Origin of the sequence: Streptomyces sp. NPDC004732 (genome assembly GCF_040609235.1) — a bacterium.
Lineage (GTDB): Bacteria > Actinomycetota > Actinomycetes > Streptomycetales > Streptomycetaceae > Streptomyces.
This window is the reverse complement of sequence record NZ_JBEXJR010000008.1, coordinates 1-54861: the sequence shown is the minus strand read 5'-3', so window position 1 is coordinate 54861 and position 54861 is coordinate 1. Positions and strand designations below refer to the sequence as shown.

Below are 54861 nucleotides of genomic sequence, written 5' to 3'. Positions count from 1 at the left end.
CCTCTCCGCGCAGGGCGTCTCCCTGACGCTCACGGGAGCCGACCGCCCACCAGGCCGCCATGCCGAAGGCGATGGCGGTCAGGACGGTGGAGGGGCCGCCGATGTCGGCGTACACGAAGTCGATCAGCTGCCAGACCAGCAGCCCGCAGGCCACCAGTGCGCAGTCGAGGCGCGGGCCGCCCGGACCGTCGCGCCCCGCGCGCTGCCGCTGCCACCTGCGCACCGCGCACACCAGGAGCGCCGCCCAGCTCCCGGCCAGCGTGCCGAGCCCGAGCAGCCCCTGCTCGCTGAGCACCAGCAGGTACATGTTGTGCGGGGACAGCAGCGGCTGGCGCACGAAGGCGCTGCCCGCGCCCGCGGTGTCGCTGCCGGAGGACAGGGCGAGCGAGGCGTGGCTGTCGCGGTGGTCGGGGAACCCCTTGAGGCCCACCCCGGTCACCGGCCGCTCGCGCCACATGTCGGCCGAGGCCGCCCACATCGTGTAGCGGTCGGTCACCGACTGGTCGGGGGTGTCGGTGACCTGGGTGATGCTGCTGAGGCGCTCCTGGAGCATCGCCGAGCCCACGCCGAGTCCGGCCACCAGGACCACGGCGGCCGCCGCCCCGGCCAGCAGCACCCGGCCCGCCCGGCGCACCCCGGCGAGCAGCAGCACCGCGGCGCAGGCCGCCGCGGTGGCGATCCACGCGCCGCGGCTGAAGGACAGCGCGAGCGGCACCGTCAGGAGGCCCGCGCACACCACCGCCGCCGACCGCTGGCGCGGCGCGTGCGGGCGGAAGGCGAGCGCGAGCGCGCAGACGAGCCCGTACGAGACGACGGTCGCCATCCCCATCACGTCCGTGGAGCCGAACGTGCCGACGGCCCTGATGTCCTCGCCCATGTACGAGGCGCCGGTGCCGGTGAGGTTCTGGTGTACGCCGATGACGCCCTGCCACAGGCCGAGCCCGACGAACGACCAGGCGAGCAGGCGGAAGTGGTGGGCGTCGCGGATGAGCAGCAGGACGGCGGCGGGTACGAGCACGAAGATCTGCAGATAGCGCGCGGCCCCGGCGACGCCGGTCGCGGCGGTGGCGGCGCCGAAGGCCGCCACGGTGATGCCGACGACGGGCAGGCCGAGCAGGACCGCCGCGGTGCGGGTCAGCGGGCGCCGCCGGGCCTGTACGACACGGACGACGCAGTAGCCGACGACGAGGGCGGACACCGCGTCGGCCACGCCGCCGGTGCCGCCGCCGCTGCCCCCGGCGGACGCTCCCTCGGCGGGCACCGGCAGGGCGAGCAGCGCGACCAGGAGCACCACCGGCAGCACCGGAGCGCTCCGCCGCAGCGCGGGCAGCACCACGTCGTGCAGGCGCGAGCCGAGCGGCAGGGCGGTGGACGGGTTGTGGGTCACCGTGCTCAGCTCCCCGTGCGGCGGACGAGGCAGCCGAGGGTGCGCAGCAGGATGCACAGGTCCTGCCAGAACGACCAGCTGTCGATGTAGGCGTTGTCGAAGCGGCACCGGTCCTCGATGGAGGTGTCGCCGCGCAGGCCGTGGATCTGGGCAAGCCCTGTGATGCCGGTCGGCATCCGGTGCCGGTGGGCGTAGTCCGGATAGGTCTGGCTGAACTGGGCGACGAAGAAGGGCCGTTCGGGCCGGGGGCCGACCAGACTTATATCGCCCCGCAGTACGTTCCACAGCTGCGGCAGCTCGTCCAGCGAGGTGCCGCGCAGGAACCGGCAGAACGGGCTCATCCGGTGCTCGTCGGCGACGCTCCACCGGGTCGCCGCCTCCTGCTGGTCGACGGGCCGGTGGGTGCGGAACTTCAGGAGGGTGAACAGCCGCCCGTCCTTGCCGACGCGCTCCTGACGGAAGATCACGCCGGGGCCCTCCACGGTCCGCAGCACCAAGGCGCAGGCCGCGAGGACCGGCGCCGCCGCGAGCAGCAGGACTCCGGACACCGCGATGTCAAGGAGCCGCTTGCCCGCGCTGGTGCCGTGGGCGCTCGCGGGCGTCAGGGAACGGCAGGCGAACCCGGCCACGTACTGCCGTGGCCCGCCCGGCGCGGGCACGGGACCCGCGCAGCGCGGTTCGAGCTCCCACAGGTCGCAGCCCAGGCCGTGCAGGGTCGGCAGCCATCCGGCGAGCCCGGTGCCGCGGTCGGCGATGAAGAACACGGCCCTGACGTCGTTCTGGATCACCGCGCGGTGGAGTTCGTCCTCCGTGCTGAGCACCGGAAGGTCGCGCCCCGGCCCCGAGGGAGTCTCGGAGCCGCTCTCCTTGTCCTGTGGGGGGTCGGCGGTCTCGCTCACGATGCCGACCGGCCGCATGCCGCAGCCGGGGCGCCGCAGCAGCGCGGCGGCCACGCCGCGCGCCTGGCCGACGGGCCCGAGCACAAGGACCGGCCGGGGCCTGCGCACGGTGGTGGCCCGCCGGTGCCGGTGGACCAGCGCGCGCCCGCAGAAGCTGAGCAGGCACTGCACGGCGGCCGCACCGGCCAGCGTTTCCGGGGCCAGTGACCCCACCGTGGGCAGGGCGGTGGCCAGGACCGCGGTGACCGACCAGCCGAGCGCGATCCGCCCGGCGAGCGACGGCACCTGGCCGAGGGTGTCGGGCAGCGCGGCGTACTCGTACAGCCGCCCCTGCACGTTCAGGACCAGCACACACGCCATGAGCAGGGGCGCGAGCACGGCCTGCTGCCGGGGGTCGGCGAGCAGCAGCAGGGCGACCAGGGCGGCGGCGCAGTCGGCGGCCACCAGCGCGGCGGCCGAGCGCCGTTGCCGGGCCGGGCGGCGCGCCGCCGTCCCGGCACGCAGGACCGTCGCTTCGCGTGGCGCGACGACGAAGGTGCCGGGTGGGCCCTGGGTGTCCTGCCGTGACTGAGCCGATGAGGAAGCAACGGTCCGTTCCGCACTCACGTCGTGCTGCACTCCCTGTACTCGGTGGGCGCCGTGCCCAGAAGCTCGCCGTACACCGCGTCGACGGCGGCCGCGGCGCGGCGTGTGTCGTGGTGGTCCAGCACGTGCTGCCTGCCGCGCCGCCCCAGCGCGTCGCGCAGTTCCCCGTCCCGCAGCAGGGCGACCAGGGCGTGGGCCAGCGCGCCGGGGTCCTCCGGGGGGACAAGGGCGTGCGGGCGGTGGGACGGCGGCAGGCTCTCCCGTGCCCCGTCCACATCGGTGACCACGACCGGGCGGGCACAGGCCATGGCTTCGAGCGGGGCCAGCGCCATGCCCTCCCAGCGGGAGGGCAGGACGACCACGTCGGCCGCCCGGTACCAGGGCGCGGCGTCGGCCGCCGCGCCCGCGAAGGCCACCCGCGGGCCCGCCCGCTCCCGCAGCCGGGCGTCGTCGGGCCCGTCCCCGACCAGGACGAGACGGGCGTCGGGCACCTGGGCGGCGACGGTGGGCCAGGCGCGCAGGAGCACGTCCTGGCCCTTCTGACGGCAGAGCCGCCCGACGCACACCACGAGCCGGACGTGCGCGATGTCCTGGCCGGTGGGCGTGAACCGTTCGGTGTCCACGCCGTTGGGGATCACCGCGTACGAACCGGCGATCCCGGCGCGGCGGCCGGTGACCCACTCGGCCTCGCTGACGCAGACGATGCGGTCCGCCCACCGGGCGGCGCCGCGCTCCCACAGGCGCGCGAGGAACGCGGTAAGGCCGCCGACCGCCTCGAAGGACCAGGCGTGCGGCTGGAACACGGTGGGGATGCTGCCGCGCAGCGCGAGGCGCGCGGCGAGCCCGGCCTTGGCGCTGTGCGCGTGGACGACGCCGGGGCCCACCGCGCCGATGACGCGCTTGAGGTCCCGCACCTCGGTGGCGAGGCCGCGGCCGGGGGAGCGGGACGCCGTCCAGGGGTGGACGTGGACACCGGCGCCCAGGGCCGCCAGCGCGCCGGGCAGGAAACCCTCCTGGGGGCAGGCCACGTGGACGTCGGTCCCTGCCGCGGCCTGGGCGGCGGCCAGGTCGACGACGACCCGTGCCACACCGCCGTCCACGGGCTGGCTGACGTGCAGGACCCGTGGGGGGTGGGGTGCTGAAGGCAGAGGCATGCGCGTCTCCTTCGAGTCAGTGCGGAGCACCGCGGAATCGGAGCGGGACAACAGGCGCTATCGCTTCGCGCCGACGGCGGCGAAGACCACGCCGACCCACGCCGGATCCTGCGAGGCGAGGCGGACCGTCAGGTCGCCGTGCCGGTCCGGGCTCTTGGCCAGCGGGAAGACGTCGGAGTCGTATCCCAGGGTGTTCGGGTACGCGGGGTTCCTGCGGATCGGCGTGCCCGGCTCGCTGATGGTCGAGTTGAGTGCGTCATCGGCGGGGTTGGCGTCGTCCGTCAGCGGCACGGTCCTGGCGCCTCCTGCCGAGACGCCCACCGTGTCGCCGCGCCGCCCGCGGTCGCCGTCGTAGGCCACCACACCGGCGATGCCGCCCGTTCCCCGCGGCACGCCGCGCATGCGGACCGCGTGCCGGTGCCCCTGCTCCCCGGTCGAGTCGAAGCCGTCCCAGACGGCGAGGTGGCGCAGCGGTTCGGCGGCGTTCTCGTACGCCACCACCAGCGTCCAGCCGCCCCAGGCACCCGCCTTCGAGTGCCCCATGGCGACGTTGACCTGGGCCACGGTGTACGCGCCGCTGCCCGCCCCCCGCACCAGGCCGGTGACATCGGCCGAGGCCTGGAAGGCGTCGGCGCCGTCGGTGCCGTCAGTGACACGGTGGCCCACCGGGGTGTCGGCGACGACCGGTTTGTAGTTGCCGCCGGGCTCGGCGATCAGCACCCGCCCGTTGTCCTTGGGGGGCTTCTGCTCGCCGACCTTGAGGTTGCCGCCCCAGTACAGGCGGGCGTAGGAGACGCGCGAGTGCGGGGGCAGGCGCACCTCGCCGGTGCTGGAGTTGTACGTGTTCGGGTCGTCGTCGACGTCGATGTAGAACATGTCGAAGTCGTCGTTGACACCCGGACGGCCGCCCCGCGTTCGGGCGCACGACTCCGCCGTCCGGTCGATCGCGCGACGGCAGGTGATCGCCGAGTTGGCGGCCCGGACGATCCCGCCGTGCTGCAGCGCTCTGTATCTCTGCGCGAAATCGATGCGTGTCCGCTCGCCGCCTCCGCCGGGCGGGGCGGCCGCGCCGGTGCCGTTCGCCGCGAGGCACGCGGCCAGGGCGAGAGGGATGACGAACACGCGACGCAGGCCCAGGGAGTGACGCATGGCGGCGTTGGCCTTCCGAGTGTGTGAACTCTGAACCACAGCGGACATGAGGGCTTCGCACCGTTTGTGCGAATCCGAAGTCGTATGAGTGGAATGCCCTAAAGGGAAGCGCAACTGTAGCCGTTGGCAAGGGAGGCGCGGTCGACCTCCGCGCGTGTGTCGGAACGGTGAAGGTCGGCGCCGCGATGGTTGCCGTCGCGCATCACCCGTCTGGGCGCACAACTCGGCGCCGAGGTCGGCAGTTGATCCCTCCAGACGGGCAGCCCGCCCGTACGTCGCATCATCACCAAGGAGCAGCACTCCATGTCCCGTACCACCAAGGCTCTCGCCCTGTCCGCTGTCGCCGCCGCCGCCGTGGCCGGATCCGCGGGTGTCGCTGCCGCCGACAGCGGCGCGCAGGGCGCAGCCACCAACTCCCCCGGCGTGATCTCGGGCAACAACGTGCAGGCGCCGATCCACGTCCCCGTCAACGTGTGCGGCAACAGCGTCAACGTCATCGGCCTGCTGAACCCCGCGTTCGGCAACCAGTGCGCCAACGACTGACGCACCGTCGGTTGCGAACGGCCGTCCCCGCGAAAGCGGGGGCGGCCGTTCCGCGTGTCGGCGCGGTTCCCCGCCGCCGCGGTGTTATCAGCTGTACCCCGAATGGGGGGCGCGCGGCCGAACGGCCGACCGACCGTCACCTCCACGTCCCACCTGCGCAGATGCCCGCACGGGCGTCATAGGGCCGATACGTTCCGCAGTCGCTCGGTTGCGGAGGGCGTTTTCCGCTTTCACGGTGATCTCAAGATCCGACGCATCATCGAAAGGGAAACACCTATGCGCGCTCTGCCCGTACGCCGCCTCGCGACCACCACCCTGTGCGCGACGCTGCTTCTCGGCACGGCCGGACCGGCCCTCGCCTCCGACGGCGACGCCTCCCGCGAAGCCACCCGGACCGCCCCCCGCGCGCCTGCCCCGGACGCGAGTGCCCTGCTGGGCCAGGCCCAGCAGCTCGGCGGCCTCGGCGGGGTCCTGACCCCCGTCACCGACCTGCTCACCGCGGTGCTCAAGGCGCCCGACAGCAAGCTCTCCCCCGAGGACGCCAAGAAGCACGTCGACGCCGTGAAGGCGGCCATCGACGCGGCGGCCAAGGCGGCCCCCGCGGCCCCGGGCACCGGCCTGCCGAGCGTCCCCGAGGCACCCAAGCTCCCGACGGGCGGCGCGCAGAGTGCCGCCAAGGCGCCGATGGACGCCAAGGCCGACGCCCTCGCCGCGCTGCAGAAGGCGGTCGACGAGCTGGTCAAGGCCGCCACGGCCGGTGACCCCAAGGCCGTGCTCGCGGCGGCGCCCGGAGTCCTGCTCGGCCTGGTCAACGCCGTCGTCGCCACCGTCCTCGGCGGCGGCCTGCCCGCGCCGAACCTCCCGGGCCTGCCGAGCCTGCCCAAGCTGCCCACCGGCGGTCTGCCCCAGACGCCCGCCCTGCCGCAGGCTCCCGCGCTCTAGAACGCGCACCTTCGCCCGCCCTGCCGGATTCCTTCCGGCAGGGCGGTTTTTTCTTTATGCGGCTGTCAACACCCGCCATAATTCCGGCGGTTGATATGAGGATGAGATCCGTTCTTCATTCGAGTGGGTTCGGGGAAGTTTCAGGGCCAGGGGTTTCCGTACCGGCCCGCGCTCGTTAGTCCCAGTGAACAGAGACAACAGGCGAACGATGCCTGAACAGTGCTCCCAAAGGCGGCGCGCGCCGCCAGAGAAAGGAACATGATGAAGGCCCTGAAGGCTGCTGCAGTCCTTGCCGGTTCGATCGCCATCGCCGGCTCCGCCGCGCCCGCGTTCGCCGCTGACCTGGCGCCCACCAGCCTGAACGGTGGCCTTGAGACCATTGCCGGCCAGACCCCGAACCTGCTCGACACCAAGCCGGTGAGCACGAACATGCTCGACACCGAGAACAGCGACTCGGTCGTCAACACGGTCAAGGACACCACGGACGGCCTGAACTCCGCCGGCGGTCCCACGGAGCTCCTCGGCGGGCTTCCCCTCGCCAAGTAGCACCCGCTCAATTCCCGGGAGGCCGTGGGACATCGGCCGGGACGGGACATGCGGAACGCCAGCGCCCCGTGCGCGCAAGGGCCGGTCACCTCTTCCACGGACCGGCCCTTCGGCATGTCCGCACCGCCGGGCCGACCGCGCGGCGCGTCAGCACCGGAGCCGACCGGGTGACCCCATCGTGTGATGGCGGCGCCGCGCTGGGCCACACGGGTGACAACAGCGCAGGACGCGTACGCCCACGTCTATACGGTTCCCCTCATGACCTCAACTTCCAGTGAACAGCGCCCCTTCCAAGCAACTGATCTGGGAACCCTGGCTGTTCTCGCCTGGAGCGGCGAACACCCCGAGGACGAGAAGGACATGCCGTTCCTGCTGGCCTACTCCCTCGGCGACACCGAGGGCGGCCCGGAGGCCACGGCCGAAGCGATGCGCACCCTCCTCACCGACGCGGGCCTGCCCATCGGCGGCCCGCTCATCGACGGCGCGCGCAACCCGTCCCTGCCGGTGAGCCTGCTCGTCGAGGGCGACCACGCCGTCGTCAACATGCCCCACCTGAACGCCCAGTGCGTGGCGCCGCCGGAGTGGCTCGCCGCCGTCAAGCAGCGCGGCCACGCCTACTTCATGGCCACCACGCGCGCGTGGCCGGAGGCCAAGCCGGGTGAGCCCGTCTCCGAGGAGCGGCTCGGCGAGTTCGCCGGGGACGAGGAGACCATGCTCAGCGCGGCGCACTGCCTGCTGCCCGCCCGCAGCCTGCGCTGATGCGCCCCACCACCGAACTGCCGCACCGGGTGCCGCTCCAGGCGGTCGGCGCCCCCGGTGCGGCGCGGGTGGCGCCCGTCGCCCCGGCCGCCGCCGGGTGGCGTCTCGGCCTGCTCCTGGTGGTCACCGGCGCCGCGGGACTCCTGGCCGCGTGGGTCATCACCCTCGACAAGCTGGAACTGATGAAGGACCCGGATTACGTTCCCGGGTGCAGCCTCAATCCGGTGGTCGCCTGCGGCAACATCATGCAGAGCAAACAGGCCGCGGCCTTCGGATTCCCCAATCCGATGCTGGGACTCGCCGCCTACGCCGTCGTGATCTGTGTCGGCGTAGGACTGATCGGCGGCGCGCGCTTTCCCCGCTGGTACTGGCTGACCCTCAATGCGGGCACGGCATTCGGCGTCGCCTTCTGCGGCTGGCTGCAATTCCAGTCCCTCTACCGCATCAATTCCCTCTGCCTGTGGTGCTGCCTGGCCTGGGCCGCGACCACGCTCATGTTCTGGTACGTGACATCGCACAACGTACGGTCCGGATTCCTGCCCGCGCCGCGGGGACTGCGCACCGCCTTGGGCGAGTTCACCTGGGTGCTTCCCACCGTGCACCTGGGCGCCATCGGCATGCTGATCCTGACGCGCTGGTGGGACTTCTGGACCAGTTGACCGGCCTGGTCGAGGAAAGGACAGCATGGGGTTCTCGCTGATCGACCGCATGACCCGCCGCCATCTCATCGGCGCCGCGGCCACGGCCTGTCTGGCCGCCGTGGGCATCGTCCGCGCCGTGCCGGAGACGCCCGCGCCGCCCGCGCCCGCTCCGCCGGGCACCCCCGGTGATCCGCCGTTCGACGAGACGTACCGGGGCCGCCGCATCCAGGGCGAGCCGATGGCCCACCAGGGCGGCCATGCCTCCGGCGGCTGGCGGATCACCGTCGACGGGCGGCAGCTCGGCCTGATGCGCCGCGCGGACGGCAGCTATCTGAGCATGGTGGACCACTACCAGTCGTACGCGACGCCGCTCGCCGCCGCACAGGGAGCCGTCGACGAGCTCGGCCCCCTCCAGGCCCTGAGCGGCCGCATCCACTGAGCCGGGCGGGGACGGACGAACGCCGGAAGGGACGGCCATGGCCCACACGCGCAGGAACCAGAGCAGCCTCAGCCGGGGGGAGCGGCGCCGGTTCGTCGACGCGCTGCTGAAGCTGAAGCGCCGGGGGGAGTACGACGAATTCGTCCGCATGCACATCGACTTCTATGTGTCGGACGGCGACGACCGGCTCCGGGTCGCCCACATGACCCCCTCGTTCTTCCCCTGGCACCGCCGTTTTCTCCTGGAGTTCGAGCGGGCCCTGCGGCGCATGGACTCCGGCGTCACCGTCCCCTACTGGGACTGGACGAAGGACCGCGGTCCTGCCGGGTCGCTGTGGGGCGCGGACCTGATGGGCGGCAACGGGCGCCGCGGCGACCGGCAGGTGATGACCGGTCCTTTCGCGTACCGGACCGGGCACTGGGCCATCAAGGAGGACGTCACCGACGGGGAGTTCCTCATGCGTGACCTCGGCCGTCCCCAGGACCCGATCGACCTGCCGACGCCGCAGGACGTGGAGTGGGCCATGGCCGACCCCCGCTACGACGTCCCGCCGTGGGACTCCACGGCGCCCGAGGGCTTCCGCAACAAGCTGGAGGGCTGGACGTCGGCGCGCGGCACCGAGCGCTGGCGCAACCACAACCGCGTGCACCGCTGGGTCGGCGGGCACATGCTGGGCGGGGCCTCCGTGAACGACCCGGTCTTCTGGCTCAACCACGCCTTCGTGGACCTGCTGTGGGACCGGTGGCAGCGGCGCCACCCCGACTCCGCGCGCTATCTGCCGCAGCGGCCGCCCGGACTCGGCTCGTCCCAGTACCGGCGCATCGTCGCCCGCCACGAGCCGATGCCGCCGTGGGACGTCAGACCGGACGAGCTCCTGGACCACAAGGGGCTCTACTCGTACGGGAGTTAGCGCGCGGACATGACGGAGCCCCCGGCGGAACGCACGCCGGGGGCTCCGTCAGGGTTCTGGTCAGCCGCCGTAGCCGGCGCCGCCACCGTGGGGGGCGTCGTGGTCGCCGCCCGGGTTCGCGCACGTGTTGCCGAAGGCCGGGTTCAGCAGGCCGATGACGTTGACGGTGTTGCCGCACACGTTCACCGGGACGTTGATCGGGGCCTGGACCAGGTTGCCCGAGACGACGCCCGGGGAACCGACCGCAGCACCCTGCGCGCCGGCGTCCGCCATGGCCAGGCCGGCACCGCCGAGGACTACGGCTCCGGTGCTGAGGGTGACAGCGGCTGCCTTCGCGATGCGAGACATCACGTTCTCCTTTGACTTGGATAGAGCGACTGCCTACACACAGCCGCGTATTTCCCTAACGTCTTTACTCAGGGTGAGGTCACGGCGTCCGCGGTGCGAATGCCGCGGTGGCGATCCGATTTCAGGAGTGCGAGGAGATACCGCTGAAAGAGATTCCGTCCGGCGAGAATCGGATCTCCTCCTTGGTGAAGTAGGCGGTGCCGTCCGCGCGGAACCCCGAATGGGTGGTCGTGTGCCTCATCGAGTCCTTGCCGAACGAGAAGGACTCCCCCGCCCATGCGGGCGAGGGAGCCTCGGAGTTCCACTCGGGGGGATTCGGCGCGGCCTGTGCCAGTGGCGCTCCCGCCGCCGTCAGCACAGCGGCCGTGGCCCATGCGGACATGAGGAGATGACGTGCCTTCACGAGGCTTCCTTCCCTGGTTCTTGCCGCGAGGAGTGTGGATGTGAACCTGTCCCACTCTGCGGGTCCGTGGTGCCGACCGGGGAAGCGTCCGGGCCGTGCCGGAACGAGTAATGCGGTCATCCAACCCGATTAGCTCAACGTCAGGCCCGAGGAACCGTTCGGCGGGGCGGTCGGGAGCTCCGGGGGAGTGGGCGCCGCGGGCGCGGTGGGGGTCGAGGCGGGGGTGGAGTCGTCCGGGGTGGTGGCGGCCGCCGGGGTCGCTGCCGGGGTGGCCGCCGCGTCCGGCACGCTCGCGGTGGTGTCGGGGAGCAGCGGGTCGGTGGGCAGCGCGGCCTCGTCGGTGGAGCCGATGCTGGTGGTCGAGGTGCACGGGGCGAACAGCTCGTTGCCCGCGAAGGCGGCCTTCACCGAGCGCGTCGTGCCCGCGGTCACGGCGACCGAGCAGCTGAAGGTGCCGCGGTCCGTGGTGCGGGCGTGGCAGCTCGCGGGGGTGGCGGCCGCCGTGTCGGTGACGTGGACGGTCAGCGGGATGCGGGCCAGCGGGAAGGTGAGCGTGGAGCCCTCGACGAGGCGGCCGGTGACCTTCACGCGGGCCGAGGCCCCCGTGCTCACCTCCTCGGCCGAGAGTTCGGTGATGGCGGAGGCGGTGCGGGTGCTGTCGGCCTGTGCGTCGGCGGGCGCCTCGCGGACGGTCAGGGCGGTGGCCGTCGTGGCGGTCCCGGCGGCGAGACAGGCGACGGCCAGGGCCATGGCGCTGAGCGTGGTGCGGGGGGCGGGCATCGGAACTCCTTTTCGGGCGGGTGCTTCTGTGCGTGTGTGGTGGTGCGTAGGGGGGATTTCGGATCAGAGATTTCGGATCAGAGATTAGGGAGAGCCATGCATTTCATATTGCTTACACCGGCAGGCCCCGAGGAATCATTCCTCGGGGCCTGCTGCCCGACGGCTCTCGTGGAGCCGCTGGGTCAGGAATGCGAACCGGTCGCGTTGCCCGTCGCACCGGTGGAGTTGGCGGTCTTCGAGGTCTTCACGAAGTAGGCCGTGCCGTCCTCGGTGAAGCCGCTCTTCGTCTTGGACGACGTACCGCCGTAGACGGTCGCCGAGTTGTCGGACTTCCCGTAGCCCGGACCGCCGTCGGCAGACGCGACGGTGGCGCCACCGAGGACGACCGGCACGACAACAGCTCCGACAGCGATCGCCTTGGCAAGCTTGCGCATGAGACGCATTCCCTTCGATTGGGTCGCGAGGATCGGAGTGGCCGTGCTCCCGGGGACGGGAGCTTCAGGAGCGGTCCTGACGGCCACGGTCAGAGCCCCCTCGCTCGGCCCTGCCGAGACCACCGTGTGCACGTCCGGGCAGATGTGCCTGCCGAGAATTCCGGGCGGCCGCGGCAGGATCATCGGATTGTCTTTGTCACACTGCGCTGACCTGCGGTGACAGGTCGTCACCACCCCGTCGGGGGGAATTTCCCCGTGTGCCCTAAAGGGGTGACGACGGGGTGGTGCGACGCCCCGTCAGATCAGCGGGCCGTCTTCGTCGCGCCGGACGACACCGCGGGCGCGAACATTCCCAGCGACGCCGTGCCCAACGAGGCAGAGACCACGCACTCGTGGCCCCGGACGACCGGCGGGCCGCCCATGCGGGACGCCCGCACCCGCACCTCGTGCGAGGCGCCGTCACAGACGGCCGCGGCGGTGCCCTTGAAGACCCCGCCCCCCTGGGTGTCTGAGACGCCCACCTGCACCGAGTCCAGACCGGTCAGGGCGTCGCAGCGGTAGCGGACCTGCACGGACGGCTCACCGGCGTTGGCCGTCAGCCGCGTCACCGAGACGCTGTCGGCCGCCTGGGCCGGGACCGCACCGCCCAGCGCGACCGCCGTCGGCAGCGCGCACAGCAGCGCGGCCCGCAGCGCGAACCGCGCCGCGTACCGGCCTTTCTGAAGAGTTCTCATCAACACTCCTGCTTTGTGTTCGTCGGAACGGGTTTCCGGTCGGGAGAGGACCGGCGGAGAACGCAGGACGGCGTGTGCCGCCGTGGGCGACACACGCCGTCTCGTGCTGACACGCAGACTCAGCACAGGGGCCAGGAGCCCCGCACCTGCGTCAGGAGTGCGATCCCGTGCCGCTGCCCGTGGCACCGGTCGGGCCCGCGACGCGGGTGACCTTGTGGAAGTAGGCCTTGCCGTCCTCCGTGAAGCCGCTCTCGACCTTGGTGCACGAACCACCGTTGGCGTTGGCCGAGTTCATGGACTTCTCGTAGGCGGGCCCGTCGTGGGCGGGCGCCGCGGAGGCGAGGCCCGCACCACCCAGGACGATGGGAGCGACGAGGGCACCGACCGCTGCGGCCTTGGCAATGCTGCGCATCAGAGTTTCCTTTCGAGGAACGGGAGCACGCAGGCACGGGCGTGCCGCGTGCAGACTCAAGCTGGACCGGATCGGTGGCGTCCGCGCGCGGGCGGCTGACCGGTGCCGCGACCGCACGTGTGAACGACAACTGGTGTGTACGGCTGTGACCTGGGGCGACGTGCCGGGTGACGTGATGGGGGAGAGGTAGTCCGGCCGGGTGACGGCACGGCGGATGCGCTTCCCGGGTGAGGGTGCCGCCGCACCCGTGACTTTCGCGGAGCCCATCAGGTTCTGGGGACATGACATCAGCACGACGACTCATCGCCGCCGTCTCGCTGGCCGCCGGAGCTGCGGCCCTGGCCGCGCCGACCGCCCAGGCGTCCGCCCCCGTCCCTGCCCCCGACGCGGGAAAGCTCTCGGTGCTCAGCACCGTCGACGACCTCGGGAAGTCCGGCATGCCCGAGGAGCAGCGCGCTCAGATGCCGACCCTCGAGAACCAGCTCTCCGGCCTCAACCAGGTGCACCAGTTGAACCAGCTGCACCAGCTCACGGACCTGGTGGCACCCGTCACGAACGCGCTGCCCGCCGTCCAGTAGCCCTGCCGGTCACAGGAGCCGCACTCCGCGGCCGGCCAGATAACTCACCGGATTGATGTCCGATCCGTAGTCGCGCCGGACCCGTACCTCCAGGTGGAGGTGCGGGCCCGTGGCACGTCCGGTGGCGCCGCTCCTGCCGAGGAAGGTCCCGGCGCCGATCCGCGCGCCCTCGCGGACCGCGATGGTCGACAGGTGGGCGACGAGGGCGTAGTGGCCGTCCGGCATCCGCACCGTCACGGCATTGCCGTACGCGCCGGACCACCGCGCCACGAGTACGACGCCGGAGCCCACGGCGTAGACGGGCGTCCCCTGCGGGACGGCCAGATCGATGCCCGTGTGGTGCCCGGCGAGCCAGTCGCCGCGTATGCCGTAGGGCGCGGTGACCCGGAATCCGCGGCGCAGGGGCATCGCGTACTGCTGGGGAGGCCCTTCCGGGAGGCCGCGGTTCTCGTCCGCGCCGAGCCGCTCGTCCGCCTCCGACAGGGCCGCCTCGAACTCGGGGTCGTATGCGCCGGTACAGGCGGGGCCCGACGGATCGGACGGGGCTGAGGGGTCAGAAGGGCCTGAGGGGCCAGAGGGGCCGGAGGGATCCGACGCGGCTCTGCCCGAGCGGGCGGCGGCGGGGGAGGCGGTCAGCGGCAGTGTCCCGCCGACCAGCAGCGCCACCGCGGCCTCCAGAGCACGGCGCCGTGTGGTGGCCGCTTCTGCCGCGCTCGCTATGTCGTGTTCCATGTCCGCCACCTCACTGGTGACGGACACTGATCGCATCTCGGGGAGAGCCGCCTGGCGTACATCGCCGGTCGTCCGCCTCCGACACGCGCCGACAGGCCCTAGGTCGGCGGGGACACGCCCTCGTCCGTGCTGCGCTCGGCGGGCGGCGGCCAGTGCGGCCGTGCGGGCTCCGGTACGGAGCGCAGCGCCTGGCCGACCGAGGTGTGCGCCGTGAACAGGGCCGAGCTCCCGCTGTGTTCGAGCAGCGTGGCAAGACGGCGGCCCACGCCCGCGAGCTTCAGGTCGCCGGACCTCCGGCGCAGGAGCCAGTGCAGGGCGAGCAGGCAGTTCAGACCGCGGGAGTCGCAGAACGTCAGCGCGGTCACGTCGAGGATGATGTGGCGCCGGCCCGCGTCGAGGGCGACGGCCAGCGTGTCCATGAAGAACTTCTCGGACGCCTGGTCGAGTTCGCCGCTGAGCCGCAGCACGGCACAGGCGTCGGAGTCCGCGAGGCCCGCAATGGACAGACGGTGGGGCGGCATACCCATCACACCTCCGGAGGCCGACATCGAGTGCGGGACCGACGACAAGTCCGGACCGGCTCGGGCGATCTGCTCTCTGCGGGTATACAGGATCGACCGGGCGGCGTCAGCCCACTGGGGCCAAGTCACAGCTGACACCCCGCCCGACCGGCCATCCCTGAAAAGACGATTCACCTGTCCGTCCCGCAGCGTGGCTCACTCCGGGCACTCCGCAGCCGCTTACGTTGTTGCTCCTCCCGAAGACAAACAGGAGCGCGCGTGAAGATCGATTGCGTCGGTGGCGGGCCCGCCTCCCTGTATCTGGCCATCCTCGCCAAACTCCAGGAACCGGCCCACGAGGTGACGGTCCACGAGCGGCACGCTGAGGGCACCAGCTACGGATGGGGCGTGACGTACTGGCCCGACCTCCTGGCCGACCTGCACGCCCACGACCCCGAGTCGGCCCGGCTCATCGAGGAGCAGTCCGTGTGCTGGCGCGGCGGGTTCGCCTACGTCGGCGACCGCACCACCGCGCACGACGGCGACCCCGGCCACGCGATCGGCCGCCACCGGCTGCGGACCATCCTCGCGGACCGGGCCCGCTCACTCGGCGTACGCCTGGAGTTCGGCAGGGAGATCGCCAGCCGCGCGGACCTGCCCGGCGCGGACCTCGTCGTCGCTGGTGACGGGGCGCACAGCAGGCTCCGCACGGAACAGGCGGCCCGGTTCGGCACTCAGGTGACGACCGGCGCCAACCGCTTCATCTGGCTCGGCACGACCCGGGTCTTCACGGCGTTCACCTTCGCCTTCGTCGAGACCGGCCACGGCTGGATCTGGTGTTACGCGTACGGCTTCAGCGCCGAGCACAGCACCTGCGTGGTGGAGTGCTCCGCCGCGACCTGGTCGGCCCTCGGCTTCGACCGGCTGGACCACTCCGAGGCCCTGCGCCTGCTGGAGAAGCTCTTCGCGGACCTGCTCGAAGGACACGAGCTCCTCGGCCGCAAGGACATCGAGAGCCACGCCCGGTGGCAGGCCTTCCCGACCGTCACCAACACGGCCTGGTCGCACGGCAACCTCGCGCTGATCGGCGACGCCGCCCACACCACGCACTACTCCATCGGGGCGGGCACCACCCTCGCGCTGCGCGACGCGATGAGCCTGGCCCGCGCGGTGGGCTCCGCCGGGCCGCGGGAGCTTCCCGCCGCCCTCGCCGCGTACGAACAGGACCGCAGACAGGCGCTGCTCTCGGTGCAGAGCGCCGCGCGGCACAGCGCCCAGTGGTACGAGAACCTGCCCCGCTACATGGGCCTGGAGCCGCACCAGATGTTCGCCCTGCTCGGCCAGCGGCACTCGCCCCTGCTGCCCCACGTGCCGCCGCAGCTCTACTTCCACGTCGACCAGGCCGTCGGCCGCCTCCAGGCCCTGCGCTGGCTCAAGCAGCGCCTCGGCCCCCGCCTCGCCCGCACCCTGCAGAGCCGCCGCACGCCGTAAGGCTCTGCGGCTGCGGGGCTCCGGGGCTCTAGACGGGATGCTGGTCGCGGGCCAGCCGGGTGAGCCTGCGGACCAGCCCGTCCGGCCGGTGTCCGGTCGCCGCGTGCACGATCAGTTCGCTCGGCAGGCCCAGCCCGCGCGCCCGGTGGACGACCGCGGCCGCGTCCCTGGAGGACGCGCTGAGGTCGATGACCAGCGCGTCGGGCAGCAGCACCCGGGCCCGGGCCAGGGCCAGGGAGCTGTCGTGGGTGTGCGACAGGACGCACACCTCGGGGATGCTCTCGATCCGGGCGATCAGGTCCTTCGCCTGCTGCCGCCCGACCAGCACCAGCACGGTCAGCACACGCTCCATTTTCCTCCCGGCGGCGGCGCGTGTCCTGAGCGGGCTGTGGCCCGCTAGCGTGCGGTGGCGGCCTGCGAGCCGGTCTGCACGGACTTCATGCCGGTCTCGATCACCGTCAGGCCCGTCTTGCCGCCGTCCAGCACGTCCCTGCCCGTCTCGGCCGGGTTCACCAGGGTCTCGCCGACCACCCGGCCCACGTGGCGGGCGCCGTCGCCGGAGGGGGCGGCAGCGTGGGCGGGGGCGGCAGCGGCGACGGCAGCGGCGGCGGCCGTCAGGGACAGGGCGGTGAGCATGCGCTTCGAGGTGTTCATGGTCTTTCAAACGGCACAGAGCGCGGGAAGGTGCGCCGACATCGCCAGTAACCCGGGCAATTCCACCGTCCGAGCGATCCGCGCCTTTACCCGCTTCTTCCGCGCCGTCTGTGAGGGTGGGAGCCGTTCACGTCCGCTTTGAGGCGAATCCGAGGCGAATCCGAGGCGAAAGGAACACCATCGTGGGGCTGCACCAGGTGTCCACCGGGACCCGTCAGACGTACGACGACGTCTACAGCACACCGATAAGCGCACGGAAGCTGGCCGCGCACCGCGTCCCGGAGCACAGCTCCGATCCCCGCGCGGTGGCGGCGCTGGTCAAGGACGAGCTGGCCCTCGACGGCAACTCGTCGCAGAACCTGGCCACCTTCTGCACGACGTGGGCGGAGCCCGAGGTGCACCACCTCATGGACGTCTGCATGGACAAGAACATGGTCGACAAGGACGAGTACCCGCAGACCGCGGAGATCGAGTCCCGCTGCGTCCACATGCTCGCCGACCTGTGGAACTCCCCGGCGGGCGGCACCACCATGGGCTGCTCCACCACCGGGTCGAGCGAGGCGGGCATGCTCGGCGGCCTCGCGCTCAAGTGGCGCTGGCGCGAGGCGCGCTTGGCTGCGGGGAAGCCCGCGGACCGGCCCAATCTCGTCTGCGGTCCGGTGCAGGTGTGCTGGGAGAAGTTCGCGCGCTACTTCGACGTGGAGCTGCGCCAGGTCCCGCTGGAGCCCGGCGCGACGGGCCTGCGGCCGCACCAGATCCGTGAGTACGTCGACGAGAACACCATCGGCGTCATCGCGATCCTCGGCGTCACCTACACCTGTGACTACGAACCCGTCGCGGAGATCGCCGCCGAGCTCGACGCGATCCAGGCGGACACCGGCCTCGACGTGCCGATCCACGTGGACGCGGCGAGCGGCGGCTTCGTGGCGCCCTTCCTGCAGCCAGACCTGGTCTGGGACTTCCGGGTGGAGCGGGTCGCCTCCATCAACTCCTCCGGCCACAAGTACGGCATGGCGCCGCTCGGCGTCGGCTGGATCGTCTGGCGCACGGCGGACCACCTCCCCGAGGACCTGGTCTTCCGCGTCGACTACCTCGGCGGCGACATGCCCACCTTCGCCCTCAACTTCTCCCGCCCCGGCGGCGAGATCGTCGCGCAGTACTACACGCTGCTGCGGCTGGGCCGCGAGGGCTACCGCAAGGTGTACGAGGCGTGTGCGGCGAGCGCGCAGGCGCTGGCCGACGAAGTCGCGGACATGGGCCCGTTCACGCTCCTCTACGACGGCCGCGGCGCGCTGCCCGCCGTCTCCTGGACCCTCGCCGAGGGCGGGACGCCCGTGGGGTTCACGCTCTACGACCTGACCGAGCAACTGCGCGTCCGGGGCTGGCAGGTCCCCGCGTATCCGCTGCCGCCCAAGCGCCAGGAGACCGTGGTCCAGCGGGTCCTGGTCAGGCACGGCATCGGGCACGACAAGATCATGCTGCTCGCCAAGGACCTGCGGGCGGCCGTGGACCGGCTGGCGAGCGGGTCGACGGGGGCGCCGGAGACACCGGGATTCCACCACTGAGGGGTGCGCGGAGCCCGGCCCGCCGAGTCGGGGAGCGCCTCGTCAGAAGTGCATCATCGACATCAGCTCGGGGCTGCGCATGCCCGCCGACATCTCCGGGAGCCGCTGTCCCGGCCGCATCCATCCCGCGCGCTCGGCAGCCGCGACGGCGTCCGCCTCGGCCTCGTCCGCGGCGGTGTTCAGGGCCTCGTCCGCGCCGAGGCCGTCGCGCCCCGCCGCGGCCGAGGCGGTCTGTGACGCGCTGAGCGCGGAACGGCAGGCGGCGACGGCGAGTTCGCCGTCGCCGTCGTGCAGCCGGCCCATCTGGGCGGCCTGGGCCGCGGAGGCGGCGGCGTTGCGCGCGCAGCGTGAGTCCGCCGCCGGGTCGGGGGCGCTCTCCGACAGCACGGCGAGGGCCTGGAGGGACACACGGGCCGCGTGGGCGGCCTTCCAGACGACGTTCTCCTGCGCGTCGTGCCGCTCGACGTAGTGGCAGACCGAGGCGGCGCGGAAGGCGGCGCTCTTGGCGCGTGCGGCGTGGCCCGCCCGGAGGTCCGCCCCGGGGGCCGTCTCGGGGTGTTCGTCGTGGGTGCGGTCGCTCATGACCATCTCCTCGTCCGCGGGCGGGCCGGTGCCGGGTGAGCGGCAGGGTGACAGGTCCGGCTCCAACAGGCCATACGTACGGGGGGACTTCACGCGTAGTGCTTGAGTGCTTCAGTGCGTCAGGAGGCACGCCTCACGCGGACGTTCCTCCCGTACGCTCCCGCGGCGGCAGCAGCAGGTCCCGCTCGGGGTGCTTCTCGCCCGTCACGCTGCCCTGGATGCCGAGGTCCCGCCGCGCCGCCTCGTGGAAGTCGTTGATCAGCCGGAACGCGGCGCGGTTCCGCTCGCGCCAGTCGCCGAGGCTCCCGGTGATCCGGCCGGTGGCCTGCCAGTCGATCTCGGCGACCGTGGCGTTGAGCTCGTGCCCCGCCTCGATGGCGTCGTCGCCGCCCAGCAGCATGACCCGCTCGAAGGCGCTGCCCCAGACCCGGCCCGCGCCCGCGAGGTCCTCGCGGAGTTCCCGCTCCGTCCGGTCGCTCTCCGTCCGGTCGCCGTCGCGGAGGTTCTCGCGGAACTCGTAGAGCCGGACGGCCAGGGCGACCCGCGCCTTCGCCGCGTCGACGTAGGCGCCGTACGCCTCCACCTTCTTGTCGTCCCAGCGGGTCAGGAGCTGGTGCCGGTTGCGGCCGCGCTCCATCAGGTAGGTGGTCGCGTGCGTCGACAGCGCGCCGAGCAGCACCGCGCCCACGGTCACGAGTTGTTCCCCGGTTCCCAACCCGCCCCCAGCCACAGCCCTTTGAGATGACCGGACGATCTTACGAGTCCGGGCGGGCGGGGCCGGGGTTCAGACGAGGATTCCCAGGGCCGAGTCCAGCGACCACGTCTGCCAGCTCCAGGTGAAGAAGGCGACCAGCGAGGCCAGCGCCATCATGAGGTTCTGCCCCTGCTCGGCCCAGTCGTGGATCATCAGGACGAGATAGACGAGGTTGAGGACGAGTCCGCAGACCAGGGCGATCGGCGTGAGGAATCCGACGATCAGGCCCAGGCCGAGGGCGAGTTCGGCGTACGCGACGACGTACGCCATCACGACCGGCCGCGGCTTCACCACCACGTCGAAACCGTCGCGCACGAGGGACCACCGGTGCTTCTCCGCGATGCCCGCGGCCCAGCCGATGCCGCCGCCGCCGAACCACTCCTTCTTGTCCTTGTGCCGCCAGCTCTCCAGCCACCACAGGCCGATTCCGATCCGGAGTACGGCCACCCACTCGGCTCCGCCGAGCCAGATCGTCTGCATCGAGCGTCCTCCCAAGCCAACCTGACGGGGCGTCAGTTCAGCGGATCGGGCCGCAACGCGCAAGGGGTCGAGTTGCGGGCGCACGCTTGCCGTCGGCGGCGGCGAGGCCATAATCTCGACCTGATGGAATCTGATGGAGCGTCAGATTTAGGTCGGGGAAACCGGCAGGCAGCGGCAGCAGTAGGGGGCACAACAGTGGTCAGCAGCGAGGTCGGCACCAAGGAAATCCCCCGGGTCATCAGCGTGGACGACCACGTGATCGAGCCCGCACACCTCTTCGACACATGGCTTCCCGCCAAGTACCGGGACCGGGGCCCGAAGCCCTTCACCGCGGGCATCGGCGAGCTGGAGTACATCGGCGGCAAGTACAAGTTCACGACCGACCCGGCGGGACAGATCACCGACTGGTGGGAGTACGAGGGCAGCATCTTCCCGTACAAACGGATCATCGCCGCCGTCGGCTTCTCGCGCGACGAGATGACGCTGGACGGCATCACCCGCGAGCAGATGCGCCGGGGCTGCTGGGATCCGAAGGCCCGCCTGGCGGACATGGACGTCAACCACGTCGAGGCGTCCCTCTGCTTCCCGACCTTCCCCCGCTTCTGCGGGCAGACCTTCTCCGAGGCCAAGGACAAGGAGGTCGGCCTCGCCTGCGTCCGGGCGTACAACGACTGGATGGTCGAGGAGTGGTGCGGCGACAGCGGCGGCAGGCTGATCCCGCTCTGCCTGATCCCGCTCTGGGACGTGGACCTCGCGGTCGCCGAGATCAAGCGCAACGCCGCGCGCGGGGTGCGGGCCGTCACCTTCAGCGAGATCCCCACGTATCTGGGCCTGCCGTCGATCCACTCCGGCTACTGGGACCCGTTCTTCGCGGCCTGCGAGGAGACCGGGACCGTCGTGAACATGCACATCGGCTCGTCGTCGCAGATGCCCGCCGCGTCCCCGGACGCACCGCCCGCGGTCCAGGCCTCGCTCTCCTTCAACAACGCGATGGCGTCGATGATGGACTTCCTCTTCAGCGGGGTCCTCGTGAAGTTCCCGCGGCTCAAACTCGCCTACAGCGAGGGCCAGATGGGGTGGATCCCGTACGCCTTGGAGCGCGCCGACGACGTGTGGGAGGAGCACCGGGCCTGGGGCGGCGTGAAGGACCTGATCCCGGAGCCCCCTTCGACGTACTACTACCGGCAGATCTTCTGCTGCTTCTTCCGCGACAAGCACGGCATCGACGCGATCGAGACCGTCGGCGTCGACAACGCCACGTTCGAGACGGACTACCCGCACGTCGACTCCACCTGGCCGCACACCAAGGAGGTCGCGGCCGATCACGTCGGCCACCTCCCGGAGGAGATCGCCTACAAGCTGCTGCGCGGGAACGCGATCCGCATGCTGGACCTGCCGTTCGACCGGGCCGGGAGGTAGGCGGCGGGGGAGGGGCGGATACGGTTCATCCGACGAGCGCGACCGCGACCGCGGCGGAGGCGCGCGACGGAGAGGCGATCGGATGAGCACCCCCCTTTCGAAGCTGCCGGAGCTTTCGGAGCTTTCGGAGTTCTCGAAGCTCTCGAAGTTCTCGAAGCTCTCGGAGACGATGGTCACGCTCGGGCGCCGGTACGTGCGTGACGCCCCCGGCACCGTAGGCAAGGCGGAGCTGGCCGCCTGGTTCCTGAACCCGCGCCTGCGGGACCACCCCAGGCGCCGGGTCGTCACCGACCGGTACGGCCACCGGTTCGCCGTCGACACCCAGGACCTGATCCAGCGCTACGTCTATCTGTTCGGCGCCTGGGAGCCGCACATGACGCGGTGGCTGCGCGGGCGCCTCGGGGCCGGGGACGTCTTCGTCGACGTCGGCGCGAACGTGGGCTACTTCGCCGTCCTGGGGGCCGGGCTCGTCGGTCCCCAGGGGCGGGTGGTGGCGATCGAGGCGTCGCCCACGTTCCACGACCGCGTGCTGCGGAACGCGGAGCTGAACGGGTACGCCAACATCCGCGCGGTCAACGCCGCGGTGTCGGACTCGCACAAGCGGGTCACGTTCATCCTCGCGAGCTCGAACAACATGGGCGCGAACAGCATCGTTCCGTACGACGGGCCCGCCGAGTCCACCTTCGAGTCGGAGGCCTCACCCCTGCCCGAGCTGCTCGAACCCGACGAGCTCGCCGAGGCGCGCGTGATCAAGATCGATGTGGAAGGTGCGGAGGGCGGCGTCGTCCGCGGACTCGCGCCCGCCCTCGACCGCCTTCGCGAGGACGTGGAGATCGCCGTCGAGGTGACCCCGGACCGCATGGAACAACTCGGCGACTCCGCGGAGGAGTTGATGAAGACCATGCGCGAGGCGGGGTTCCACGCGTACCGGCTGGTCAACCAATACGCGCCCGAGACCTACCCGGGCGCGATCCGCCGTCCCGCCCCTCCGGTGCGGTGGCGGGGGCCGGTCGTCGGCGAGACCGAGCTCGTCTTCTCGCGGATCGACGCGGAGACGCTCTGACCTGGGGGTGGCGGCGTCAGTCCGTCGCCGCCGGGAAGCGCCACTGGAACGCCGAGAGCGCCCTGGCCCGCTCCGCCACCACCGCCATGCGCGCGTCCCGCTCCGCCGTGTCGGTGTGCGCGCTCTGGCCCGTCACCTGGCCCTCCCACTTGCGGTAGAGCAGGCCCACCTCGGACGAGAACCAGCCGCGCGCAACGGAGTTGAGGGCCAGGAGCAGGCCCGTGTCCTCCGAGGCGGGCAGCGCCATCCAGCCGCCCAGGGCGACCAGCAGCTCGCGGCGGACGAACAGCGTCGCCGGGTGGACCGGCGCCCGGTGGTCGTGCCCCGCCCAGTAGTCGAGCACCGTCATGCGCTCGACGGGCCCGTGCGCCGGATCGCCGGGGAACCCGGCCGTGGAGCCGTCGGGCAGCAGATCGAGCACCCGCGAGGTGGCCCAGCCGATGGCCGGGTCGCCCTCGAGCGCCGCGAGATCGCGGGCCAGCGCGCCCGGCGCGAGCTGGTCGTCGGCGTCCAGGACCTTCACGTACTCCCCGTCGGCGTGCGCGAGCGCCATGGTGCGGGCGACGCCGGGGCCACCGGCCCGCCCCTGCCGGAACGTGACGCGCTCGTCGTCCGGGACGTGCGGCGCGACCTGGTCGCTCCTGCCGTCCTCCTGGATGAGCCAGTGCCACTCCCAGCCCTCGGGGAGCTCCTGCGCGCGGAGCGATGCGTACGCGTCGGACAGGAAGGGGGCCGAGGGCGGGTGGACGGCAGTGACGATGATGATGCGCCGGCGCACGGCACTCACCACCTTTCCAGTGGAGTGGTGAAGACGGCTTCCGTGCGGTCGCCGGGCAGGGTGACGTGGGCGATCTCGACGACGCGGCCGTCCGTGGCGTACGAGGTCTTGCGGAGCAGCAGCACGGACGTGCCGGGCGGCAGCTCCAGCTCCGCGGCCTCCTCCGGCGTGGGCGGCCGGGCGGTGAGGCGCTCCTCGACGCGGTCGAGCTCGATGCCCACGGTGGACAGCTGGTTCTGCGTGCCGCCGGGCCACGGCTCCTTGGTGTCGTCCAGGAGGTCCGGGTTCCGGGCCACCAGGTCGCGGAGCAGGTAGGAGGTCGCCAGGTTGAAAGGGGCGCTCTCGGCGGCGTACCGCGTCCGGTAGGAGCGCTCGATCAGGGGTGTCCCTTCGGGGACGGCGAAGGCCGACGCGAGGTGTTCGTCCGCGCGGATCTCGCGGTACGCGGCGTGGAAGACGAGGTCCTGCAGTTCGAGCCCGGTGTCGCGCTCGGTGGCCCCGGTGCGCGCCCTGCGCTGCTGCGGCTGGTGCACGCGGTTCTTCTCCCACTGGTGCCGGGAGTTGTCGCGGACGACGCACGCGCGGGGCCTGCGGACGAAGTTGCCGCGCCCGTGCTCCTTCTCGATCAGCCCTTCCTCGCGCAGGAGGCGGAGCGCGTCGCGGAGCGTCGGAACGCTGCGCCGGTACTGCTCGGCGAGCTTCGTCTCTGCGGGCAGCCGCTCTCCCGGCCGCAGCAGGCCCGCGCGGATCGAGCGGCGGATGTCGTCCGCTATCTGCTCGTATGCCTTCGGCATCGCGCTCACCATCCGTCGTCGGGGCCCGAGGCCCGGGGGGCCCGGGGGGCCCGGGGGCCACACCCTACGACTCCTAAAGAGGAGTTGACGAGCTCGACGGAAAGTTTCGGTACGAAACGATCTCGCGCCTTAAAGGTGGAGAGCTGAAAGGGGCAGAGCGATCACCCGGGGAAAGCGCCGAAGCAAGCCTTCACAAATGGAAGGGCCCGATCGCTGGCGACGGGGGATGCACCAGCGATCGGGCTCTGCTCCAAGAGTAACAAGACTGAATGCATAGTGGGAGTCAACTCCGCGAGCAAAGTATGGAGTTGTGATCGGGATCACGTGGCCCGTCGGACGGACGACAAGGCAGGCAGCGTGCCCGAACGGGCAAGTCCGCGGCCGGAAAGGGGTCGGCCCGGGGTGGAAACGGGCGGCCCGTTACTCGTCGCACGGCGGCTCGTACGAGAGGCGGGGCAGATACTCATCCCATTTCTCCCGCGTCAGAACACCTCTAGTGGTCGAGCAAATGCGGTTAACGGCATCCTCGGTGTCCAAGTTCCACAACCGGACGGTATCGGTGCCGCTCGCCACTCCCAGCATCTGGCTGTGCGGGCTGAACGACAGGAAACTGCCCATCTTGGTGTTGGGGCTCATCGACTGGCCGATGGGAGAGGCGTCGGTGGGGTCGGAGACGTTCCAGAGGCGGACCGTGTTGTCGTTGCCGCCGGTGGCCAGGGTGTGCCCGTCCGCGGAGAACGACAGCGACACGACCGCGTCGGTGTGACCCGCCAGGGAGGCGTCGAGACGGGCGGGACCACGGGGATCCTCGACGTTCCAGAGCCGGACCGTGCCGTCGTCGCTGCCGCTGGCCAGCGTGCGGCCGTCCGGGCTGTAGACGACCGTGTTCACGGGACCCTGATGCCCCTTGAGGGGCGCGCGGAACGGGGTGGTGCGCCGTGGATCGCTCACGTTCCAGAGCCGGACCGTGCCGTCCGCACTGCCGCTGACCAGCGTGCGCCTGTCCTTGCCGAACGCGAGCGAGTTGACGTACCCCTGGTGCCCGGTGAGCGGCGTGCCCAGCCGGTGCGGGCGGGCGGGCGAGGTGACGTCCCACAGCTGGATGGTGCGGTCGGTGTAGGGGGTCGCGAGCGTGCGCCCGTCCCTGCTGAAGGCCAGCGCGGCCGCGAACCGCGTCCGCAGCCGGACGGGCGGCCCGTAGGGGACGGGATGTTTGGGGTCGGCGACGTTCCACAGCTGCACCGCACGGTTGCCCGTGAGCATCGCGAGCGTACGGCCGTCCGGTGAGAACACCGGCGCCCGGGCGTTGCCCTCGCCGGGCTGGAACGGCTTGCCCAGCGGCACCGGACGGTCGGGCCGCGCCACGTTCCACAGCCGGACCTTCTCGTCCCGCGAGCCCGTGGCGAGCACCTTCCCGTCGGGGCGGAACGCGCCGATGCGGCCGAGCATGTCCCCCGTGGAAATCGACCACAGCCGGACCTTGTTGTCGCCGCTCCCGGTGGCGAGGGTCCGTCCGTCGGGGCTGAACCCGAGTGAGTACATCTCCCCGCTGCTGCCCGCGAGGGGCTCGCCGACCTGCGAAGGATGCTCCGGATCGCGGATGTTCCACAGGCTCGCCGTGCTGTCCGCGCTTGCGGCCGCGAGCATGGTGCCCGCCGGATTGAACGCCACCGACCACAGCGGCCCGGTGTGCCCGGTCAGCGGTGTGCCGAGCGCCTTGCCGCGCGCCGGGTCGGAGACGTCCCAGAGCCGGATCGTGTTGTCCGCGCCGCCACTGGCGAGCGTGGCGTCGTCGGGGCTGAAGGCCACGGAGTGCACCGTGGTCGAGTGCCCCGTCAGCACCTTCTTGACGGGCTCGGGCCGACGCGGATCGGCCGTGCTCCACAGCCTGATCGTGCCGTCGTCCCCGCCCGCGGCCAGCGTCCGGCCGTCGTGGCTGAACGCCACCGAGCGCACGGCTTCGGTGTGCCCGGTCAGCGTGGCGATCCGCTTCGGCCTGCGCGGCTCGTCCACGTCCCACAGACGCACGGCCCGGTCCTCGTTGGCGGCGGCCAGCGTGCGCCCGTCCGGACTGAAGGCGAGCAGGTAGATGGCCCCGCCCTCCCCGGTCACGGGGCTGCCGAGGAGCCGCGGGTGGCGCGGGTCCCGCACGTTCCACAGCCGGATCGTGCCGTCGTCCGACGCGCTGGCCAGCGTGTTGCCGTCCGGGCTGAAGACCGCGGTGCTCACCCAGCTCTTGTGGCCGGTGAGGGGCTTGCCGAGCGGCTTGGGGCGCGCCGGGTCGGAGAGGTCCCACAGGCGTACGGTCCGGTCGTAGCTGGCGGTCGCAAGGACCCGTCCGTTCGGGCTGAACGAGGTGAGGTAGACGGCGCCCTTGTGGCCGAGGAGCGGGGTGGCGAGCGGCGCGTTCACGATGGAGATCAGCCGGTTCTGCGTGCCCTTGTCGCCGGGCCGCAGGCGGTGCGCCACCAGGTCCAGTTGTGCGGAGAGGGACGGGTCCGTGTGCTGGGCGCGGTCCGCCTCTGCGACCACCTGCTCGAACACCGCGTCGTCCCGCTGCTGCCTGGCGACCACCGCCGAGACGACGGCCACCATCGCCAGGACGACCAGGGCCGCCACCGCGCCGCGGCTGATCCAGACCATGCGCCTGCGCAGCCTCGCCGAAGCGGCCAGGAATTCCATGGCGCTCCGGGTCAGATACGTGTCTCCCGCGCCCCCCGCCCAGGAGCGGGCCTGCTCCAGCCGGGAGCCCCGGTAGAGCAGCGACGAGTCGCGCTCGGAGTCCTCCCAGGACTTGCCGTCCTCCTCTAGCCGCTGCCGCAGCAGATGGTCGTTCCTGTCCTCGTCGATCCAGTCCCGAAGGCGCGGCCAGGCGTGCAGCAGCGCCTCGTGCGTGATCTCCACGGTCTCCGCGTCGAGGGTCACGAGCCGGGCGCGGACCAGCGCTTCGAGGGACTCCTCCGTCTTGTGAGGGTCGGTCGACTCCTCGGCCAGCTGCCGTCGTGTGCCCCGTCGCCGGGTGGCCTGCGTGTCCTCGCCCAGCCGGACGAGCCGCAGCAGGAGCAGCCTCGCGGCGGTGCGGGCCGCCGGGTCGAGCCCGGACCAGGCCCGCTCGGCGGTCGCCGCCACCGCGCCCTGGATGCCGCCCGCCGCGCGGTATCCGGCCAGGGTCAGCCGTCCCGTCTTCCGCCGCTGCCAGGTGGCGAGCAGGGCGTGCGACAGCAGCGGAAGCACACCCGCGTCGTGCGCCCCGCGGGGTCCGTCCGTGCTCACTTCCCGGACGATCAGCTCGGCGAGCCCGGGTTCGAGTTCGAGCCCCACGGCCTTGGCGGGCCCGGTCACGGCCTTGCGCAGCTCCGAGGTGGTCAGCGGGCCGAGCACCATGTGCCGGTGCTGCAGCGCGTCGGCCAGCTCGGGATAGGAGAGGCACTCCTCGTAGAAGTCGGCGCGTATCCCGAGGACGACGAGCGCGGGGGCCCGGGTGTCGCCGTCGGCGGGGGTGCAGGCGGCGTGGAGCACGTGGATGAAGGCGCGCCGGTCGGCTTCGTCGGGGCAGAGGGTGAAGGTCTCTTCGAACTGGTCGACGATTATTACGGGGCGGGTGGTGTGTGGGGGGCGATCGGGGTCGGAGGGGTGACTGGCGTCGGAGTTGGCGTGGGCGTGGGCGTGGGCGTGGGCGTGGGCGTCGGCGTCGGCGTCAGGATCGGCCTTGGCCTCAGGATCGGCCTTGGCCTGGGAGGCCGAGCGCTCCCCCCAAGCGGTGATGGCATCGCGCACGGCCTGCGCACACGTGTCACCCTCGGCCGCCTCTTCCCCGGCGGGGACGACGCGAGCGAGCTCGGGGATGTGCCGGGTGAGTTCCGTAAGGGGATCGGCACCGGGCACGAGCTGAAGGACGGGCCCCGCACCGAGGCCACCCCCACGCTCCCCGCCCGCGTACTCGCCCTCGGCCCTGCTCCCGTCCCCGTCCCCATCTACGGAGAGGAGGGCACCCTTCTGAAGGGTGGGCACAAGACCGGCGTTGAGAAGGGAGGACTTCCCCGCGCCGGACGCGCCCACGAGCATGACCAGACCGCCCGACTCCGCGGCACGCAGCTGGGCGACGAGAGCGTCGGTGCTCCGCTCCCGCCCGAAGAACCACTGGGCGTCCTGCTGCCGGTACGAGGCGAGCCCCCGGTAAGGACAGACGCCCGGAACGGCCGCCGCATCGCCCCCGCCCCCGGCCCCGTCCCCGCTCCCCTTCGGGTCCCGGTTCTCCGGGGCGCCGTCGGCACCGGCTGCCCGGTCGCCGACGGGATCGGCCACCGCGCGCTCCCACAGGCGGTGCCACTGGGCCATGTCGTACAGCCCCGCGGACACCGGAGCGGGCCGCTCGCGCCGCGCTTCGGGGATCAGGACGTGGAGCACCGCGGCGAGTGCGGCGAACTGGGCGGGCACGTTCTTGGCCCGTCGCCAGTCACTGATCCGCTGGGCGGACACGCGTACGGGTCGGCCGCGCTCGTCGACCCGCTGGAGGCGGACGACCGCTTCGGCGACACGCTTGAGGGGCGGGTTGCCGGCTTCCTTGTACAGCAGCGCGAGACGTTCCGCGAAGCTTGTGCGTGCCCCTGAGTCGGAACTCAAGGCCTCCACCCCTTACTTCCGCCGCACTTGGTCATCCGGACCGGAAAACTCACTTTATACGGCTGACCTGCGGCGAAGGAGTCCGGACGGATCCGGAACCTCCTCTGCGGGAGCCGCAACTGGCAGGATCTCATCGCAGTAGCGAACCAACCACGCAGCGTCCTGGCTGGTCACCGGCTCACGGCTCGCCGAGGCGGCGCACAGCACCGAATGTTCTGAGCCTGGCTGTGCCGGAGTGACGACAGGATCGTCGTGTGGGCCCCGAAGACTCGTGCAGACGGCCATACCCGGACCGCATTCACATCGAACGCGGATCCGGATTTTCCCTGATCCGCGCCGATACGCGGGAGCACCACGCGTCGGCGCCGTCCGCGTCGATCGGTGCCGGTCCCCACGAGGGGAGGGACCGGCACCGATACGACGCGGAGACCTTTTACATCCCGTCGGATACATCCCGTTGGATGCAATGCATCCGGTTAGAACTGCGGCACCAGGGCGCGCTTCGCCTCGGCCACGGTCCGGGCGACGATCGTCGCGGCAGGAAGAACCTCACGGACGAGCCCGGCGGACTGCCCGGCGTAGAGGGCCATCGCGTCTACGTCCCCCGCCATCCCGACGAGCGGTACGGCGTCCTCGTACCGCAGGTACTGGGCGTCTCCGGCACCTCGCGCGATGACATCGCCCTCGCCCGGCCTGCCCGAGACGGGGGAACCGGCCGCCTCCCAGGCGGACAGGGTGCTGTTGCGCAGGGACCGGTGCGGGGCGTTCGGCCAGCCGCCGTCGAAGCATCCCGTGTACCGGGCCTCTTCGGCTCGCGCGCCGACGACACGGCGCCGGTAGCTGTCGTGCGTACGTGCTTCGTCGGCCGCGAGGAACCGTGTGCCCATCCACCCGGCCTGGGCCCCGAGGGCGAGCGCCGCGGCCAGCCCCCTGCCGTCGGCTAGCCCTCCGGCGGCGACCACGGGGAGCGGAGCCACCGCGTCGACCACCGCCGGCACCAGCGGGAGGGTCGCCGTGAGCCCTCGCACGTGTCCGCCTGCCTCCCACCCCTGCGCCACCACGGCGTCGACTCCCGCATCGGCGGCACGGCGGGCCTCGTCCGGTGACCCGACGGCGTGCACGTGGAGGGCGCCCGCGGCGTGGATGCGGGCGGTGCAGGTGGCGGGGTCCCCCCAGAAGGTCGAGATGACCGGCACCCCGCCTTCCAGGCAGGCGTCCAGCCGGTCGGCGACGGGAAAGTCCAGCACCAGATTGGCCCCGAAGGGGCGCCCGGTCAGCTCACGGACCCGGTCGAGGACCGGGGCGATGTCCTCGGCGGGAGTCCAGGTGAGGGCCAGCATCCCGAGTCCACCGGCGTTGGAGACGGCGGCGACCAGTTCGGGGGAGACCGCGGAACCGATCGGCGCCTGGAAGACCGGCACGTCGACGCCGAGCCGACGGCACAAGGGGGTGGTGAGCGAGGGAAGGTACGCGGTCATGCGGGTTTTTCCTCATCTCTATCTCTGCCTCTGCCTCTGTCGCGGCAGGCGGAGGACCTCCGAGGGGGGACCTCCGGGGCCTCACCCTTCCTGGCCCGTGGAACCGGGTGCGTCGAGTTCGGCGGCCCAGCGTTCCGCCCACGCGTGCAGGCCGGTCAGCTCGTCGCGCGCCTCTCGCCCGAGTGCCGTGAGGCAGTAGCTCTCCTCGCTGCCGCGCTCCACCAAGCGGGCTTCCTGCAACTCGAGCAGCCGCTGGCGCAACACGCTCGATGACATGCCGTCGCATCGCTGCTGGAGCGCCCGGAAACCCAGTGGTCCGGCACGCAGCTCCCACAGAACCCGCAGGGTCCAGCGGCGACCGAACAGATCGAGTGCGGCCATCAGCGGGCGACCGGTGGTCGAGCCGCGAACCGGTCGCCCCGGCTTCGGGAGCGAAGACATCATCCGGCCCTCTCTTCGTGAAGCGCACCTCACGAAGCGCACTTCATGAAGTTCTTCCGGTGAAGCCTGGCGCTTCGATTTCAGAGACACTACGCTCCCCGGCATCGCTTTGAAAAGAGAAGCACCGGGAGGTTCCGTGCCCGAACGCATCACGCCGCTGGAGGCGCCCTACGCGCCGGAGACCGCGGCAGTACTACGCCGGATGATGGCGACCGACGAAGAACCCATCGCCCTGTTCCGCCTGTACGCACGCCACCAACAACTGGCCGAGGCCCTGCACGGCTGGGGTTCCTATCAGCTCAGCCGACGCATCAGCCTGGGGCTGCGCGACCGGGAACTCGTCATCGATCGCACCTGCGCCCGCTGCGGCTGCGAGTACGAATGGGGCGTGCACATAGCGCGCTTCGCACCACGCGCCGGACTCACGGATGCCCAGGTCACGTCGCTGACCCATGGCACGAGCGCGGATCCGTGCTGGACGGCGGAGCGCGACCGCCTGCTGCTCGACGCCACGGACGCACTCCACGACCACCACGACATAGACGCCGAACTGTGGACACGCCTCAGCGCGGAGTTCACCCCTGAACAGCTACTGGACCTGTTCATGCTGTGCGGCTGGTACCACGCCATCAGCTACACCGCCCGAGCCACCAGGCTCTCTCCCGAGCCCGGGGCGCCTCGGTTCCACGACGTCGGCCCCGCGGCGAACGGCTGAGCAGGCCCGTAGGCCCGTAGGCCCGCAGGCCCGCAGGCCCGCAGGCCCGTAGGCCCGCAGGCCCGTAGGCCCGCAGGCCCGCAGGCCCGCAGGCCCGCAGGCCCGTAGGCCCGCAGGTCACCAGTCGGCGGCGGGGTCAGTGGGGAGCAGCGGGCGCAGGGCCCCCACCGCGGCCCCGATGCAGGTGTCGCGCAGCTCGGTGCGGGTGCAGGTCTCACGGGTGAGCCAGTCCACGCACAGCACCTGCACGAACACCAGCCACGCCTTCAGCGCTGCGGAGACGGCGTCGTACAGGCGCTCGTCGGCGAGCGGGAGCACGCCGAGCAGACGTGAGCGCAGGGCGTCGAGCTCATCCGTCATGATCGTCTGGATGACCGGGTCCCCCGCAAGCACCCGGTTCGCGGCCAGCACGGCGTGGCGGTTCGCGATGAAGTAGTCGAGGTGGGCGTCCAGACCCTGAGTGAGCTGTTCGACGAGCGTGGCTTCCGGATCGAACCGGGTCGCCGCGAGCAGCCGGTCGGACGCCTCCTGGTACACGGCCGCGAAGAGCGCGTGCTTGCTGGGGAAGTGCCGGTAGAGCAGGGCGCGGGACACCCCGGCCTCCTTGGCCACGTCCTCCATCAGCACGTCGTCGTACGGGGCGGCGGCGAAGAGTCCCGCGCCGACGGCGAGCAGATGGGCGCGGCGATCGGCGGGAGTCAGGCGTCGGCGGGGCGGCACGCATCCAGCTTACTTACTTGACATGTGTCTACTAGGGGCGCCTAGGCTGACCCTTAGTAGACGCATGTCAACTAAAGACGCCAGGGGGAGTCCGAGTCATGCGAGTCATGCGAGTCATGGGCAGAGCACTGCGGGTGTCCGCTTGGGTGATGGGTGTCGCGTGCGTGGCGATCGGCCTGTTCCACGTGACCGGCGGCAATGCCGCGATTCCCGGCGAGGCCGACGCGGGCGCGACCCTCGACAGCCTGGGCCGGTTCTTCGGCGCGGTCTTCGCCGGGTACGGACTGGTCTGGCTGTGGGCGGCCCGGCAGGATCCCGTCCCGGCGCGCGTGGTGCGGTGGCTCGCCGCGGTGTTCCTGCTGGGTGGCGTGGGGCGGCTGCTGTCCCTGGCCGTGCACGGGTGGCCGCACCCGTTCCAGGTGGTCCTGACCGTGCTCGAGCTGGTCCTCCCGCCGTTCTGGTTCTGGCTGGCGGACGCCGACGAGCGCGCTTCTTCCTGCCGCCCGACGGTTCCCTCGCCCTGATCGCCGTACTGGCAGAGGTCTTCGTACTGGCATAGATCTTCGGCCACGGCGGCTGCAGCCAGGGCCAGGGTCAGGACCTGGGTCAGGGGCAGGGCCTGGGACGGACCGCTCGCCGACCGGCTTCACTGATCGCGCAGTTCCTCGGCGGCTTCTTGGTACGCCTCGGCGGCACGGGCGAAGTAGTCGAAGAGGACGTCCACCTGGTCCGGTTCGTACCCGCCGAGAATCTGTCCGATCTTCTGTCGCGCGGGGGCCATGACGCGGTCCAGGTCCGCGGGTTCGCCGACCGGCTGGACCGTCACCTTGCGCCGGTCGCCGGGGTCGGGCACGCGGCGTACGTAGCCCGCCTGCTCCAGGCGGTCGATGAGGCGGGTGGTCGGCCCGGTCGTCAGGCCGGTGCGCGCGGAGAGCTCGCCCGGCGTCATCGCGCCCGTCAGCTGAAGGATGTTCAGCGCGTACAGATCGGTGGCTCCGAGCCCGCAGGCCCGGGCGCTCGCGTGGCTGTGGAGCAGCACCGCACTGAGGTACTGGCGGAAGATCTGGCCCGCATCGGGGCGCATTGACGGCGTTGACAAGGGCTTCCTCACTCCCTAATCTCTTCGTCAAGGAAGAGAAATCTTCGGCGCAGTAACTTCTCCCATGAAGTTATCACGGGAAGGTGTGCCCATGGACGCCACGATCACTCCGCAGTCCGAGCAGTCCGAGCAGACCACGAGCGGCCAGGACGAGCCTGCCACCGCCGCTCCGGCCCCGAAGAACCGCCGTCGCCGTCGCCGCCGCGTCAAAATCATTCTGGGGGTCACCGCGCTGACGCTGGTCGCGGTCGCGGGCGGCGGATATCTGTGGCTCAACGCCGTCTCCGACGCGAAGAACCTCGGTACGAGCGACTGCAACGCGGTCAAGCCCCAGGTCACCGCCACCCCGGCAGGCGTCGCGAACGCGGACGACCAGCGGGCGGTCTGCCGCACCCTGCGCTCGATGAAGGACGCGTGGGCCCGGCACGACGCCACCGCGTACGGCGACCAGTTCACCAAGGACGCCACGTACACCAGCTACGTCGGTACGGCCTACCAGGGCCGCCGCGACATCACCGAGGGCCACCGCGCCCTGTTCGGCGGCTTCCTCAAGGGGACCAAGCTCTCCGACTCGTGGCTCGGCATCCGCTTCTACGGCCCCGACGCCGCGGTGGCCACCAGCCGCGGCGACACCTACGAGGGCGGAGAGCCGAAGGCGGCCGACCTCTCGAAGACGCAGACCTACACCCTGGTCCGCCAGACCGACGGCACCTGGCGCATCGCCGCCTTCCAGAACACCAAGCGCCAGCGCGTCATGGAACGCATCTCGTTCCTGTTCTCCCCCGACACCAAGCCCGCGGCCGAGAAGTGAGCCCGCACGAAGGCAGCGCCCACGACCTGCCGACGTGCCGACTGCCGACCTGACGGCCGCCGAATCAGAACGCCATGAACGAAGAGGACAAGAAGACCCACATGTCGCCCCGAACCAAAGCCCGCACCCAAGACCGCACCCAAGCCCGAACCAAGGCCCGGCTCAAGCGCCCGAGCCGTCGCACCGTACTCACCATCGGCAGTATCGCCACGGTCACCGGCCTCGGCTGGGGTGCCAACTGGCTGACCGCGTACAGCAGTCACCAGCGCAGCAACGTCGGCAAGCTCGGATTCCGCAACCCGCTGCGCATCCCCGAACTGCTCGACCCCACTGCCTCACGCGACGGCAGCAGACGGTACGAACTGAACCTCGCGCCCGGAAAGTCGCGGTTCCTGCCCGGCAAACAGACCGCCACCTGGGGCGCGAACGGCCCCTACCTCGCCCCCACCCTGCGGGTCCACGACGGCGACCGCATAGCCATGGCCGTGCACAACGGCTTACCGGATGACACCACCCTGCACTGGCACGGCATGCACCTGCCGCCCGCGATGGACGGCGGCCCGCACCAGATGGTCGCGGCCGGTGCCACTTGGAATCCCCGGTGGACCGTGCACCAGCCCGCCGCCACGCTCTGGTACCACCCGCACCCGCACGGCTCCACGGGCACACATGTCTACCGCGGAGTGGCCGGAATGATCATCGTCGACGACGAAGTGTCCACCCACGCCGAACTGCCCGCCAAGTACGGAGTAGACGACGTCCCCCTCGTCATCCAGGACAAGAACTTCCATGACGACGGCTCGCTCGACTTCACCGAGTCCACGCTCAGCGACAACATCGCGATGGCCGACACCATCGGCGTGCTCGGCGACACCATCCTCGTCAACGGCACCTACGACCCCCACTTCGAGGTCACTACCCAGCGCGTCCGCCTCCGCCTCCTCAACGGCTCCAACGCCCGCGTGTACAACCTGGGCTTTCCCGACGACAAGGCCTTCCACCTCGTCGCCGTCGAGAACGGCCTCCTGAAGCGCCCCCGTTCCCTGGACCGGCTGCGGCTCGCGCCCGGCGAACGCGCCGAGATCGTCGTGACGTTCCGCCCCGGAGAGCGGGCGGTCCTGCGCAGCTTCCCGCCGGACCTCCAAGTCTCCTTCCCCACCGGCCGTTTCTCCGGCGGCGACGACACCTTCGACCTCCTCCAGCTACGGGCCGCCCAGAGCCTGAAGCCCTCCCCTCAACTGCCCACCCGCATCGACGGCGCACCCGCCGACATCACCGTCCCCGCCAACGCCAAGAGCCGGAAGTTCGAACTCCTCGGCGTCGAGATCAACGGCAATTCCATGGACATGAACCGCGTCGACGAAGTCGTCCCTGCCGGGGCCACCGAGATCTGGGAAATCGCCCGCGGCGACGGCACGGTGCACGCCTTCCACGTCCACGGCGCCACGTTCAACGTCCTGGACATCGACGGCGAAGAACCGCCCGCCTACATGCGCGGCCCCAAGGACACCGTCTATCTGCACGGCAGCACGACCAGGCTGGCGGTCAGATTCGACGACCTCACCGACGAACGGACGCCGTACATGTACCACTGCCACGTCCTGGCCCACGAGGACGCGGGCATGATGGGCCAGTTCCTGGTAGTAGATCCCGGCCGCGAGAACAAGGCACCCACGACCATCACCTCCACGAAGCCCGACGCCGGCGGTTCCCACTCCCACCACTGACTGACTTCGCACCATCTGGCCTGACCTGGTGTTTCAGCTGTCGGGGTGGCGGGATTTGAACCCACGACATCTTCGTCCCGAATGAGGATCGGGTGTGATCTTGACCGGGAGTGATGTGTGGCTGTGCTGTTCAGAGGGCTGGGGCGAGGTGGTCTCGAGCGGTCCCGATGAGGCTTGGGAGGAAGATCATCTCCCAAATTTCTCCCACGCTTGGACTCTCGGGGAGCGAATCGGAAAGCGCCAGAGCGTTCACATCTGATTGCTCGTGCATATACTTGTGGCAGTGTGCGCCCCTCGTGCTCGCCGCACAGAGTGTGCCTCTCGGATGCGCAATGTGAATACCGAGTATCCACGGAGCGCATTCTTGTGAGGCGATCCGTCACTTGACCCCTCGAAGAGGGCCAAAATGTGATGGCGCATCGAGCCATTCATAATCTTCATGCCATTTGCAGCCTCCGGCGTAAATTTTCCCAATTCCGCCGTTGATCAGGAAAAGCTTGCATGGAACGCCGTACTCGATGGAAGCGCCTGCAGGTAGGTCCTTCTCTGAGATCGGGAGCTCGTCAATAGTGAGCTCATTCAACTCATTCGGGAGCTCCATGTGGCGAACTCTCGAAAACAGCACGTCGATGCGCTTGTCCATGTCATCTCGCTGCCCGCTTCGCAGCAAAAGCTGCGCATAGCTGAACGTGTAGTGCCAAACCTGAAAGCTGCGTTCCCAGCTAGCGATTTGCATTCTTGATGCTCCGTATTCATTCGCGCGCTCATTCACGTGCCACACGGCCTTGCGGTGCCCTAAACTATGCCCGCGGCGCGGCGCAGTGCGGCAAGGTCTGGCAGGGTCAGATGGGCCCGCTCGCCATTATGCCAGAAAGTTATGGAGCGCCAGTTCCTGTCGCCGAGTCGCACAGATTCTCCCAGCATGTGCATCTCACGTTGTGTCGTGATCCAATTTCCGCCGACTCGCCCAGCCTTATAGAAGTCCTCAAATAGCTCCTGCGGCGTCCCCTTCTTGCCGCTCTCCATCATGAATCCGTCCAGCCGTACGTGAATATTTCGGCTCGGCTGCTCGTGCACGATATTCCGCACCAGGGCCAACACGTCGTTTCTGTCATGGATATGCATCAGATTCCTGAATCCATGTTCATCCGCGAATCGCGCTAGCTCCCCCTTGTTACTCAGCCCCAGGGCGAGGCAAGGCGCCAGGCCCATGGGGTCCGCCCATGCCGTGGGGTTGCGCACGTACGTAACCGTGTTGGGGGCTGGGGTAAGGCCGAGCGGGTCGGGTGTGAGATAGCGGGCGGTGGCAGGGTCGTAGTAGCGGTGAACGTTGTAGTGATGGCCAGTTTCCCGGTCGAAGTATTGCCCCGGGAAACGCAAGGGGGTGTATGCGGAGCTCTGTCGAGACCAAGTAGTAGTGCCCCACAGGCTGGTGCGCGTGTGCCACGCAATGTTGCCGTCGGTGTCGATGAGCTCAGTCGGGGTGCCGACGAGGTCTGTGGCTATCGCGAAGAATCGGGCATCGATCTCTTCCTGCGTGATCGCATCCAGACGGCGTTCTGTCTGCCCGACCGGGTGCAGGCCATCGTGGTCCCAGGTGAGGGCGACGGAGCTCTGCCGTTGTTCCGGAGCGGTGGTGATTTCCTCGATGAGGACCGAGCCGGTCCAGGTGAACGTGGTCTGCTCGACGGTCGAATCGCCATTCTCAGCGAGACACAACTTCGCCGTTCGCCGCCCGAGAGGGTCGTAGGTATAGCGCCAGCGAGTTCCGTCAGGTGTGGTGACCTCCGTAAGTTGGTTGTCGGAGTTCCAGACGTAGTGCCAGGCGTCGGGCTTGCGGGAGAGGCGAGTCTTCTGCCGTAGCGTAAGGCGGCCGGCGGCATCGTATTCGTAGCGGATACTCCCCGCAGTGCTGAGACGGGTGCCGTTGTAGTTCCGCTCGCCGCGGGCGTCGTCTGAGCCGGTATCTGGCCAGGCAGCCGAGGTTTGGTTGCCGACAGCGTCGTAGGCGTAGGTCTCGGACCACTTGTGTGCGCTCACACCCGTGACCCGGCCAAGCGGGTCGAGGTCGTAGCGGCTGGGGCCGTTGCGGCTGTCCTCCAGGAGCGCGAGGTAGCCATCGGCTCGGTAGCTGTAGTCGCGGGTGCGCGAGGTGCCTGTCCCACCGACCAGGCGTTGCTGGGTCAGGCGGCCGTTGGGGTCCCAGGACTGCGCAATGGTCAGGGTGCCATCCTCCAGGGTGCGCAGAAGTTCCTGCCCGGCGAGGTCGTGGCTGGAGCTGAGGGCATGCCCGGTGGGAGTGACCAGTTCGGTGCGGTTACCTGCCGCGTCGTACGCGTAGCTGGTCGTGGCACCCGTCGGCGTCGTGCGCCGCACGGGGCGCCCCACGGCGTCATAGGTGTGTCGGACGGTACGCCCGTCGGTCGCCTCAGCGGTGAGGCGACCTGCGGAGTCGTACGTAAGGGCCAGCTCGTGGTCCGTGTTGGCGGCTGCCTGCATTCGCCCGGCCGGATCGTAGCTGTACCGAGTGAGGAGTCCGGCGGCGTCCTTCTCCGTGAGCCGACCGAGCGCGTCGTAGGTGTAGCCGACGACGTCGCCGAGGGGAGTGGTGCGTGCGGTGGTGCGGCCTGCGGCATCGTGGGTGTAGGTGATGGTGCGGTCGTCGAAGTCGGTCTCGGCCGTCAGGCGACCAGCCGGGTCGTAGGTGTAATCCCAGTTCAGGCCCTGAGGGTTGGTGACCTGTGTCAGGCGTAGCTCGAGGTCGTGGGTGAAGGCGTAGCGGCTGCCGTCGGGATCGACGCGGGCAGTCAGAAGGTCGAAGGCGGTGTATTCGAATGTGGTTGTCTGGCCGAGCGCGTCGGTGCGGGTCAGGCAGTTGCCTTCGCCGTCGTACGTCCACAGCTGCACCGCGCCGCCTGGATCCTGCTGCCGGGCGAGCTTGCCCTCGGGTGTCCACTCCAGGCGGGTTATCGAACCGAGCGGGTCCGTGATGGAGGTCGGGCGGCCGAAGGTATCGCGGGTGTAACTGGTCACCGCGCCCAGAGGGTCGATGACCTTCCGCGGCAGGCCCGCCCTGTCGCACTCGATACGAGTGGTATTGCCAAGCGCATCAATGACGGTGCTGAGGTGGCCTTCGGGCGTGTGGGTGCAGCGGATTGCGGCGCCGGTGGGGTCGGTCACCGCCGTCAGGTTGCCGCGGGTGTCGTACTCGCGGCGCCAGGTGGCGCCGTCGGCGTTGACAGCCTCGACGGGCAAGCCGAGATCGTTGTGGGTGACCGTGATCGTGTGGCCGTCGGGGCGGATGACGCCGGTCGGATGACCGCGGTCGTCGTAGGTGTACCTGGTGGTGTGGCCGAGTGGGTCGGTGACCGCGATCCGCCGCTGATCCTCGTCCCAGTCCTGGTGTGTGGTGTTGCCCAGGGGGTCGGTCTCGCGGATCAGGCGGTAGGCGTCGTTGTGCTCGTAGCAAATCGTGTGGCCGAGCCCGTTGGTGACGCGCGTCGTGTGCGCTGCTTCGTCGTAGGACAAAGTGCCGGAGAGGAAGCCGTCGCTGCCCTCAGTGCGGACGACGCGGCTCTGCTCGTCGTAGGCGTACGTGTAGGTGGTGTTGTTGCGGTCGGTCCACGAGGTGATGCGGCCCTCGGCGTCGTAGGTGAACCGAAGCGGCAGGCCGGAGGAGTTGGTGACCTCGGTCAGGTCCCCCTGGGCGTCGTAGCCGTACGAGACGAGGGGCGTGCCGCGGCCGTCGGGTTGTTCCGGGTCGAGCAGGCGTAGGCCGCTGATGCGGGGCAGGTCGCTGTGGTGGTCGAGGGCGATGCGGTAGCCGCCGCTGTGGGCGACCTCCACCGGGGTGCCGTCGGCGGTGTAGTGGACGGTGACGCGTTGGCCGTTGCGGTCCACGATGGCCTGCAGGGGCAGATCGACCGCCTGTCCGTCATCGGCGGGGCACGGGGAGTGGAAGACGTAGGCGAGGCCGGTGTCGGGATCGGTGAGGCGCAGGGCGCCCTCGACCTCGGTGTCCCAGGTCAGGGGCATTCGGGGGCCGAGCTCGGGGTGGACGGGAGCCTCTCCGTCGGGCGCGGGGAGCGGGTAGCTCAGCCGGGCACCGTCGGGCGCGGCGTAGGTGATCCCGTCCTCGTCGACCTGGAGGCGCTGGTCGAGGGTGGAGGCCCAACTGGGGCCGAACCAGCCGCCCCATCGGTACGACGAGAGGTGCGTGCGTTCCAGCACCAGGGGCAGGGTGCCCGGCAGCTGGACGTCGGTCTGGGGCAGCAGCATGTCGCCGGTGGCGACGTCGATCGGGTCCAGGTCGCACTTCTTGAGGACTGCCTTGATGGAGGCGGGCAGCTTCTCCCATTCCGAGGGGCGCAGCTTGAGCCGGGACAGGCCCGAGCCGTCGAGCCCCAACGTCTTGCCGAACTTGGCGAGTTCGCTGGGCTTGAGCTTGCCCAGGCCCTTGCCGAGGAGCTTGCCCAGGCCACCGATGCCGACCCCGAAGGCAGCACCCATGGCCAGGGTCTCCGCCAGCTTGTCCGGGTCCTTGAAGGTCCCGGGATCCTTCAACAATGCGTCGAAGGCGGCGAACTTCATGCCCTCGCCCGCGAGTTTGCCGGCTTTGGCGATGGTCTTGATCTCGCCGAGGGCCTTCAGCGCACGCTCCAAGCCGCGGATCGCCTCCATCACGGTGCGGATGACCGAGGCCATGCGGGTCCCGGACTTCTCGATCCGAGCGATCAGCGCCACCACCTTCGCGGCCCGCGCACCCGCCGCGAGGTTCCCGGCGATCATGGACAGGCCGCCAGTCAGCACCATCAGGCTCAGGCTCGCGATCTCGAACTCGGCAATCTCCGCGAGGATCACACCGATCTCGCTGAGGAGTTCGTGGGCCTCGTCGGCGAAGCCGTCGAGGGCCTTGGCGCCCTTGCGTAGCGAGTCGGCCATGGCGGTGGCCTGCGTGCGGGTCGTCTTCGCCCGTTTGTGCAGGGCCTTGGCGGCCTTGCCCTCCCACTCCAGGCCCGTGAGCGCCGTCTCGGCGTCGTGGGCGGCAGCATCCAGGCCCTTGGCCAGGGCCCGCCACTGCTTGGCGATCTCGCGGATGCCGTCGGGGTCGACGGCGGGGTCGGTGATGCCGAGGAACTCCAGACCGCTGGCGAGGGTGTCGCCGAAGGCGTGGTTGGCCTTGTTGATCCAGTGCAGCGGGTTGAGGTCTTCGGCGTCGAGGTCGCCGGGGATGATGTCGAAGCCCATGTGCGGCTCAGCCCTTCTTGGCGCGGGCCGCTGCACTCAGCAGAACGTCCAGCAGGTCGAAGGCGTCGGAGACATCGCCCAGGAACTTCGCCTCGGCCTCCCACTCCTTGTGCAGGTTCGTGGTGAGTTTGGCGATGGTGTCCATGCCGTCCTGGATGTCGTCCTTGGCGCTCATCAGCGAGCCCAGCACCCCGAAGGCGGACAGATCGTGCGACGCCGCCTTGAAGTCATGCAGCGGCTTGCGGGTCTGGTGATCGACCTTGCCCAGCGCGGACGCCGCCGTGTGCAGGGCTTCCGCATCCTTCTTCAGGTCCGACATACGTGTCCGCCCCCGCGGGTCGAAATAGTTCCGTGCGTGGTGCACCGACCGGCCGACGACCTCGGTCAGCGGTTGATGGACTGGATCTCCTGCACGACGACGTCCTGTTCAGTGCCGAACACGCCATCAGGCAACTTCTGTTCGCCCTTGACCCCGGTTCCCGTCCAATGGATCTTCCAGGTGACGGTGGCCTTGAGCTGGTACGCGTCGTCGCCGGACGCCCGCAAGTACGTCACGCCGCACGGAGGGGTGTCGCCACTGTTGCCCTTGCGGTACGGCACGCCGATGCGGCCGCCCTCAATCGGGCATTGTCCGGAGGCCGGGTGTAGTTCAGCATCCGGTGTCCCCGGTTCGATCTTGAGTGCGGCGGGCTCGGCTGTGCTCGTTGCTTTGATCCCGAGCCCGGGAACGGAAGCGGTGACTGACACTGGGTTGAACTCTGCCTCCGCAAGCCACGCCCACGTCGGCAGTTTCACCGTCGACTTGTTCTGCGGCTTCAAATCAACCTTCGTACCGGGAACACGAATCTCGGAGTAGGCGAGCTGCGCGAGGATTTCCGGGGTGACGGCCTGCGGGGCGTCAGCGGGAGGCGGGTCCCCCTTGTCGACCCAGAAGGGGATCCTGTCGCAGTCCTGCGCTGCGGGGTCAGCCTCTCGCCCCTCGGTCACGAAGGCGCCCCACCAAGCTCCCTTGCCGGCTTTGTCCTTGTTGAAGTCCTTGTCAGAGTCGCCGCCCTTGTCGACGTACTGGCCCTGGGTCTTCTTGTCCCACGCTTCGGTGGTCGATGTGCCCATCCACTGGTACCGCATGTACCCCTCAAGTGACTTCGGGGTGTACTTGGGGGCGTAGTAGCAGGCAGGGGGAGTCCACGTTGCGGAAGACGAAGTGACGGGACCGGCGGAGCTGCCCTTTCCGTTCTTCGAGAAGTCGTAGACGATCCCCTTGGCCGATGCCGAGAGGGCGGGACCGCTGGCATCGCCGGAGACGCTGGCGTCGCTTCCCTGCCCGCCACCGAACGAGCCTCCTCCTCCGGGAGGTTTCTGGTCCGCGACGGCGGCAGGCGCCGCGCACAGCCAGGTCGCTCCTGCTGCGACCACGATGGCGGCGGTACGGAGGAGCCGACTCACGGCTGGCAGCCCGTCGCGCCGCGAGTGGATGCCATCTTCATGAGTTCCCAGACCCCCTGCTTGTTCTTCCTGAGCTGGGCGCTGTAGGCGACGTAGCTGTCCTTCGTCACCTTCGTCCGCTTGATCTCGTCTGTCTTGACGTCTCTGCTGAAGCCCTTGCTCTCATCGGCGCAGTATCCGATCGCCGCGCTGTCCTTGGACTTGATCTTCACGTTCCGGTCGAAATAGCGCACCGTCCCGGTGACGGTCCAGCCCGCGTCCTTGAACGACTTCGCCCAGTCCCGGGCGGCCACAGCACCCTCGCCCTCGGTGTAGAACTCCAGGGCGGGTAGCTGAGGGTCTCCAGCCACGATGGCCATGTTGAGCGCACGAATCATGTCCGCGTTGTCCCGCAGGACCGCGTCCTTGACGGAATCCCCCGCCCGTTCTGGAGTGAAGGTGAGCTTCACGTCAGAGGGCAGTTTGATCTCCGGCCGGTCGATGCCGTCCGCCGACGCGGACGGTGATGCCGACTTCTCGCTGCCCGCGTCAGCGCCGGCGATCTTGTCGTTGTCCTTGCTGTCGTCCGATCCGCCGCAGGCGGTCAGCAACAGGGCGGCGGAGGCCGTGACAGCGGCCGCCACGAGCCGGGTCGAGCGGTTCACAGTTGTCTCCGGTGAGGTGAGGGTTAGCTTGAGCGAAGCAACGCTATCCGTGACCGGTTGGTGACGGTGAGAGCGGGTCGTGCTGTGGCTGAGACGTACCGGGCATACCTGCTGATGGCGGCTGTTTTCGCCTGCATGTGGCCTCGCTGTCCGGCTGGGAAACGTCCTGATCCGGATGAAACGGCTCAGCTAAGAGTTCGACGGCGGCTTGGCCACTGAGTCCGGGGCTGCCTCGGGGCTTGCGGCCGACGCTACGCAGGAGACGTGCTGTTCCGGATGGGGTGTTTTCGGGGCCGCCCGGCTCTGCGCTCTGTTCGGCGTCCGTGGTGGTGCCCGCTGTGCTCAGTGCGGCTCACTCGGCCTCGCGGACGTGGTGAGCGTGGGTCACATGCAGCCGCTTGCGCTCGGGAGTGGTCGCCATGCGGCTGTCGCCGTCCGGTAGCGAAACGGCTCTGCCGCGGCCGGACCAGAGCCACAGTGGTGGGCAGCACTGCACCCACTTCACGAACGCTTACAGGGACAAGACGCGTTGGCAGGGTGATCAGGCTGATACGACTGCAGCCCTCCGGGAGGCCCCGACCAAGATCCTCTCCCAGGTTTCTCCCAAACGATCACCAGAGACGCAGGAAGGGCCTGACCCGCAATGCGGATCAGGCCCTTGACCTGGTACTTCAGCTGTCGGGGTGGCGGGATTTGAACCCACGACCTCTTCGTCCCGAACGAAGCGCGCTGCCAAGCTGCGCTACACCCCGATGTCGTTGCTCCACTGGCCTGCCGGGCAGGTCGTGGCGACATCGATTACTTTAGCGGACCGGCGCCCGGAGACGAAATCCGGTTTTCGGGGGACCGCTCCCGCGGCCCCGTGGGTCGGGTCGGACGCGGTCGAGGCCGACGAGCAGGAGGGCCAGCGCGTAGAAGGCCAGGCCGAAGATGACGGAGTTGCCGAGGACCCCGGCGTAGCCGTGCAGGTCGACGTCGAGGAACGGGTAGGGGTAGCGGGCCGTCGAGCCCGGGGTCATGATCGCGCCGCGGGTGAGGGCGAAGCCGAGGTAGGCGAGCGGGTAGAGCAGCCACAGCCCCGCGTCGCGGGGGCGCAGGCCGCCCGGCCTGGTGAGCAGCAGCCAGTCCAGGGCCACGGCGATCGGCGTCACCGTGTGCAGGAGCTGGTTGGAGAGGGAGTGCCAGCCCGAGAGGGCGGTGCCCTCGGTCATCGAGAAGCCGCTCGCGTCGTTGGCCAGCACGAAGTGGTAGACGAGACCGGTGATCGAGATGAAGAGGAGCGTGCCGCCCGTCACCCGGGGCGACAGCGGCGGCCGCCCCTCCCAGGCCCGCCACGCCGACAGCCCGAGCACCACCGCCACCAGCACATTGCTCTGGACCGTGAAGTAGCTGAGGACGCGCAGCGGGCTGCCGGTGGCGAGGTCGATGACGACCCCGGTCACCGCGGCGAGCACGATCAGCGCGCGGAAGGCGGCCACGAAGGGGCGGCGTACGGGCGGTACGACCGCCTCCGCAGGGACCCCCGTGGAAGAAGAAGTCGGCGCGATCATGCTTCCACGGTAAACACGCCCCCGGTCGGTCGCGCGCCGTCAGCGTCGCCTCGCGGCTTCAGCTCCGCGCCGTCAGCTTCAGCTCCGCGCCGTCAGCTCCGCGCCGTCAGCTCCGCGCCGTCAGCGTCAGCAACGTCACTTCCGGCGGGCACGCGAACCGCATCGGCGTGTAGCGGTTCGCCCCGCACCCGGCCGACACGTGGAGGTACGACGTCCGGCCCTCGGCCGCATGCCTGGAGAGGCCCTTCACGCGGTCCGTGTCCAGGTCGCAGTTGGTGACCAGGGCGCCGTAGAAGGGGATGCAGATCTGCCCGCCGTGCGTGTGGCCGGCGAGGATCAGCGGGTAGCCGTCGGCCGTGAAGGCGTCCAGCGAGCGCAGGTACGGGGCGTGCACGATGCCCATTGAGAAGTCCGCGCCCGCCTCCGGACCGCCCGCCACGTCCGCGTACCGGTCGCGCTTGATGTGCGGGTCGTCCACGCCGGTGAACGCGATCTCGTAGCCGTCGATCTTCAGCGAGCCCCGCGTGTTCGTGAGGTTCAGCCAGCCCGCCGCGTCGAAGCCGTCGCGCAGGCCCTCCCAGGGGTTGCGGGGGACGCCGACGGCGGGCGCGTTGCCGTTCAGGCCGTGCTTGCCCTGGGCCTTCTCGATCAGGTAGCGGCCGGGGTTGCGCGGCTTCGGGCCGTAGTAGTCGTTCGAACCGAACACGTACGCCCCGGGGAACTCCATCAGCGGCCCGAGCGCGTCCAGCGTCTCCGGGACGCCCTCCGGGTCGGACAGGTTGTCGCCCGTGTTGATCACGAAGTCGGGCCGCAGGCCCGCCAGCGAGCGCAGCCACCGCTGCTTCTTGCGCTGCCCGGACACCATGTGGATGTCGGAGACCTGGAGGACCCGCAGGGAACGCATCCCCGGCGGCAGCACGGGCACCGTGACCCGCCTCACCCGGAAGGAACGGGGCTCGATGCCCACCGAGTAGGCGAGGCCTGCCGCGGCCGTCGCCGTGATGCCGAGGGGTACTGCGTATCGCGCGCGCATCCCCCCATCGTGTCAGACCCCCGGCCCCCGCAATCCGCCAGGCATTGAGGGGCGGTTCAGCGGCAACAGGCGGGCAACCGGCGCGCACCCCAAGGAAATCCGTGGGCGGAGGATCGTCCGCACCTGCCACAATCAACCCATGACCACGCTCAAGTCGAAGCTGCAGGAAGACCTCACCGCCGCGATCCGGGGGCGCGACGAGCTGCGCTCCTCGACGCTCCGGCTGACCCTCACCGCGATCACGAAGGAGGAGGTCTCGGGCAAGACGGCCCGCGAGCTCTCCGACGACGAGGTGCAGAAGGTGATCGCCCGCGAGGCCAAGAAGCGCCGTGAGGCCGCGGAGGCCTTCGCCGACGGCGGCCGCGCCGAGCAGGCGGCGAAGGAGAAGGCGGAGGGCGAGATCCTCGCCGAGTACCTGCCGAAGCAGCTCACCGACGACGAGCTCCACGAGATCGTGGCCCAGGCCGTCCAGGAGGCCAAGGCCGCCGGTGCCGAGGGCCCGCGCGCCATGGGCCAGGTCATGAAGATCGTGAACCCGAAGGTCGCGGGCCTGGCCGACGGCGGCCGCGTCGCCGCCACGGTCAAGAAGCTCCTCGCGGGCTAGAGGCTCCTCGTGGGCTAGAGGCTCCTCGCGGGCTAGAAGCTCCTCGTGGGCTGAGAACCCGCCGCCACAGCAGTACGTAGATGAGGGCGCCCCCTGAAGCAGGGGGCGCCCTCATCCACGTACCGGAGAAATCAGCAGCGCTACCGCGGCCAGCCGCCGCCGATCCCGCCGCCGTGCCCGTTCCCACCGTTTCCGTTTCCGCCGTTCCCGTTCCCGCCGAGGACGTCCGGCGGGATCGTGATGTCGGGCCACGGGTTGTCGTCGTTGCCGCCGCCCCCGCCGCCGTTTCCGTTGCCGCCGCCGTCACCGCCCGGCCTGCCGTCGTCGTCCCCGCCGTCGTCCCCGCCGCGGTCCCGGTCACGGCCCTTGCCCTTGTCCCCGCCGGGGATGTGGACGGTGTTGAAGTTCGGCGCAGGCTTGCCCGCGAGGGCGCCGCTCATCGCGTCGCGCCAGATCGGGCCCGGCACCTCGCCACCGAAGACCTTGCCGTAGGGGACGCCGCCGATGGTGATGTCGACCATCTGCCGCTTGTGCTGCGGGTCGCCGACCCAGACCGCGCCCGACATGTTCGGGGTGTAGCCCACGAACCAGGCTGCGTAGCGGAAGTCGGTCGTACCCGTCTTGCCCGCGCTGGAGCGGGAGCCGAGACCGGCCTGCTTGCCCGTACCGTCCTCGACCACGCCCTTCAGGAGCGTGTTGATGGTGTCGGCGGTCCGCTCGGACATCGCGCGCGAGCACGTCGACTTCGGCACCCGCAGCGACTTGCCGCCGATCGTCGCGATCGACTCGATGGCGATCGGCGTGCAGTACGTGCCGCGCGAGGCGAACGTCGCGTACGCGCCCGCCATCGTCAGCGGCGACATCTCCTGCGTGCCGAGGGCGATCGACGGCGCCTGGATCATCTCCTTGCCGTCGGCGCGCTCGACGCCCATCTTGGCGGCGAGCTTCGTCACCGGGCAGATGCCGATGTCGCCGATGAGCTGCACGTAGTAGGTGTTGACCGACTTCGCGGTCGCTTCCCGCATGCCGTACGGGCCGACCTCGGCCTCGTTCTCGTTGGTCAGCTTCGCGCCGCCCGAGTTCACCCAGTCCTTGCCGTCGCACGCGGACACGCGCTGCGGATAGGGCATCTCGTACGGGGACGAGTAGCTCTGCCCGGCCGACTTGCCGCCCTCCAGGGCGGCCGCCGCGACGATCGGCTTGAACGTCGAACCGGGCTGATAGCCCGCGCCGCCGCCCATGGAGTCGTCCACGGAGAGGTTGATCGTGGTCTCGTCCTTCTTGAAGCCGTAGGGACGGGACTGGCCCATGCCCAGGATCTTGCCCGTGCCCGGCTCGACGATGGTGGCGGCGGTCGCAACGTCGTCGGTCTTGTTCACGTGATTCTTTATCGACGCCTGCACCGAGTCCTGTGCCTGCGGATCCAGCGTCGTACGGACCTTCAGACCGCCCCGGTTCCAGACCTTGGCCCGGTCCTCCTTGGTCTTGCCGAAGACCGGGTCGTTGAGGAAGACCTCGCGCACGTAGTCACAGAAGAAGCCCGCGCCGCTGACCGAGGTGATGCAGCCGTTCTTGGGGCGGCTCACGTTCAGCCCGAGCTGGGTCTTCTTGGCCTCGTCGGCCTGCCCCTGCGAGATGTCGTGCGTGTCGGCCATCCGCTGGAGCACCACGTTGCGTCGCTTGGTGGCCTCGGCCGCGTCGTTCACCGGGTCGTACCGGCTGGGCGACTGCACGATGCCCGCGAGGAGCGCGGCCTCCTGGACCTTCAGGTCCTTGGCGTGCTTGGAGAAGTACCGCTGGGCCGCGGCCTCGATGCCGTACGCCTGCTGACCGAAGTAGGTGATGTTCAGGTAGTTCTTGAGGATGCGCTTCTTGCCGAGCTTGTCCTCGACCTGAATCGCGTACTTCAGCTCGCGGACCTTGCGGCCGATCGTCTGCTGGGTGGCCTCGGCGACCTTCGTCGGGTCGTCACCGGCCTCCTCCACGAAGACGTTCTTCACGTACTGCTGCGTGAGCGTGGATGCGCCCTGCGAGACGCCGCCGCTCTGCGCGTTCTGGTTGACCGCGCGGAGGATGCCCTTGAGGTCGACCGCGCCGTGCTCGTAGAAGCGGGCGTCCTCGATCGCGACGATCGCCTTCTGCATGTACGGCGAGATGTCCTTGAGCGGGACGACCGTGCGGTCACGCGAGTAGACCGTGGCGATCGATCCGCCCTTGTTGTCCAGGATCGTGGTGCGCTGACTGAGCGGCGGCTGCTTGAGGTTGGCGGGGATCTCGTCGAACCCCTCGACCGAGCCCTTGGCCGCGAGGCCCAGCGCTCCGGCCGCGGGCAGGGCGATCCCGGCCAGCACCGCACCCGCCAGGACGCTGACTCCGAGGAACTTCGCGGCCTGCTGAGTTGGTGACAGACCACCGCCCGAGCGCTTCTTTCCCATGAGGGCAGCCTACGTTCTGATTCGCCGGACAGGCCTTAATGCCTTGGCCTAAGCTGCTCCCAACTGTCACAGCAGTGTGGTTCGGCAACAAGCCCTGCATCGCTCCCGAATCCGACGGAATCATGTCCGAATTCGCCTCATGTGGCGCTCGGTGTCCGTTGTGACTCAACTGAACTGTCCCGGAATGCCGGGTTCCTCACGGATGTCGCCCGCTCACTCCGTCGGGTGATCTGCCGCTTACGCATAGTCCGTTCGGGCCATCCAAGATTGGGCCCGAAGGGGGTGTTGCGCTGTGCCCACCTTCCGTAACGTCCTCAACTGGCGGCGGTGCATATGCCGCTGCCGCCGTGGGGGAGCCTCGATTCGGGAGAGGACGGCGCCGGTATGGGCTGGGTAACCGACTGGAGTGCGCAGGCGGCCTGCCGCACTACCGATCCGGATGAACTGTTCGTTCAAGGAGCAGCGCAGAACAGGGCCAAGGCGGTGTGCACCGGATGTCCGGTGCGGACCGAGTGCCTGGCCGACGCGCTGGACAATCGCGTCGAGTTCGGCGTGTGGGGTGGCATGACGGAGCGAGAGCGTCGCGCATTGCTGCGCAGGCGTCCCACCGTCACCTCATGGCGCAGGCTCCTGGAGACTGCGCGCTCGGAGTACGAGCGTGGCGCGGGCCTGCTGCCCGTGGACTTGGAGGACGAGGAGACGTACGAGAGCTACGCCGCGGTCGGGTAGGCCGTCGGGGCGAGATGAACACACGGGCGGGGCGCTGAGCCCCGCGACCGGGCATCCGGGCCGATGAACCCCACGTTCCGTCAGCCTGCCAGCCGGTCTCCTACGGCCCGGAGCCCAGCAAGGTCATGCACATCGCCGGGCAGCGCGGCCACTTCGGCCACCGCCACCTCGGGGTGGAGCGCGGTGAAGCGGTCACGCGTGCGCTGCTCACGGTCGAGCAGCTGCATGCGCTCCGCGTGCAGCCGCAACAGACCCGCGGTCAGCTGCTCGACGGACGGGTCCTCTGAAGGGGCCTTGGACGGATCCTCTGCGGAGTCTTCGGACAGGTCCTCTGCGGAGGTCTTGGACGGGCCCTTGGGCGGGGCATCGGAAATCTCGGGGTCCTCGGAAGGCTCGGGGTCCTCGGGAAGCTCGGCGTCCTTCGGGGCCTCGGAAGGTGCTGGATTCGCCGAACCGGAAGGCGCGGGATTCTCTGAAGTGGCGGAAAACTCGGGGGAGTTACGAACTCCTACCTTCCCGTCCTCCTGATCCACAATGCGGCTCTCCTCAAGATTTTCCGCGGCGGCCAGCGCCCGCTCGGCCGACAGCTGAGCGGCGCCGCTGCCGTGCACGCGGTTCAGCACGAGACCCGCAAGCGGCATGTCGTCCGCGGCCAGGCGCTCCACGAAGTACGCGGCCTCCCGCAGCGCGTCCCGCTCCGGCGACGCCACCACCAGGAACGCCGTGCCGGGCGCCTGCAACAGCCGGTACGTGGCATCGGCCCGCGTGCGGAAACCGCCGAACATGCTGTCCATGGCCGTCACGAACATCTGCACGTCACGCAGCAGCTGACCGCCGAGCAGCTTGCCGAGGGCCCCCGTCATCATCGACATCCCGGCGTTCAGGAACTTCATCCCGGCCCGGCCGCCCACCTTCGCCGGGGCCATCAGGAGCCGGATCAGCTTCCCGTCCAGGAAGGACCCGAGGCGCTTGGGGGCGTCGAGGAAGTCGAGCGCCGAGCGCGAGGGCGGCGTGTCCACGACGATCAGATCCCACTCGTCCCGGGACCGCAGCTGCCCCAGCTTCTCCATCGCCATGTACTCCTGCGTGCCCGCGAAGCCCGCGGAGAGCGACTGGTAGAAGGGGTTGTTGAGGATCGCCTTGGCGCGCTCCTTGTCCGTGTGCGCCTCCACGATCTCGTCGAAGGTGCGCTTCATGTCGAGCATCATGGCGTGCAGCTCGCCGGTGCCGGTGCCGGTGCCGGAGTCGGAGCCGGAACCCGCCGCCCCGTCGTTGTTCCCGATGGACTTCACCCGCCGCGGCACGTTGTCAAGCGAGTCGATGCCCATGGACTGCGCGAGCCTGCGCGCAGGGTCGATGGTGAGCACGACGACCTTGCGGCCCCGCTCCGCCGCGCGCAGCCCGATGGCCGCCGCCGTGGTCGTCTTGCCGACGCCTCCGGAGCCGCAGCACACCACGATCCGCGTCTTCGGATCGTCGATCAGGGCGTCCACGTCCAGCGTGCGGTCGGGGCCCAGGGGCCGTGCCGTTTCCTGGGGCGTGCGGTCCCTGGTCGTGCGCTCCCTGGTCATGCGATCCCTTGCTTCCGCAGTGCCGTGGCGAGCTCGTAGAGGCCCGCGAGGTCCATCCCGCCCGCGAGCAGCGGGAGTTCGTGCAGGGGGCGGCCGAACTCGGCCAGCTGGGCACGCTGGTCGCGCTCCAGGGCGTACCGCTCGGCGTACTCCGCGGCCTGCTCCAGGAGCGGATCGACCAGCCGCTCCGCACCCCCGCCGCGCCGCGCCCCGCCGAGCCCGGCGGCCGACAGCGTCTTGGCGATGGCCGTACGGGGCGTGCGGTCCAGGCCCAGCTCCAGGGAGGCGTCGCCCAGCAGGGCGGGGCGCACCATGTTGACGATGACCCGCCCCACGGGCAGCTGTGCGGCCTGCAGCTCGGCGATCCCGTCCGCGGTCTCCTGGACCGGCATCTCCTCGAGCAGGGTCACCAGGTGCACGGCCGTCTCGGGCGACTTCAGGACCCGCATGACGGCCTGCGCCTGATTATGTATCGGCCCGATCTTCGCGAGCCCGGCGACCTCGTCGTTCACGTTCAGGAAGCGCGTGATGCGACCGGTCGGCGGGGCGTCCATCACGACGCAGTCGTACGTGTACCGCCCGCGCTTGTCCTTCCGGCGCACGGCCTCACAGGCCTTGCCGGTCAGCAGCACGTCCCGGAGTCCCGGCGCGATGGTGGTCGCGAAGTCGATGGCCCCGAGTTTCTTCAGGGCGCGTCCCGCACCTCCCAGTTTGTAGAACATCTGGAGGTAGTCGAGCAGCGCGAGCTCGGGATCGATGGCGAGGGCGTACACCTCCCCGCCCCCGGGAGCGACGGCGATCTTCCGCTCCTCATAGGGCAGCGCTTCGGTTTCGAAGAGCTGCGCGATGCCCTGCCTGCCCTCGACCTCCACGAGGAGGGTGCGTTTGCCCTCCGTCGCGAGGGCGAGCGCTAGGGCTGCGGCCACCGTGGTCTTGCCGGTACCGCCCTTGCCACTGACGACCTGGAGCCTGCTCACCCTTCCGAGCCTAACCAGTCGCCGCCCGGACCATGCAGGAGCCCACCCTGAGCAGCTCCTCACAGCGACTACAGTCGGCCATATGACCAAGTGGGAATACGCAACCGTGCCTCTGCTCGTCCACGCCACGAAGCAGATTCTGGACACCTGGGGCGAGGACGGCTGGGAGCTCGTCCAGGTCGTCCCCGGGCCGAACAACCCCGAGCAGCTCGTGGCCTACCTGAAGCGGGAGAAGCAGGCATGAGCGGCGCAGTCGAGGCCCGCATCGCCGAGCTCGGACTGACGCTGCCGGAGGTCGTGCCGCCGCTGGCGTCCTACCAGCCTGCCGTCCAGTCCGGGGTGTACGTCTACACCGCGGGCCAGCTCCCGATGGTGGAGGGCAAGCTCGCGGTGACCGGCAAGGTCGGCGCCGAGGTGACCCCGGAGGAGGCCAAGGACCTGGCCCGCACCTGCGCGCTGAACGCGCTGGCCGCGGTCAAGTCGGTCGCCGGTGACCTGGACCGCATCGCGCGCGTCGTGAAGGTCGTCGGCTTCGTCGCGTCGGCCCCGGACTTCACGGGCCAGCCCGGCGTGATCAACGGCGCGAGCGAGCTCCTCGGCGAGGTCCTCGGCGACAAGGGCGTGCACGCCCGCAGCGCCGTGGGTGTCGCCGTGCTGCCGCTGGACGCTCCGGTCGAGGTCGAGTTCCAGGTGGAACTGACGGAGGCGTGAGCGGTTCAGTGAGCTGCTCAGCGGTTCGGTGAGCTGCTTCTCGGGTGGCTTTCTGAGTGATTTTCGGCCGTTCGGGGGTGCCGGTATTGCGTACCGGGGCCCCTGTAGGCACCGGTAGTTGCCTCTCGAACATCAGCTCACCAGGGGATAGCCTCCGCCCATGGCAAATGGGCAGTGGTACCCCCCGGAGTGGCCCGACCGCATTCGTGCCCTCGCGAGCGGTGAGCTGACACCGGCGACTCCGCGCCGCGCCGCCACCGTCATGCTGCTCAGGGACGGGCGGGACGAGGCGGGGAACGGCGCGCCGGAAGTACACATGCTGCGCAGACGCGCCTCCATGGCCTTCGCCGGAGGCGCGTACGCGTATCCGGGCGGTGGCGTCGACCCGCGCGACGACGATCACCTGGTGCGCTGGGCGGGCCCCACGCGCGCGTCCTGGGCGGCCCGCCTCGGCGTCGACGACGAGGCCGCGGCCCAGGCGATCGTCTGTGCCGCGGTCCGCGAGACGTACGAGGAAGCGGGCGTCCTGCTCGCCGGGTCCGGCCCAGAGACGGTCGTCGGCGACACCACCGGCGACGACTGGGAGGCGGACCGTGAGGCCCTGGTGGCCCGCGACCTCTCCTTCGCCGACTTCCTGAACCGCAGGAACCTTTGTCTGCGCAGCGATCTGCTGGCCGCGTGGGCGCGCTGGATCACTCCGGAGTTCGAGCCCAGGCGCTACGACACGTTCTTCTTCGTGGCCGCGCTGCCCGAGGGCCAGCGCACGCGCAACGCCTCCACGGAGGCCGACCGCACGGTCTGGATCCGCCCTTCGGAGGCGGCCGCCCGCTACGACGACGGCGAACTCCTGATGATGCCGCCCACCATCGCGACCCTGCGGGCCCTGAGCCCCCACCAGTCACCCCGCGCGGCCCTCGCCGCGGCCCCGTCCCAGGACATGACTCCGGTGCTGGCCCAAGCCCGCCTGGAGAACGACACGCTGGTGCTCTCCTGGCCGGGCCACGACGAGTTCACCAAACGGGTGGGGGCGGGCGGCGAGCAGTGAGGGCGAGCGACGCGGAGGGGCGCCCCGCGCGGTCCCGCACTGGCCCTCACCGGTCCGCAACCGCCCCTCACTGCCCCGCGCCCAGTCCGCACGGCGCCGCACCGGCCCACAACGGCCTTTCACCGGCCCGCGCGGCTCCGCACCAGCCCGCGCGGCTCCGCACAGCCCCGCAACCGCTCCTCGCCGCCCCGCAACGGCCCTTCACCGGCCCGCAACCGCCCCTCACTGCCCTGCAACTGCCCCTCACCGCCCCTCACCGCCCCGCACCAGTCCGCAACGGCCCCGCACCAGCCCGCGCGGCGCCACACCGGTCCGCAACCGCCCCTCACCGGCCCTGCACCGCCCTGCAACCGCCCCTCACCGCCCCGCACCAGTCCGCAACGGCCCCGCACCAGCCCGCGCGGCTCCACACCGGTCCGCAACCGCCCCTCACTGCCCTGCAACCGCCCCTCCCCGCCCCGCGCGGCTCCGCGCCCACCGCCCACCCGCGCCGTAGCCGAACTCGATCCACCCCCAGACCCGTCCCGACCCGTCCCGTCCCGTCCCGACCCGCCCCGACCCGCCCCAGGCCCCTCCAGGGCCCGCTCCCGACAGGAGTCACCCCCGCATGACCGATGCCGCCGCCCTCCCCGGCCAGCCGCGCGGCGGAGTCCTCAGCGGCCCCGCCACCACCCGCGCGGTCAACGTCCTCGCGCCCAACCCCTCGGCGATGACCCTGGACGGCACGAACACCTGGATCGTCTCCGAGCCCGACTCCCCGCTGGCGGTGGTCATCGACCCGGGCCCGCTGGACGACGCCC

55 protein-coding genes, 1 tRNA gene and 1 pseudogene (1 of these 57 only partly in view) are annotated in these 54861 nt (G+C 70.4%); 22 read left to right on the top strand and 35 right to left on the bottom strand.

Annotation, left to right across the window (positions count from 1 at the left end; genetic code table 11):
- The 4 genes in view from ABZV77_RS24000 to ABZV77_RS23985 are tightly spaced (at most 57 nt apart) and all read right to left on the bottom strand, a layout consistent with a single transcriptional unit that may run on beyond the window.
- Positions 1-1345 carry the 5' portion of an O-antigen ligase family protein gene (locus tag ABZV77_RS24000; protein WP_356261581.1) on the bottom strand. It extends 14 nt beyond the left edge of the window, so only the first 1345 of its 1359 coding nucleotides appear in the window; the start codon lies at positions 1343-1345; its stop codon lies off the left edge, out of view.
- Between the two features lie 47 nt (positions 1346-1392).
- On the bottom strand, positions 1393-2892 hold the full coding sequence (locus ABZV77_RS23995) for an exopolysaccharide biosynthesis polyprenyl glycosylphosphotransferase (protein WP_356260379.1): 1500 nt from the start codon (positions 2890-2892) through the stop codon (positions 1393-1395).
- Positions 2889-4025: a glycosyltransferase gene (locus ABZV77_RS23990; protein ID WP_356260376.1), complete on the bottom strand. Its 1137-nt coding sequence runs from the start codon at positions 4023-4025 to the stop codon at positions 2889-2891. Before ABZV77_RS23990 ends, ABZV77_RS23995 begins: the two co-directional genes overlap by 4 nt.
- Before the next feature lie 57 nt (positions 4026-4082).
- Entirely contained in the window at positions 4083-5174 is a 1092-nt protein-coding gene (locus ABZV77_RS23985; RefSeq protein WP_356260373.1) for a DUF3344 domain-containing protein, read from the bottom strand.
- 303 nt (positions 5175-5477) lie between these two features.
- Here ABZV77_RS23985 and ABZV77_RS23980 point away from each other — a divergent pair, with 303 nt between their 5' ends.
- From ABZV77_RS23980 to ABZV77_RS23950, 7 genes are all read left to right on the top strand, one after another.
- The gene (locus ABZV77_RS23980) at positions 5478-5717 is read left to right on the top strand and encodes a chaplin (RefSeq protein WP_055566271.1); all 240 of its coding nucleotides are present in this window, start codon (positions 5478-5480) and stop codon (positions 5715-5717) included.
- 276 nt (positions 5718-5993) lie between these two features.
- Entirely contained in the window at positions 5994-6659 is a 666-nt protein-coding gene (locus ABZV77_RS23975; protein WP_356260370.1) for a hypothetical protein, read from the top strand.
- Between the two features lie 261 nt (positions 6660-6920).
- Entirely contained in the window at positions 6921-7205 is a 285-nt protein-coding gene (locus ABZV77_RS23970; RefSeq protein ID WP_055566269.1) for a hypothetical protein, read from the top strand.
- A 258-nt stretch (positions 7206-7463) separates the two neighbouring features.
- Positions 7464-7964: a DUF5949 family protein gene (locus tag ABZV77_RS23965; RefSeq protein WP_356260367.1), complete on the top strand. Its 501-nt coding sequence runs from the start codon at positions 7464-7466 to the stop codon at positions 7962-7964.
- Positions 7964-8623 carry a vitamin K epoxide reductase family protein gene (locus ABZV77_RS23960; protein WP_356260364.1) on the top strand — a complete coding sequence of 220 codons (660 nt, stop codon included), beginning with the start codon at positions 7964-7966 and terminating at the stop codon, positions 8621-8623. The genes ABZV77_RS23965 and ABZV77_RS23960 overlap by 1 nt, the downstream gene beginning before the upstream one ends.
- A gap of 25 nt (positions 8624-8648) precedes the next feature.
- A complete protein-coding gene (locus ABZV77_RS23955; protein ID WP_356260362.1) occupies positions 8649-9044 on the top strand; it encodes a tyrosinase cofactor in 396 nt (131 codons plus the stop codon).
- A gap of 37 nt (positions 9045-9081) precedes the next feature.
- The gene (locus tag ABZV77_RS23950) at positions 9082-9954 is read left to right on the top strand and encodes a tyrosinase family protein (protein WP_356260359.1); all 873 of its coding nucleotides are present in this window, start codon (positions 9082-9084) and stop codon (positions 9952-9954) included.
- Positions 9955-10014: 60 nt separating this feature from the next.
- Here the strand turns inward: ABZV77_RS23950 and ABZV77_RS23945 are convergent, their stop codons facing one another.
- The 6 genes from ABZV77_RS23945 to ABZV77_RS23920 all read right to left on the bottom strand — a co-directional run bounded on the left by ABZV77_RS23945 (position 10015) and on the right by ABZV77_RS23920 (position 13065).
- A complete protein-coding gene (locus ABZV77_RS23945; protein WP_356260357.1) occupies positions 10015-10302 on the bottom strand; it encodes a chaplin in 288 nt (95 codons plus the stop codon).
- Between the two features lie 121 nt (positions 10303-10423).
- A complete protein-coding gene (locus tag ABZV77_RS23940) occupies positions 10424-10705 on the bottom strand; it encodes a hypothetical protein (protein WP_356260354.1) in 282 nt (93 codons plus the stop codon).
- Positions 10706-10834: 129 nt separating this feature from the next.
- The gene (locus ABZV77_RS23935) at positions 10835-11485 is read right to left on the bottom strand and encodes a hypothetical protein (protein WP_356260351.1); all 651 of its coding nucleotides are present in this window, start codon (positions 11483-11485) and stop codon (positions 10835-10837) included.
- 182 nt (positions 11486-11667) lie between these two features.
- Positions 11668-11919: a hypothetical protein gene (locus ABZV77_RS23930; protein WP_356260349.1), complete on the bottom strand. Its 252-nt coding sequence runs from the start codon at positions 11917-11919 to the stop codon at positions 11668-11670.
- Positions 11920-12221: 302 nt separating this feature from the next.
- The gene (locus ABZV77_RS23925; protein ID WP_356260346.1) at positions 12222-12653 is read right to left on the bottom strand and encodes a hypothetical protein; all 432 of its coding nucleotides are present in this window, start codon (positions 12651-12653) and stop codon (positions 12222-12224) included.
- Between the two features lie 151 nt (positions 12654-12804).
- Positions 12805-13065, bottom strand: coding sequence for a hypothetical protein (locus ABZV77_RS23920; protein ID WP_356260344.1), 261 nt, complete (start codon positions 13063-13065; stop codon positions 12805-12807).
- Between the two features lie 281 nt (positions 13066-13346).
- Between ABZV77_RS23920 and ABZV77_RS23915 the strand changes: the two genes are divergently transcribed.
- The gene (locus tag ABZV77_RS23915; protein ID WP_356260342.1) at positions 13347-13643 is read left to right on the top strand and encodes a hypothetical protein; all 297 of its coding nucleotides are present in this window, start codon (positions 13347-13349) and stop codon (positions 13641-13643) included.
- A 9-nt stretch (positions 13644-13652) separates the two neighbouring features.
- Here the strand turns inward: ABZV77_RS23915 and ABZV77_RS23910 are convergent, their stop codons facing one another.
- Both ABZV77_RS23910 and ABZV77_RS23905 read right to left on the bottom strand, forming a co-directional pair.
- Entirely contained in the window at positions 13653-14375 is a 723-nt protein-coding gene (locus ABZV77_RS23910) for a M23 family metallopeptidase (protein ID WP_356260339.1), read from the bottom strand.
- Between the two features lie 98 nt (positions 14376-14473).
- The gene (locus ABZV77_RS23905; RefSeq protein WP_356260337.1) at positions 14474-14896 is read right to left on the bottom strand and encodes an STAS domain-containing protein; all 423 of its coding nucleotides are present in this window, start codon (positions 14894-14896) and stop codon (positions 14474-14476) included.
- A gap of 258 nt (positions 14897-15154) precedes the next feature.
- Between ABZV77_RS23905 and ABZV77_RS23900 the strand changes: the two genes are divergently transcribed.
- Positions 15155-16366 (top strand): FAD-dependent monooxygenase, encoded by a 1212-nt coding sequence (locus ABZV77_RS23900; protein WP_356260334.1) that lies wholly within the window; start codon positions 15155-15157, stop codon positions 16364-16366.
- Between the two features lie 28 nt (positions 16367-16394).
- On the opposite strand, the gene ABZV77_RS23895 is transcribed toward ABZV77_RS23900, so the two are convergent.
- Positions 16395-16718, bottom strand: a complete 324-nt coding sequence (locus tag ABZV77_RS23895) for a hypothetical protein (RefSeq protein ID WP_356260331.1) — start codon at positions 16716-16718, stop codon at positions 16395-16397.
- 44 nt (positions 16719-16762) lie between these two features.
- Positions 16763-17020: a hypothetical protein gene (locus tag ABZV77_RS23890; RefSeq protein WP_356260329.1), complete on the bottom strand. Its 258-nt coding sequence runs from the start codon at positions 17018-17020 to the stop codon at positions 16763-16765.
- Between the two features lie 182 nt (positions 17021-17202).
- Here ABZV77_RS23890 and ABZV77_RS23885 point away from each other — a divergent pair, with 182 nt between their 5' ends.
- Positions 17203-18585: a glutamate decarboxylase gene (locus ABZV77_RS23885; RefSeq protein ID WP_356260327.1), complete on the top strand. Its 1383-nt coding sequence runs from the start codon at positions 17203-17205 to the stop codon at positions 18583-18585.
- 42 nt (positions 18586-18627) lie between these two features.
- Here ABZV77_RS23885 and ABZV77_RS23880 read toward each other — a convergent pair whose 3' ends face one another.
- The 3 genes from ABZV77_RS23880 to ABZV77_RS23870 form a co-directional block, all read right to left on the bottom strand.
- Positions 18628-19167: a hypothetical protein gene (locus ABZV77_RS23880; RefSeq protein WP_356260325.1), complete on the bottom strand. Its 540-nt coding sequence runs from the start codon at positions 19165-19167 to the stop codon at positions 18628-18630.
- Between the two features lie 133 nt (positions 19168-19300).
- Positions 19301-19861: a hypothetical protein gene (locus tag ABZV77_RS23875; protein WP_356260322.1), complete on the bottom strand. Its 561-nt coding sequence runs from the start codon at positions 19859-19861 to the stop codon at positions 19301-19303.
- 90 nt (positions 19862-19951) lie between these two features.
- A complete protein-coding gene (locus ABZV77_RS23870; RefSeq protein WP_356260319.1) occupies positions 19952-20401 on the bottom strand; it encodes a DoxX family protein in 450 nt (149 codons plus the stop codon).
- A gap of 195 nt (positions 20402-20596) precedes the next feature.
- Here ABZV77_RS23870 and ABZV77_RS23865 point away from each other — a divergent pair, with 195 nt between their 5' ends.
- Positions 20597-21820 (top strand): amidohydrolase family protein, encoded by a 1224-nt coding sequence (locus ABZV77_RS23865; protein ID WP_356260316.1) that lies wholly within the window; start codon positions 20597-20599, stop codon positions 21818-21820.
- A gap of 169 nt (positions 21821-21989) precedes the next feature.
- Positions 21990-22883, top strand: coding sequence for an FkbM family methyltransferase (locus ABZV77_RS23860; protein ID WP_356261578.1), 894 nt, complete (start codon positions 21990-21992; stop codon positions 22881-22883).
- A gap of 16 nt (positions 22884-22899) precedes the next feature.
- On the opposite strand, the gene ABZV77_RS23855 is transcribed toward ABZV77_RS23860, so the two are convergent.
- From ABZV77_RS23855 to ABZV77_RS23835, 5 genes are all read right to left on the bottom strand, one after another.
- Positions 22900-23661, bottom strand: a complete 762-nt coding sequence (locus ABZV77_RS23855) for a glycosyltransferase (protein WP_356260314.1) — start codon at positions 23659-23661, stop codon at positions 22900-22902.
- Between the two features lie 5 nt (positions 23662-23666).
- Positions 23667-24455, bottom strand: a complete 789-nt coding sequence (locus ABZV77_RS23850; RefSeq protein WP_356260311.1) for a GntR family transcriptional regulator — start codon at positions 24453-24455, stop codon at positions 23667-23669.
- Positions 24456-24875: 420 nt separating this feature from the next.
- A complete protein-coding gene (locus tag ABZV77_RS23845; protein ID WP_356260308.1) occupies positions 24876-29087 on the bottom strand; it encodes a hypothetical protein in 4212 nt (1403 codons plus the stop codon).
- A 467-nt stretch (positions 29088-29554) separates the two neighbouring features.
- Entirely contained in the window at positions 29555-30556 is a 1002-nt protein-coding gene (locus ABZV77_RS23840; protein WP_356260305.1) for a nitronate monooxygenase, read from the bottom strand.
- An 81-nt stretch (positions 30557-30637) separates the two neighbouring features.
- On the bottom strand, positions 30638-30937 hold the full coding sequence (locus tag ABZV77_RS23835; protein ID WP_356260302.1) for a helix-turn-helix domain-containing protein: 300 nt from the start codon (positions 30935-30937) through the stop codon (positions 30638-30640).
- A gap of 196 nt (positions 30938-31133) precedes the next feature.
- Here ABZV77_RS23835 and ABZV77_RS23830 point away from each other — a divergent pair, with 196 nt between their 5' ends.
- On the top strand, positions 31134-31712 hold the full coding sequence (locus tag ABZV77_RS23830) for a carboxymuconolactone decarboxylase family protein (protein ID WP_356260299.1): 579 nt from the start codon (positions 31134-31136) through the stop codon (positions 31710-31712).
- Positions 31713-31829: 117 nt separating this feature from the next.
- On the opposite strand, the gene ABZV77_RS23825 is transcribed toward ABZV77_RS23830, so the two are convergent.
- On the bottom strand, positions 31830-32432 hold the full coding sequence (locus tag ABZV77_RS23825; protein WP_356260296.1) for a TetR/AcrR family transcriptional regulator: 603 nt from the start codon (positions 32430-32432) through the stop codon (positions 31830-31832).
- A 116-nt stretch (positions 32433-32548) separates the two neighbouring features.
- Here ABZV77_RS23825 and ABZV77_RS23820 point away from each other — a divergent pair, with 116 nt between their 5' ends.
- Complete coding sequence (locus ABZV77_RS23820; RefSeq protein ID WP_356261575.1) at positions 32549-32956, top strand: DUF4345 domain-containing protein; 408 nt, start codon at positions 32549-32551, stop codon at positions 32954-32956.
- A gap of 122 nt (positions 32957-33078) precedes the next feature.
- Here the strand turns inward: ABZV77_RS23820 and ABZV77_RS23815 are convergent, their stop codons facing one another.
- Positions 33079-33531, bottom strand: a complete 453-nt coding sequence (locus tag ABZV77_RS23815) for a MarR family transcriptional regulator (RefSeq protein ID WP_356260293.1) — start codon at positions 33529-33531, stop codon at positions 33079-33081.
- Between the two features lie 91 nt (positions 33532-33622).
- On the opposite strand from ABZV77_RS23815, the gene ABZV77_RS23810 reads away from it, so the two are divergent.
- Both ABZV77_RS23810 and ABZV77_RS23805 read left to right on the top strand, forming a co-directional pair.
- On the top strand, positions 33623-34342 hold the full coding sequence (locus ABZV77_RS23810) for an SgcJ/EcaC family oxidoreductase (protein ID WP_356260290.1): 720 nt from the start codon (positions 33623-33625) through the stop codon (positions 34340-34342).
- 101 nt (positions 34343-34443) lie between these two features.
- Positions 34444-36069 (top strand): multicopper oxidase domain-containing protein, encoded by a 1626-nt coding sequence (locus ABZV77_RS23805; protein WP_356260287.1) that lies wholly within the window; start codon positions 34444-34446, stop codon positions 36067-36069.
- 379 nt (positions 36070-36448) lie between these two features.
- Here the strand turns inward: ABZV77_RS23805 and ABZV77_RS23800 are convergent, their stop codons facing one another.
- From ABZV77_RS23800 to ABZV77_RS23765, 8 genes are all read right to left on the bottom strand, one after another.
- Positions 36449-36805 carry a hypothetical protein gene (locus ABZV77_RS23800; protein ID WP_356260284.1) on the bottom strand — a complete coding sequence of 119 codons (357 nt, stop codon included), beginning with the start codon at positions 36803-36805 and terminating at the stop codon, positions 36449-36451.
- 59 nt (positions 36806-36864) lie between these two features.
- Positions 36865-41316, bottom strand: coding sequence for a DUF6531 domain-containing protein (locus ABZV77_RS23795; RefSeq protein ID WP_356260282.1), 4452 nt, complete (start codon positions 41314-41316; stop codon positions 36865-36867).
- Positions 41317-41323: 7 nt separating this feature from the next.
- Positions 41324-41635: a hypothetical protein gene (locus ABZV77_RS23790; RefSeq protein WP_356260279.1), complete on the bottom strand. Its 312-nt coding sequence runs from the start codon at positions 41633-41635 to the stop codon at positions 41324-41326.
- Between the two features lie 65 nt (positions 41636-41700).
- Positions 41701-42732: a hypothetical protein gene (locus ABZV77_RS23785; RefSeq protein ID WP_356260276.1), complete on the bottom strand. Its 1032-nt coding sequence runs from the start codon at positions 42730-42732 to the stop codon at positions 41701-41703.
- Between the two features lie 26 nt (positions 42733-42758).
- Positions 42759-43406, bottom strand: coding sequence for a hypothetical protein (locus tag ABZV77_RS23780; protein ID WP_356260273.1), 648 nt, complete (start codon positions 43404-43406; stop codon positions 42759-42761).
- A 678-nt stretch (positions 43407-44084) separates the two neighbouring features.
- Positions 44085-44158 (bottom strand) — tRNA-Pro (locus ABZV77_RS23775).
- 51 nt (positions 44159-44209) lie between these two features.
- Positions 44210-44956, bottom strand: a complete 747-nt coding sequence (locus ABZV77_RS23770) for a Pr6Pr family membrane protein (protein ID WP_356260271.1) — start codon at positions 44954-44956, stop codon at positions 44210-44212.
- 106 nt (positions 44957-45062) lie between these two features.
- On the bottom strand, positions 45063-45989 hold the full coding sequence (locus ABZV77_RS23765) for a metallophosphoesterase (protein WP_356260269.1): 927 nt from the start codon (positions 45987-45989) through the stop codon (positions 45063-45065).
- Positions 45990-46128: 139 nt separating this feature from the next.
- On the opposite strand from ABZV77_RS23765, the gene ABZV77_RS23760 reads away from it, so the two are divergent.
- Positions 46129-46593, top strand: coding sequence for a GatB/YqeY domain-containing protein (locus tag ABZV77_RS23760; protein WP_356260266.1), 465 nt, complete (start codon positions 46129-46131; stop codon positions 46591-46593).
- A gap of 140 nt (positions 46594-46733) precedes the next feature.
- Here the strand turns inward: ABZV77_RS23760 and ABZV77_RS23755 are convergent, their stop codons facing one another.
- Positions 46734-49028: a transglycosylase domain-containing protein gene (locus tag ABZV77_RS23755; protein ID WP_356260264.1), complete on the bottom strand. Its 2295-nt coding sequence runs from the start codon at positions 49026-49028 to the stop codon at positions 46734-46736.
- A 384-nt stretch (positions 49029-49412) separates the two neighbouring features.
- On the opposite strand from ABZV77_RS23755, the gene ABZV77_RS23750 reads away from it, so the two are divergent.
- A complete protein-coding gene (locus tag ABZV77_RS23750; protein WP_030782081.1) occupies positions 49413-49757 on the top strand; it encodes a WhiB family transcriptional regulator in 345 nt (114 codons plus the stop codon).
- 80 nt (positions 49758-49837) lie between these two features.
- Here the strand turns inward: ABZV77_RS23750 and ABZV77_RS23745 are convergent, their stop codons facing one another.
- Both ABZV77_RS23745 and ABZV77_RS23740 read right to left on the bottom strand, forming a co-directional pair.
- Complete coding sequence (locus tag ABZV77_RS23745; RefSeq protein WP_356260261.1) at positions 49838-51328, bottom strand: ArsA-related P-loop ATPase; 1491 nt, start codon at positions 51326-51328, stop codon at positions 49838-49840.
- Positions 51325-52305 (bottom strand): ArsA-related P-loop ATPase, encoded by a 981-nt coding sequence (locus tag ABZV77_RS23740; RefSeq protein ID WP_356260258.1) that lies wholly within the window; start codon positions 52303-52305, stop codon positions 51325-51327. Before ABZV77_RS23740 ends, ABZV77_RS23745 begins: the two co-directional genes overlap by 4 nt.
- A gap of 82 nt (positions 52306-52387) precedes the next feature.
- Here ABZV77_RS23740 and ABZV77_RS23735 point away from each other — a divergent pair, with 82 nt between their 5' ends.
- The 4 genes and pseudogenes from ABZV77_RS23735 to ABZV77_RS23720 all read left to right on the top strand — a co-directional run.
- The gene (locus ABZV77_RS23735) at positions 52388-52549 is read left to right on the top strand and encodes a DUF4177 domain-containing protein (RefSeq protein ID WP_003975360.1); all 162 of its coding nucleotides are present in this window, start codon (positions 52388-52390) and stop codon (positions 52547-52549) included.
- A complete protein-coding gene (locus tag ABZV77_RS23730; protein WP_356260255.1) occupies positions 52546-53016 on the top strand; it encodes a RidA family protein in 471 nt (156 codons plus the stop codon). Before ABZV77_RS23735 ends, ABZV77_RS23730 begins: the two co-directional genes overlap by 4 nt.
- 160 nt (positions 53017-53176) lie before the next feature.
- Positions 53177-54061: an NUDIX hydrolase gene (locus ABZV77_RS23725; protein ID WP_356260252.1), complete on the top strand. Its 885-nt coding sequence runs from the start codon at positions 53177-53179 to the stop codon at positions 54059-54061.
- A 607-nt stretch (positions 54062-54668) separates the two neighbouring features.
- Positions 54669-54861: pseudogene (locus ABZV77_RS23720) on the top strand (MBL fold metallo-hydrolase); the annotation flags it as partial.

What these genes read in the sequence shown, in the direction of transcription:
- ABZV77_RS23915 (WP_356260342.1), top strand. Translation starts at nt 13,347, where the DNA reads ATGACATCAGCACGACGACTCATCGCCGCCGTCTCGCTGGCCGCCGGA.
- ABZV77_RS23795 (WP_356260282.1), bottom strand. Translation starts at nt 41,316, where the DNA reads ATGGGCTTCGACATCATCCCCGGCGACCTCGACGCCGAAGACCTCAAC.
- ABZV77_RS23930 (WP_356260349.1), bottom strand. Translation starts at nt 11,919, where the DNA reads ATGCGCAAGCTTGCCAAGGCGATCGCTGTCGGAGCTGTTGTCGTGCCG.
- ABZV77_RS23975 (WP_356260370.1), top strand. Translation starts at nt 5,994, where the DNA reads ATGCGCGCTCTGCCCGTACGCCGCCTCGCGACCACCACCCTGTGCGCG.
- ABZV77_RS23990 (WP_356260376.1), bottom strand. Translation starts at nt 4,025, where the DNA reads ATGCCTCTGCCTTCAGCACCCCACCCCCCACGGGTCCTGCACGTCAGC.
- ABZV77_RS23970 (WP_055566269.1), top strand. Translation starts at nt 6,921, where the DNA reads ATGAAGGCCCTGAAGGCTGCTGCAGTCCTTGCCGGTTCGATCGCCATC.
- ABZV77_RS23945 (WP_356260357.1), bottom strand. Translation starts at nt 10,302, where the DNA reads ATGTCTCGCATCGCGAAGGCAGCCGCTGTCACCCTCAGCACCGGAGCC.
- ABZV77_RS23860 (WP_356261578.1), top strand. Translation starts at nt 21,990, where the DNA reads ATGGTCACGCTCGGGCGCCGGTACGTGCGTGACGCCCCCGGCACCGTA.
- ABZV77_RS23745 (WP_356260261.1), bottom strand. Translation starts at nt 51,328, where the DNA reads ATGACCAGGGAGCGCACGACCAGGGACCGCACGCCCCAGGAAACGGCA.
- ABZV77_RS23805 (WP_356260287.1), top strand. Translation starts at nt 34,444, where the DNA reads ATGTCGCCCCGAACCAAAGCCCGCACCCAAGACCGCACCCAAGCCCGA.
- ABZV77_RS23750 (WP_030782081.1), top strand. Translation starts at nt 49,413, where the DNA reads ATGGGCTGGGTAACCGACTGGAGTGCGCAGGCGGCCTGCCGCACTACC.
- ABZV77_RS23935 (WP_356260351.1), bottom strand. Translation starts at nt 11,485, where the DNA reads ATGCCCGCCCCCCGCACCACGCTCAGCGCCATGGCCCTGGCCGTCGCC.
- ABZV77_RS23890 (WP_356260329.1), bottom strand. Translation starts at nt 17,020, where the DNA reads ATGAACACCTCGAAGCGCATGCTCACCGCCCTGTCCCTGACGGCCGCC.
- ABZV77_RS23965 (WP_356260367.1), top strand. Translation starts at nt 7,464, where the DNA reads ATGACCTCAACTTCCAGTGAACAGCGCCCCTTCCAAGCAACTGATCTG.
- ABZV77_RS23960 (WP_356260364.1), top strand. Translation starts at nt 7,964, where the DNA reads ATGCGCCCCACCACCGAACTGCCGCACCGGGTGCCGCTCCAGGCGGTC.
- ABZV77_RS23820 (WP_356261575.1), top strand. Translation starts at nt 32,549, where the DNA reads ATGGGCAGAGCACTGCGGGTGTCCGCTTGGGTGATGGGTGTCGCGTGC.
- ABZV77_RS23810 (WP_356260290.1), top strand. Translation starts at nt 33,623, where the DNA reads ATGGACGCCACGATCACTCCGCAGTCCGAGCAGTCCGAGCAGACCACG.
- ABZV77_RS23835 (WP_356260302.1), bottom strand. Translation starts at nt 30,937, where the DNA reads ATGGCCGCACTCGATCTGTTCGGTCGCCGCTGGACCCTGCGGGTTCTG.
- ABZV77_RS23765 (WP_356260269.1), bottom strand. Translation starts at nt 45,989, where the DNA reads ATGCGCGCGCGATACGCAGTACCCCTCGGCATCACGGCGACGGCCGCG.
- ABZV77_RS23870 (WP_356260319.1), bottom strand. Translation starts at nt 20,401, where the DNA reads ATGCAGACGATCTGGCTCGGCGGAGCCGAGTGGGTGGCCGTACTCCGG.
- ABZV77_RS23985 (WP_356260373.1), bottom strand. Translation starts at nt 5,174, where the DNA reads ATGCGTCACTCCCTGGGCCTGCGTCGCGTGTTCGTCATCCCTCTCGCC.
- ABZV77_RS23880 (WP_356260325.1), bottom strand. Translation starts at nt 19,167, where the DNA reads ATGAGCGACCGCACCCACGACGAACACCCCGAGACGGCCCCCGGGGCG.
- ABZV77_RS23760 (WP_356260266.1), top strand. Translation starts at nt 46,129, where the DNA reads ATGACCACGCTCAAGTCGAAGCTGCAGGAAGACCTCACCGCCGCGATC.
- ABZV77_RS23725 (WP_356260252.1), top strand. Translation starts at nt 53,177, where the DNA reads ATGGCAAATGGGCAGTGGTACCCCCCGGAGTGGCCCGACCGCATTCGT.
- ABZV77_RS23840 (WP_356260305.1), bottom strand. Translation starts at nt 30,556, where the DNA reads ATGACCGCGTACCTTCCCTCGCTCACCACCCCCTTGTGCCGTCGGCTC.
- ABZV77_RS23950 (WP_356260359.1), top strand. Translation starts at nt 9,082, where the DNA reads ATGGCCCACACGCGCAGGAACCAGAGCAGCCTCAGCCGGGGGGAGCGG.
- ABZV77_RS23905 (WP_356260337.1), bottom strand. Translation starts at nt 14,896, where the DNA reads ATGCCGCCCCACCGTCTGTCCATTGCGGGCCTCGCGGACTCCGACGCC.
- ABZV77_RS23790 (WP_356260279.1), bottom strand. Translation starts at nt 41,635, where the DNA reads ATGTCGGACCTGAAGAAGGATGCGGAAGCCCTGCACACGGCGGCGTCC.
- ABZV77_RS23770 (WP_356260271.1), bottom strand. Translation starts at nt 44,956, where the DNA reads ATGATCGCGCCGACTTCTTCTTCCACGGGGGTCCCTGCGGAGGCGGTC.
- ABZV77_RS23980 (WP_055566271.1), top strand. Translation starts at nt 5,478, where the DNA reads ATGTCCCGTACCACCAAGGCTCTCGCCCTGTCCGCTGTCGCCGCCGCC.
- ABZV77_RS23955 (WP_356260362.1), top strand. Translation starts at nt 8,649, where the DNA reads ATGGGGTTCTCGCTGATCGACCGCATGACCCGCCGCCATCTCATCGGC.
- ABZV77_RS23730 (WP_356260255.1), top strand. Translation starts at nt 52,546, where the DNA reads ATGAGCGGCGCAGTCGAGGCCCGCATCGCCGAGCTCGGACTGACGCTG.
- ABZV77_RS23920 (WP_356260344.1), bottom strand. Translation starts at nt 13,065, where the DNA reads ATGCGCAGCATTGCCAAGGCCGCAGCGGTCGGTGCCCTCGTCGCTCCC.
- ABZV77_RS23735 (WP_003975360.1), top strand. Translation starts at nt 52,388, where the DNA reads ATGACCAAGTGGGAATACGCAACCGTGCCTCTGCTCGTCCACGCCACG.
- ABZV77_RS23755 (WP_356260264.1), bottom strand. Translation starts at nt 49,028, where the DNA reads ATGGGAAAGAAGCGCTCGGGCGGTGGTCTGTCACCAACTCAGCAGGCC.
- ABZV77_RS23895 (WP_356260331.1), bottom strand. Translation starts at nt 16,718, where the DNA reads ATGGAGCGTGTGCTGACCGTGCTGGTGCTGGTCGGGCGGCAGCAGGCG.
- ABZV77_RS23850 (WP_356260311.1), bottom strand. Translation starts at nt 24,455, where the DNA reads ATGCCGAAGGCATACGAGCAGATAGCGGACGACATCCGCCGCTCGATC.
- ABZV77_RS23800 (WP_356260284.1), bottom strand. Translation starts at nt 36,805, where the DNA reads ATGCAAATCGCTAGCTGGGAACGCAGCTTTCAGGTTTGGCACTACACG.
- ABZV77_RS23925 (WP_356260346.1), bottom strand. Translation starts at nt 12,653, where the DNA reads ATGAGAACTCTTCAGAAAGGCCGGTACGCGGCGCGGTTCGCGCTGCGG.
- ABZV77_RS23910 (WP_356260339.1), bottom strand. Translation starts at nt 14,375, where the DNA reads ATGGAACACGACATAGCGAGCGCGGCAGAAGCGGCCACCACACGGCGC.